General features: G+C 66.9%; 47 protein-coding genes and 1 pseudogene (2 of these 48 running past the window's edge). 25 read left to right on the forward strand and 23 right to left on the reverse strand.

Features of this window, described 5'->3' with window-relative positions:
* Positions 1–324 carry the 5' portion of an NADPH-dependent FMN reductase gene (locus AC5RWO_RS02795; RefSeq protein ID WP_498729211.1) on the reverse strand. Its footprint begins 255 nt before the window's first position, so the window shows 324 of its 579 coding nt (coding positions 1–324); its start codon is at positions 322–324; its stop codon lies beyond the left edge, outside the window.
* 104 nt (positions 325–428) lie between these two features.
* Between AC5RWO_RS02795 and AC5RWO_RS02800 the strand changes: the two genes are divergently transcribed.
* A complete protein-coding gene (locus AC5RWO_RS02800; RefSeq protein ID WP_498729212.1) occupies positions 429–923 on the forward strand; it encodes a MarR family winged helix-turn-helix transcriptional regulator in 495 nt (164 codons plus the stop codon).
* A gap of 26 nt (positions 924–949) precedes the next feature.
* On the opposite strand, the gene AC5RWO_RS02805 is transcribed toward AC5RWO_RS02800, so the two are convergent.
* Complete coding sequence (locus AC5RWO_RS02805) at positions 950–1,762, reverse strand: class I SAM-dependent methyltransferase (protein WP_498729213.1); 813 nt, start codon at positions 1,760–1,762, stop codon at positions 950–952.
* A 141-nt stretch (positions 1,763–1,903) separates the two neighbouring features.
* Here AC5RWO_RS02805 and AC5RWO_RS02810 point away from each other — a divergent pair, with 141 nt between their 5' ends.
* Positions 1,904–3,580 (forward strand): LuxR C-terminal-related transcriptional regulator, encoded by a 1,677-nt coding sequence (locus AC5RWO_RS02810; RefSeq protein WP_498729214.1) that lies wholly within the window; start codon positions 1,904–1,906, stop codon positions 3,578–3,580.
* A 13-nt stretch (positions 3,581–3,593) separates the two neighbouring features.
* On the opposite strand, the gene AC5RWO_RS02815 is transcribed toward AC5RWO_RS02810, so the two are convergent.
* The 5 genes from AC5RWO_RS02815 to AC5RWO_RS02835 form a co-directional block, all read right to left on the reverse strand.
* Positions 3,594–5,489 (reverse strand): ABC-F family ATP-binding cassette domain-containing protein, encoded by a 1,896-nt coding sequence (locus tag AC5RWO_RS02815; protein ID WP_498729216.1) that lies wholly within the window; start codon positions 5,487–5,489, stop codon positions 3,594–3,596.
* Positions 5,490–5,548: 59 nt separating this feature from the next.
* Positions 5,549–6,484 (reverse strand): 4-(cytidine 5'-diphospho)-2-C-methyl-D-erythritol kinase, encoded by a 936-nt coding sequence (locus tag AC5RWO_RS02820; RefSeq protein WP_498729327.1) that lies wholly within the window; start codon positions 6,482–6,484, stop codon positions 5,549–5,551.
* A gap of 29 nt (positions 6,485–6,513) precedes the next feature.
* Positions 6,514–7,353: a 16S rRNA (adenine(1518)-N(6)/adenine(1519)-N(6))-dimethyltransferase RsmA gene (gene rsmA / locus AC5RWO_RS02825; RefSeq protein WP_498729328.1), complete on the reverse strand. Its 840-nt coding sequence runs from the start codon at positions 7,351–7,353 to the stop codon at positions 6,514–6,516.
* A 460-nt stretch (positions 7,354–7,813) separates the two neighbouring features.
* Positions 7,814–8,950 carry a resuscitation-promoting factor gene (locus AC5RWO_RS02830; protein ID WP_498729217.1) on the reverse strand — a complete coding sequence of 379 codons (1,137 nt, stop codon included), beginning with the start codon at positions 8,948–8,950 and terminating at the stop codon, positions 7,814–7,816.
* 337 nt (positions 8,951–9,287) lie between these two features.
* Positions 9,288–10,235 (reverse strand): TatD family hydrolase, encoded by a 948-nt coding sequence (locus AC5RWO_RS02835; RefSeq protein ID WP_498729219.1) that lies wholly within the window; start codon positions 10,233–10,235, stop codon positions 9,288–9,290.
* Positions 10,236–10,350: 115 nt separating this feature from the next.
* Between AC5RWO_RS02835 and AC5RWO_RS02840 the strand changes: the two genes are divergently transcribed.
* Genes AC5RWO_RS02840 through AC5RWO_RS02850 form a run of 3 tightly spaced genes read left to right on the forward strand, consistent with a single transcriptional unit; the run spans position 10,351 to position 15,219 of the window.
* Positions 10,351–11,430, forward strand: a complete 1,080-nt coding sequence (locus tag AC5RWO_RS02840; RefSeq protein WP_498729220.1) for an AAA family ATPase — start codon at positions 10,351–10,353, stop codon at positions 11,428–11,430.
* A 10-nt stretch (positions 11,431–11,440) separates the two neighbouring features.
* Positions 11,441–12,868 (forward strand): DUF58 domain-containing protein, encoded by a 1,428-nt coding sequence (locus AC5RWO_RS02845; protein WP_498729221.1) that lies wholly within the window; start codon positions 11,441–11,443, stop codon positions 12,866–12,868.
* On the forward strand, positions 12,865–15,219 hold the full coding sequence (locus AC5RWO_RS02850) for a transglutaminase TgpA family protein (RefSeq protein ID WP_498729222.1): 2,355 nt from the start codon (positions 12,865–12,867) through the stop codon (positions 15,217–15,219). Before AC5RWO_RS02845 ends, AC5RWO_RS02850 begins: the two co-directional genes overlap by 4 nt.
* A 189-nt stretch (positions 15,220–15,408) precedes the next feature.
* On the opposite strand, the gene AC5RWO_RS02855 is transcribed toward AC5RWO_RS02850, so the two are convergent.
* Both AC5RWO_RS02855 and rsmI read right to left on the reverse strand, forming a co-directional pair.
* The gene (locus AC5RWO_RS02855) at positions 15,409–16,896 is read right to left on the reverse strand and encodes an NAD-dependent succinate-semialdehyde dehydrogenase (RefSeq protein ID WP_498729224.1); all 1,488 of its coding nucleotides are present in this window, start codon (positions 16,894–16,896) and stop codon (positions 15,409–15,411) included.
* 167 nt (positions 16,897–17,063) lie between these two features.
* Positions 17,064–17,930 (reverse strand): 16S rRNA (cytidine(1402)-2'-O)-methyltransferase, encoded by an 867-nt coding sequence (gene rsmI, locus AC5RWO_RS02860; RefSeq protein ID WP_498729225.1) that lies wholly within the window; start codon positions 17,928–17,930, stop codon positions 17,064–17,066.
* A 244-nt stretch (positions 17,931–18,174) separates the two neighbouring features.
* On the opposite strand from rsmI, the gene AC5RWO_RS02865 reads away from it, so the two are divergent.
* Entirely contained in the window at positions 18,175–19,818 is a 1,644-nt protein-coding gene (locus AC5RWO_RS02865) for a dolichyl-phosphate-mannose--protein mannosyltransferase (protein ID WP_498729227.1), read from the forward strand.
* 58 nt (positions 19,819–19,876) lie between these two features.
* On the forward strand, positions 19,877–21,688 hold the full coding sequence (locus AC5RWO_RS02870; RefSeq protein WP_498729229.1) for an AMP-dependent synthetase/ligase: 1,812 nt from the start codon (positions 19,877–19,879) through the stop codon (positions 21,686–21,688).
* Positions 21,689–21,746: 58 nt separating this feature from the next.
* On the opposite strand, the gene AC5RWO_RS02875 is transcribed toward AC5RWO_RS02870, so the two are convergent.
* Together AC5RWO_RS02875 and AC5RWO_RS02880 are read right to left on the reverse strand one after the other, a co-directional pair.
* Positions 21,747–23,615, reverse strand: coding sequence for a TIGR01906 family membrane protein (locus AC5RWO_RS02875; protein ID WP_498729231.1), 1,869 nt, complete (start codon positions 23,613–23,615; stop codon positions 21,747–21,749).
* A 163-nt stretch (positions 23,616–23,778) separates the two neighbouring features.
* Positions 23,779–24,771 (reverse strand): stage II sporulation protein M, encoded by a 993-nt coding sequence (locus tag AC5RWO_RS02880; RefSeq protein WP_498729233.1) that lies wholly within the window; start codon positions 24,769–24,771, stop codon positions 23,779–23,781.
* 91 nt (positions 24,772–24,862) lie between these two features.
* Between AC5RWO_RS02880 and AC5RWO_RS02885 the strand changes: the two genes are divergently transcribed.
* The gene (locus tag AC5RWO_RS02885) at positions 24,863–25,666 is read left to right on the forward strand and encodes an RDD family protein (protein WP_498729234.1); all 804 of its coding nucleotides are present in this window, start codon (positions 24,863–24,865) and stop codon (positions 25,664–25,666) included.
* A gap of 49 nt (positions 25,667–25,715) precedes the next feature.
* On the opposite strand, the gene AC5RWO_RS02890 is transcribed toward AC5RWO_RS02885, so the two are convergent.
* The 4 genes from AC5RWO_RS02890 to AC5RWO_RS02905 form a co-directional block, all read right to left on the reverse strand.
* Positions 25,716–26,825, reverse strand: coding sequence for a pyridoxal-phosphate-dependent aminotransferase family protein (locus AC5RWO_RS02890; protein ID WP_498729236.1), 1,110 nt, complete (start codon positions 26,823–26,825; stop codon positions 25,716–25,718).
* Positions 26,826–27,263: 438 nt separating this feature from the next.
* Positions 27,264–28,757 (reverse strand): adenosylhomocysteinase, encoded by a 1,494-nt coding sequence (ahcY, locus tag AC5RWO_RS02895; protein ID WP_498729237.1) that lies wholly within the window; start codon positions 28,755–28,757, stop codon positions 27,264–27,266.
* A 19-nt stretch (positions 28,758–28,776) separates the two neighbouring features.
* The gene (locus AC5RWO_RS02900) at positions 28,777–29,034 is read right to left on the reverse strand and encodes a Trm112 family protein (RefSeq protein ID WP_498729240.1); all 258 of its coding nucleotides are present in this window, start codon (positions 29,032–29,034) and stop codon (positions 28,777–28,779) included.
* Between the two features lie 105 nt (positions 29,035–29,139).
* Positions 29,140–29,529, reverse strand: a complete 390-nt coding sequence (locus AC5RWO_RS02905) for a DUF3499 domain-containing protein (protein ID WP_498729242.1) — start codon at positions 29,527–29,529, stop codon at positions 29,140–29,142.
* A gap of 90 nt (positions 29,530–29,619) precedes the next feature.
* On the opposite strand from AC5RWO_RS02905, the gene AC5RWO_RS02910 reads away from it, so the two are divergent.
* Positions 29,620–30,111 (forward strand): metallopeptidase family protein, encoded by a 492-nt coding sequence (locus AC5RWO_RS02910; protein WP_498729245.1) that lies wholly within the window; start codon positions 29,620–29,622, stop codon positions 30,109–30,111.
* A gap of 19 nt (positions 30,112–30,130) precedes the next feature.
* Here AC5RWO_RS02910 and AC5RWO_RS02915 read toward each other — a convergent pair whose 3' ends face one another.
* The 3 genes from AC5RWO_RS02915 to AC5RWO_RS02925 all read right to left on the reverse strand — a co-directional run bounded on the left by AC5RWO_RS02915 (position 30,131) and on the right by AC5RWO_RS02925 (position 36,149).
* Entirely contained in the window at positions 30,131–31,966 is a 1,836-nt protein-coding gene (locus tag AC5RWO_RS02915) for a DUF5719 family protein (protein ID WP_498729246.1), read from the reverse strand.
* A gap of 2 nt (positions 31,967–31,968) precedes the next feature.
* Complete coding sequence (locus AC5RWO_RS02920) at positions 31,969–35,478, reverse strand: glycosyltransferase family 2 protein (RefSeq protein WP_498729248.1); 3,510 nt, start codon at positions 35,476–35,478, stop codon at positions 31,969–31,971.
* A gap of 116 nt (positions 35,479–35,594) precedes the next feature.
* Positions 35,595–36,149: a WhiB family transcriptional regulator gene (locus tag AC5RWO_RS02925; RefSeq protein ID WP_498729249.1), complete on the reverse strand. Its 555-nt coding sequence runs from the start codon at positions 36,147–36,149 to the stop codon at positions 35,595–35,597.
* Between the two features lie 378 nt (positions 36,150–36,527).
* On the opposite strand from AC5RWO_RS02925, the gene AC5RWO_RS02930 reads away from it, so the two are divergent.
* A complete protein-coding gene (locus AC5RWO_RS02930) occupies positions 36,528–37,232 on the forward strand; it encodes a TIGR03089 family protein (protein ID WP_498729250.1) in 705 nt (234 codons plus the stop codon).
* A gap of 196 nt (positions 37,233–37,428) precedes the next feature.
* Here AC5RWO_RS02930 and AC5RWO_RS02935 read toward each other — a convergent pair.
* Positions 37,429–37,986, reverse strand: a pseudogene (locus AC5RWO_RS02935) (GtrA family protein); the annotation flags it as partial.
* A 173-nt stretch (positions 37,987–38,159) separates the two neighbouring features.
* On the opposite strand from AC5RWO_RS02935, the gene AC5RWO_RS02940 reads away from it, so the two are divergent.
* Genes AC5RWO_RS02940 through AC5RWO_RS02960 form a run of 5 tightly spaced genes read left to right on the forward strand, consistent with a single transcriptional unit; the run spans position 38,160 to position 43,945 of the window.
* The gene (locus tag AC5RWO_RS02940) at positions 38,160–39,353 is read left to right on the forward strand and encodes a 5-(carboxyamino)imidazole ribonucleotide synthase (protein ID WP_498729251.1); all 1,194 of its coding nucleotides are present in this window, start codon (positions 38,160–38,162) and stop codon (positions 39,351–39,353) included.
* On the forward strand, positions 39,350–39,862 hold the full coding sequence (gene purE / locus AC5RWO_RS02945; RefSeq protein WP_498729252.1) for a 5-(carboxyamino)imidazole ribonucleotide mutase: 513 nt from the start codon (positions 39,350–39,352) through the stop codon (positions 39,860–39,862). Before AC5RWO_RS02940 ends, purE begins: the two co-directional genes overlap by 4 nt.
* A complete protein-coding gene (locus AC5RWO_RS02950) occupies positions 39,859–41,532 on the forward strand; it encodes an LCP family protein (RefSeq protein ID WP_498729253.1) in 1,674 nt (557 codons plus the stop codon). Before purE ends, AC5RWO_RS02950 begins: the two co-directional genes overlap by 4 nt.
* Positions 41,533–41,588: 56 nt before the next feature.
* On the forward strand, positions 41,589–42,863 hold the full coding sequence (manA, locus tag AC5RWO_RS02955; protein WP_498729255.1) for a mannose-6-phosphate isomerase, class I: 1,275 nt from the start codon (positions 41,589–41,591) through the stop codon (positions 42,861–42,863).
* A 32-nt stretch (positions 42,864–42,895) separates the two neighbouring features.
* A complete protein-coding gene (locus tag AC5RWO_RS02960; RefSeq protein ID WP_498729256.1) occupies positions 42,896–43,945 on the forward strand; it encodes a lipid II:glycine glycyltransferase FemX in 1,050 nt (349 codons plus the stop codon).
* Positions 43,946–44,198: 253 nt separating this feature from the next.
* Here the strand turns inward: AC5RWO_RS02960 and glpX are convergent, their stop codons facing one another.
* Positions 44,199–45,236, reverse strand: coding sequence for a class II fructose-bisphosphatase (gene glpX / locus AC5RWO_RS02965; protein ID WP_169991052.1), 1,038 nt, complete (start codon positions 45,234–45,236; stop codon positions 44,199–44,201).
* 196 nt (positions 45,237–45,432) lie between these two features.
* Between glpX and AC5RWO_RS02970 the strand changes: the two genes are divergently transcribed.
* The 5 genes from AC5RWO_RS02970 to AC5RWO_RS02990 all read left to right on the forward strand — a co-directional run bounded on the left by AC5RWO_RS02970 (position 45,433) and on the right by AC5RWO_RS02990 (position 50,887).
* Positions 45,433–46,044: a DUF4245 domain-containing protein gene (locus tag AC5RWO_RS02970; RefSeq protein ID WP_498729258.1), complete on the forward strand. Its 612-nt coding sequence runs from the start codon at positions 45,433–45,435 to the stop codon at positions 46,042–46,044.
* Positions 46,045–46,104: 60 nt separating this feature from the next.
* A complete protein-coding gene (locus tag AC5RWO_RS02975; protein ID WP_498729260.1) occupies positions 46,105–46,719 on the forward strand; it encodes a carbonic anhydrase in 615 nt (204 codons plus the stop codon).
* Between the two features lie 22 nt (positions 46,720–46,741).
* Positions 46,742–48,172: a class II fumarate hydratase gene (locus AC5RWO_RS02980; protein ID WP_498729262.1), complete on the forward strand. Its 1,431-nt coding sequence runs from the start codon at positions 46,742–46,744 to the stop codon at positions 48,170–48,172.
* 273 nt (positions 48,173–48,445) lie between these two features.
* On the forward strand, positions 48,446–49,099 hold the full coding sequence (locus AC5RWO_RS02985; RefSeq protein WP_498729263.1) for a TetR/AcrR family transcriptional regulator: 654 nt from the start codon (positions 48,446–48,448) through the stop codon (positions 49,097–49,099).
* Positions 49,100–49,159: 60 nt separating this feature from the next.
* The gene (locus tag AC5RWO_RS02990; protein WP_498729265.1) at positions 49,160–50,887 is read left to right on the forward strand and encodes an MDR family MFS transporter; all 1,728 of its coding nucleotides are present in this window, start codon (positions 49,160–49,162) and stop codon (positions 50,885–50,887) included.
* Positions 50,888–50,930: 43 nt separating this feature from the next.
* Here the strand turns inward: AC5RWO_RS02990 and AC5RWO_RS02995 are convergent, their stop codons facing one another.
* Together AC5RWO_RS02995 and AC5RWO_RS03000 are read right to left on the reverse strand one after the other, a co-directional pair.
* Complete coding sequence (locus AC5RWO_RS02995; protein ID WP_498729266.1) at positions 50,931–51,401, reverse strand: NUDIX hydrolase; 471 nt, start codon at positions 51,399–51,401, stop codon at positions 50,931–50,933.
* A gap of 10 nt (positions 51,402–51,411) precedes the next feature.
* A complete protein-coding gene (locus tag AC5RWO_RS03000; protein WP_498729267.1) occupies positions 51,412–51,924 on the reverse strand; it encodes a prepilin peptidase in 513 nt (170 codons plus the stop codon).
* Positions 51,925–51,984: 60 nt separating this feature from the next.
* Here AC5RWO_RS03000 and AC5RWO_RS03005 point away from each other — a divergent pair, with 60 nt between their 5' ends.
* From AC5RWO_RS03005 to AC5RWO_RS03025, 5 genes are all read left to right on the forward strand, one after another.
* Complete coding sequence (locus tag AC5RWO_RS03005) at positions 51,985–52,902, forward strand: hypothetical protein (RefSeq protein WP_498729329.1); 918 nt, start codon at positions 51,985–51,987, stop codon at positions 52,900–52,902.
* 374 nt (positions 52,903–53,276) lie between these two features.
* Positions 53,277–54,218: an AfsR/SARP family transcriptional regulator gene (locus AC5RWO_RS03010; RefSeq protein WP_498729269.1), complete on the forward strand. Its 942-nt coding sequence runs from the start codon at positions 53,277–53,279 to the stop codon at positions 54,216–54,218.
* Positions 54,219–54,409: 191 nt separating this feature from the next.
* Positions 54,410–55,075, forward strand: a complete 666-nt coding sequence (locus tag AC5RWO_RS03015; RefSeq protein WP_498729270.1) for a response regulator — start codon at positions 54,410–54,412, stop codon at positions 55,073–55,075.
* A complete protein-coding gene (locus AC5RWO_RS03020; RefSeq protein ID WP_498729271.1) occupies positions 55,068–56,645 on the forward strand; it encodes a sensor histidine kinase in 1,578 nt (525 codons plus the stop codon). Before AC5RWO_RS03015 ends, AC5RWO_RS03020 begins: the two co-directional genes overlap by 8 nt.
* A 22-nt stretch (positions 56,646–56,667) precedes the next feature.
* Positions 56,668–57,324 carry a GNAT family N-acetyltransferase gene (locus AC5RWO_RS03025; RefSeq protein WP_498729272.1) on the forward strand — a complete coding sequence of 219 codons (657 nt, stop codon included), beginning with the start codon at positions 56,668–56,670 and terminating at the stop codon, positions 57,322–57,324.
* Between the two features lie 25 nt (positions 57,325–57,349).
* Here the strand turns inward: AC5RWO_RS03025 and phoH2 are convergent, their stop codons facing one another.
* Positions 57,350–57,471 carry the 3' end of an RNA 5'-3' helicase PhoH2 gene (phoH2, locus tag AC5RWO_RS03030; protein ID WP_498729331.1) on the reverse strand. Its footprint extends 1,285 nt past the window's final position, so only the last 122 of its 1,407 coding nucleotides appear in the window; its start codon lies beyond the right edge, outside the window — the gene reads right to left on this strand; it ends in the stop codon at positions 57,350–57,352.

Below are 57,471 nucleotides of genomic sequence, written 5' to 3' on the forward strand. Positions count from 1 at the left end.
TGCCTTGTTGTTGAACTCCACGTTCAGGTAGGACAGTGCATTGGCCAGGGCCGGGGTCAGAGTATGGTTATACTCGCCGGTAACGAAGATGAAGCCATCGAATTCGTTGATCTTGGCGGACCAGGTCTTGGTGTGGTCATTCTGGTAGTTCTGGTACATGGCCGGGTAGGCCTCGTCCAGCAAGGGGAGGTTGAAGTCTGCGATGTCGACAAGTTCGAATTCGGCGTCAGTGCGGCCTGCGGTCTGGGACAGAACCCAGTCGGCTACGCCCTTGTTGTTGCGGCCCGGACGGGTGCTGCCGGTGACGATTGCAATCTTGGTCATGTGGATAACCCCTTCAGGTTGTTGACACGTCATTGATTTGTTGACATGTCAATCATGCACAGGGGACACTTGAATTGTCAACCATACTTGGAGGGGGAAGCTTAGTGAGCTCGGACACGCGGTGGCTCGATCAGCACGAGCAGGACATTTGGCGCGCGCTGCGCGAACTCATCTGGGGTTTCGAATCCGCCATGGACCGCCAGCTGATCCGCGACTCTGAACTCTCGGGCGTGGAGTACTCCGTGCTCGCCGCCCTCTCCGAAGCCGAGGATGGCATCATGCGGGCGCGGGACATCGCCCAGGCGCTGGACTGGGAGCGGAGCCGGCTCTCCCACCTGCTCAAGCGGATGGAGGCCAAGGGCCTGGTGGCACGGACGGAGTGCGAGTCCGATGCACGCGGATTCAACATTTCGATGACCGACGCCGGACACAAGGCCATAGTGCAGGCGGCCCCGGGACACGTGAGCTTTGTCCGCGAGAACGTTTTCGACCCGCTGTCCGATGAAGAGCGCGATGCCCTGCACTCCGCGGCCACCAAGATCCAGGCGTCAATCCGGGCAGCCGGGCTCTGGGAGAACCGTGGCGCGCCAAAGGCATAGCGGACGCGTCGTGGCTACCTGGCTTGCTAGGGCCTGCGCCCGTTGATCTTGCGCCCGAGGACTAAGTGTCCTTGCAACGGCACTGTCAGCGAACCGTCTGCCTCCGTGAAAGGTTGCAGAACGGCCGCCGCTTCCGCACGGATGCTGGCAAACTGGTCCTCGCTCAATCGCGCCATCAGCGGGGTGCTCTCTACTTCCACCGCCACGAAATCCGCGGCCGAGGAGTACTTGGCCTTGCCGATGTGCGTATGGGATTCCACCTCCAGCAAACCCGCCTTGGCAATGAGCCGCTCAAGTTTTTCCAGGTCGCCGCAGGCCCAATAAACGCCTAGAAGCGACATGGCGCCGGAACCCGCATGGCGCGAGACCAGCTCCACGAAAGGCCCATAGCCTGGCTGGTCCTCCAGGCGCCCAGGGACCACAACCGCAACTGTTCCGCCGTCGACCGCCGCCCTGCGCATCTCCCGCAGCGCCGCCACGGCATCCGGAAAAAACATCAGCGCCATCTGGCAAAGCACTACGTCAAAGGCGTCGTCCTGCACGGGCAGCGCGGCCGCGTCACCCTGTAGCCAGCTGATCTCCGGCCGGACCCTGGCAGCCACGGCTAGCATGGCGGGGTTAATGTCCACGCCGGTCACCGCTTCCGCCCCGGTTATCTCCGCCGCAGTGCGGGCTACAATCCCGGTACCGCAGGCAACGTCAAGAATCCGCTGCCCCCGGGTCACTCCGGCCACGGTTACCATCTGCTGCGCCCACTCCGCGAACATCGCGGGAACGAACTTTGCCTCGTAAGCCTCGGCCGCTGCTTCTTCCAGCTGGAAGCTCTCTGTACTGGCCATTATTCTCACCTTTTCGCCCGGTCTTATTTGTTGCGCAATGCCGTATTCCTACAAGGATCGATCGATCCGGGCGCGCCGACATCGGTGCGTGCACCTATTTTCCAGCCCTTTCCTCCCCGCAGGCCGGACGTAAAATAGGTCATGGCTTCCACCCTGGAGCAGCTTCTCGAGGACGGCCGCGCCGCACTCGACGGCGGGGACTGGCGGGCAGCGCAGTCATTCTTCAGCCTGGCGCTTGAGTACGGGGCGACTGCCGAGGCTGCCTACGGCTTGGCCAGAGCCACTGAATGGGCCGGGGACTTCGAGACAGCCATCGGACTCTACGAAAAGGCCTTCACCCTGTTCCGCCGGCGCGGCGAATTCCGGCTTCCGGCACTGATCGCAGCCCGCGAGCTCAGCTTCCTGTACGACGCGGTCTACGCAAATACGGCGGCCGCGGACGGTTGGCTGGCGCGGGCTACCACCCTCATCAGCGACGCAGACAATTGCGTGGAGGCCGGGTGGGTGCAGCTGGCCCAGTGCCTTGGCACCCTCGACCCGGCCCAGATGCGCGCCCATGCCGCGGCCGCAACCGAACTTGGCCGGCGCTTGCGTGAACCGGACTTGGAGTTCTGTGCCCGCAGTTACGAGGGCCTGGCACTGGTTCTCGCCGGGCGCATCGGCGCGGGCTTTCGGCTCATTGATGAAGCCGCGGCCGCTGCCACCAGCGGCGAGGTCCGCGACTACCAGGCCGCCGGCGAAATCTACTGCAAGATGCTGCTCTGCTCGGAGCTGACCCTCGATGTCAGCCGGGCCCAGCAATGGATGGAGGTTGCTGCCGGTTTCGGCCACCACCAGCACGCGTCATGGGTGCCGGCGATCTGCGCGATGCACTACGGCGGCATCCTCACCGCCGCGGGCCGGTGGGCCGAGGCCGAGGACCGGCTCGTGCGCGCCATCGAAGATTACGACGGCGGCTTGCAGGCATTGCGCGGCGGTGCGGTAGTGCGGCTGGCTGACCTCCGACTACGCCAGGGCAGAGCGGAAGAAGCGGCCACCCTGTTGCAGGGCTACGAGTCGGATCCCGCCGCGGTCCAGCCGCTGGCCCGGCTCCGGCTGATGAACGGCGACACCGAGTCCGCGGCGGCCGTCCTGCGCCGGCGTCTCCAGGCGGCCGCCGGGTCTGTCCTGGTGGCACCGGAAATAGCGCTCCTTGCTGAGGTCTATTTGGCTGCACGGCGTCCGGACGAAGCGTCCGGTCTCGGCTGTGAACTGGGTGTTATCGCCGCAGCGACGGGCCTCGGGCAGTACGCCGCGCTGGCTGAGTACACCGTGGGGCTGTGCCGTCTGGCCACCGAAAGTACTGGCGGCGCCGGCGCCGGGGCGGCCAGTGTTGCCCGCGGACACCTGGAGTCGGCGCTGGTGGCTTTCGGTGCTGCCGGCCTGCCCCTCGAACAGGCCCGCTGCCGCGTGGCCCTGGCCAGGGCCGTGGCCGCAGGCCAACCGGAGCTTGCCACCGCGGAAGCGCTGACTGCTTTGCGGGACTTCCAGCAGCTCGGCGCTCATTACGACGCCGATGCAGCAGCCCAGACCCTCCGCTCTCTGGGGCACCGTTCCCAGCATCTCCCCCGCGCCGGCGGCCAGCTGACCACGAGGGAAGACCAGGTGCTCCAACTTATCGCCGACGGCTTATCCAATGGCCAGATCGCAGCGCGGCTATTTATCAGCAAGCGTACGGTGGAACACCACGTAGGGAGTATTCTCGCCAAACTGGGGTTCACTACCAGGGCTGAACTCCAGGCCTATGCAAGCCGTGGCCGCACAAATCAGCCCGCCTAGACCCTTTGAGTGCCTACTCGAGGACTTCGGACGCCTCGAGCCACTCCATCTCGAGTTCTTCCTGCTCGGCGCCGATCTCCTGCAACTTCTTGTTCAGCTCGGCAAGCTGCTCAAAGTCCGCGTCGGCCTTGGAACCGGCGGCCGTCATCTGTTCCTTGACCTTGTCCGCCTGCTGGGTCAGTTTGGTCAGCTGGCGCTCGATCCGGTTCAGATCCTTCTTGGCCTGCCGCTTTTCCGCCTCGCTGTGCGTCGAGGACGGTGCTGAACCGCCGGAACGGTGCTGGGCAGCGCCGTTTTCGCCGGCCGGAACCGTTGCGGATGCAGAACCGGCGGACGACGACGGCCCCACCTTCCCATCGCCTGCGGCCAGTGCTTCCTCCCGCAGTTCCAGATACTGGTCCACCCCGCCGGGCAGGCCGCGGAGCTTACCGTCGCCCAGCAGCGCCATCTGGTGGTCAGTGACGCGTTCGAGTAAGTAGCGGTCGTGCGAGACAACCACCAGGGTCCCGGGCCAGCCGTCCAGTACGTCTTCCACCGCCGCGAGCGTGTCAGTGTCCAGGTCATTGGTCGGCTCGTCCAGCATCAGCACGTTCGGCTCCCCCACCAGCAGTCGCAGTAGCTGCAGCCGCCGGCGCTCACCACCGGAAAGATCCCGCACGGGGGTCCATTGCTTCTCCTTGTTGAAGCCCAGCTGCTCTACCAGCTGACCGGCGGATACTTCCTTGCCGCCGACGTTGAAGACCTGGCGTTCACGCTGGATGACCTCGATGACCCGCAGGTCCGAGACGTCGTCCAGCTCGCGCACTTCCTGCGTGAGGATGGCGGTCTTCACGGTCTTGCCCCGCTTGGCCTTGCCGGAATCCGGTTCGATCTCGCCGTTGAGCAGCCGCAGTAGCGTGGTCTTGCCCGCGCCGTTTACCCCCACCAGGCCCAGCCGCTCGCCCGGCGCCAGCCGAAGGGTGATGTTGTCGAACAGGGGCCTGCCGCCGTCGTTCTTTGCCTCGGTGCCTTCCCGGGGCGGGGGCGTGTAGGAGATGTGTTCCAGATCCAGCACGTCCTTGCCGAGCCGGGCGGTGGCCACCTTGTTCAGCGCCACCGTATCGCGCGGTTCCGGCACGTCGGCGATCAGCTCGTTGGCCGCATCGATGCGGAATTTGGGCTTGGCCGTGCGGGCGGGTGCGCCGCGGCGGAGCCAGGCCAGTTCCTTCTTGACCAGCTGCTGGCGCTTGCTTTCGACGACGGCGTTCATGCGGTCGCGTTCGGCGCGGGCCAAGACGTAGGCCGCGTACCCGCCGTCGAACGGGTCCACGATGCCGTCATGGATCTCCCACGTCCGGGTGCACACTTCGTCCAGGAACCAGCGGTCGTGGGTGACCACCAGGAACGCGCCCTCGGTGGGACGCCAGCGCTCCTTCAGGTGCCGGGCCAGCCAGGCCACTCCCTCCACGTCCAGGTGGTTGGTGGGCTCGTCCAGCATGATGACGTCGTGGTCTTCGATCAGCAGCTTGGCCAGGGCCACGCGGCGCCGCTGCCCGCCGGAGAGCAGGGAGACCTTGGCGTGCCAGTCCACGTCACCGACGAGGCCACCCATGATCTCGCGGATGCGCGGGTTGGACGCCCACTCATGGTCCGCCTGGTCGCCGACGATGGCCTCGCCCACGGGCAGGTCGCCGTTGAGCACATCCTGCTGGTCGAGGTATCCGATGTTGACGTCGCCGCGCTTGGTCACGCGGCCCTCGTCCGGCGTCGTGCGCTGCGCGAGCAGCCGCATCAGCGTGGACTTGCCGTCGCCGTTGCGGCCTACCATGCCGATCCGGTCGCCCTGGTTCAAGCCGATGGAAACCGAGTCCAGGACGGTGCGGGTGGCAAAGGAGACGCTGATGTTTTCCGCGCCAAGCAGGTGGGCCAAGGTGATACTTTCTGTTGCTGTGTAGGTGAAGTTATCGGGGCGGGGCGGGCCGAGCCGGATCAGGCCATGATGCGCGCGCCGTGGACCGGGCCGTGGACGGGCAGCGCCGCCACGCCGGCGACGTCGGAGAGCCGCTGCGCAAGGTCCTCGGCTTCGAGCCGGTCCGCCACGAGGAACGCCAGCGTTGGGCCGGAACCGGAGACCAGTCCGGCCAGCGCGCCCTCGGCGACGCCCAGTTCAAGGATATCGGCCAGCTCCGGCGCGAGCGCCATCGAGGCAGCCTGCAGATCGTTGCCCACGGCGTTCGCCAGCGAGTCCACGTCCCCGGCATGCATGGCCTTCAGCACGGCCGGATCCACGCCCTCCGGCTCACTGGCCTCGAATCCGGCCTCTTCGCGCAACTGGTCCGCCATGGCGTAGACCTTGGGCGTGGACAGGCCGAAGCTGGCCGGCACTAGCACCCAGTTCATGTCCTTGCGGGCCAGCGCCGGCGTCAGCTGGTCCCCGATGCCAAGCCCGACGGCGACTCCGCCGAGGATGGCGAAGGGCACATCGGCGCCGAGGTCCGAGGCTATGCGCACAAGCTCTTCGCGGGAAAAGCCGGTATCCCACAGCGCACTGCAGGCGACCAGCGCTGCCGCGGCGTCGGCCGATCCGCCGCCCATGCCGCCGGCGATCGGCACGCGTTTGGTGATGTCCAGATGCACGCCGGTGGGCCGCTCGGCCATGGAGCGGATCAGCTGCGCGGCCTGGACAGCCAGGTTGGATTCGTCCAGCGGGATGTCGTCGAGCTCCAGCGGCAGTGTGGAGCCGTTGCGCACGCTCACGGTGACCCGGTCGTCGTCGCGCGCTGTGGCGGTGACTTCCTCGTAGAGCGACACGGCCAGATAGACACTGGCTACGGAGTGGTAGCCGTCCAGGCGCTGCGGGCCCATCCGGAAGGACACGTTGATCTTGCCCGGGGCCATTACCCGAACCGAACGCTTTCTGGACATGCTCATTGCCTCCTCCACCGGGTCTTAGCTCACGCCATCAAGGGCTGTTTGAATTCGGCAATCCGCGCGAAGGCCTGGACGTCCAGCACTTCGCCGCGCGCGCTAGGGTCCACGTTCGCCGCGCGCAGGGCATCCTCGGCAGCGGCCGGGCTGCCGGCCCAACCGGCGAGGGCGGCGCGCAGGGTCTTCCGCCGCTGGGCGAAGGCCGCATCGATCACGGCGAAGACTTCCTTGCGCGTTGCCCTCGTTTCGGGCGGCTCATGCCGGGTGAACTCCACCAGTCCGGAGGCAATTTTCGGCGCGGGCCAGAACACGTTCATGCCGATCACGCCGGCCTTGCGCATCTGCGAGTACCAGGCCGCCTTGACGCTGGGAACGCCGTAAATCTTCGAGCCCGGTTTTGCTGCGAGCCGGTCCGCCACCTCGTCCTGCACCATGACCAACCCGTGCTCCAGCGAGGGGAAATGCTCCAGCAGGTGCAGCACCACGGGCACTGCCACGTTGTACGGAAGATTGGCCACCAGCGCGGTGGGCTGCTGCGGCAGCTCGGTCACCCTCATGGCATCCGCAAGGACGACGTCGAGCCGGGAGGCTGCATCCGGACGGAGCCGGGCGGCGGTGGCCGGCAGCTTGGCGGCAAGTTTGGGATCAATCTCGACGGCGACCACATGCTTGGCCGCGTCCAGCAAGCCCAGCGTCAGCGAGCCCAGGCCCGGGCCCACCTCGAGCACGGTTTCCTGCGGATCGATATGTGCTGCGGCAACGATCCGGCGGATCGTGTTGCCGTCGATAACGAAGTTCTGTCCAAGGGTTTTGGTGGGACGGACATCCAGTTCGTCCGCGAGCCGCCTGATGTCGGCCGCCCCCAGCAAAGGTGCCGTACCCCCAGCAGCCGGGCGGCCGCCGTCGTCGTTCGCAGGCGTTGCCGCGCCCTCGCGGGTTGGCGACGCCGAGCCGTCGTCGGCCAGCCCTGAGGAAGAATTCGCTTCTGTCACTGTGCCATCGTAGCCGCTGATCTCTGCTGCACCTTAAACGCCGGGTGGCCCATGGCTGATCCCGGCCGGCCGCGGGGAGACCGGCAGCCAGCTCGTAACACGGCCCCATCGGCCCGAGCCGAGCGGGGCGGGAGCTTCAAGCCCATGGTTTGAATCGCCCGTCAGCATCCCCCTACGTCAGAGCGTTACTTGAACGCTAAAGCTGGGCAGAAGTGCCTAAACGTGGGTCCGAAGGTCCTGAACTGCGTCTCCGACGGCACTAGTAATGCACCTTAAACGCCGGCAGGACCCGGGTTCGCGCCCGGGTCCTGCCGATTGGGTGATGCTGCTGCGGTTAGAGCAGGCCCAGCTTGGCTGAGCAGGCCGGCCAGTGGCCCCAACCGCCGCTGCTGCGCAGGACCTCTGCGGTGGCAATCTGCTCGGAAGGGCTGGCCATGTGCGGCAGCGGGGCGTACTTGCCGCCGCCGGCGCCGATCCACGAGCTCTGGCTGAACTGCAGGCCGCCGTAGTAACCGTTGCCGGTGTTGATGGCCCAGTTGCCGCCGGACTCGCACTGGGCAAGGGCCTGCCAGGTGCCGCCGACGTTGGTGTTGTCGTTGCCGGAAGGAGCCTTGGGCTCGGGGGCCGGGCGTTCCTTGGTGCCGACGCTGACCTGCTCGGTGACCGGCTTGCGGGTGATCTCGTTGCTGACCAGCTCGCGCTCGGTTTCCTCGCCGTCCACCAGCACCAAGGCGTAGGTCTTGGTGCGTTCACCTGTGACGCCGGAGCGGGTGATCTCCTGCTCGCCCTCGTACATCGAGGAGTCCTTCTTCGTCTCGGTCTCGAACTCGATCGGCTCGGTGACCTCGATCTTCTGGTCCCGGTCGATGCGGGTGATCTTGAGCTTCAGCTTGTCCTTGATCTCCGTGGACTTCGGGTCGGAGAGCTCGTCGTCCTTGCCCAGCTTGATCTTCTGTTCCTTCAGCAGCTCACCGATGGTGGCCGCCGTCGTAATCTTCTTGTTGGTTTCGCCGTCCACCGTGATGGAAACGGTCTTCGGGGTGGTGATGGTCACCGTGCTCACGCTGGCCAGTTCGGCATCCAGCGGGGCGGAAAGTTCGGAATCCTCTTCGACGCCGAGCTCGTGGAGGAGGTCCTCAACGGTGGCGGAGGTGGAGTGCACTGTCTTGCTGGTGCCGTCCAGGGTCAGCTTGACCGGCTTGGCGGTGATGACCTGGATGCTGCTGCCGTCGGTGATCTCGGCGCTGGCGGACGGAGTGATTTCGTCCAGCTCGCCCACCTGGACATCGGCGTCGTTCAGGACGTCCTGGACTGTGCTGCCGAAGGTCGAGACGCTGCTGGCCTGGCCGTCAACGGTCAGGGTCACGGACTTGTTGTTGCCGACGAAGGCCACGAGCCCCAGCACGAGTGCAGTCATCACGATCATTTGCCCGGCAATTTTTACCCAGCGGTTCTTCAGTGCGTTTGCCACGGTACCCAACTTTTTTAACGTTTCCCGGGCACGGGGACTTGGACACGAGCAGTCGCGCGCCGAATCGCACGGCACGATGCTTTGTGCAGGCAGCACTAGACGAGAGGGTTTGGGCGTACGAACGGAACGTCCAACTTGCCTCAAGCGAGTGAATTCATGTCCGGTTGCCTTCCCCGACCCCGGCCATTAGCTCCCCACCGTAACCGAACCGTGATGCATCTCCAACTCGAGTTCGGCCAAAATCTCGTTTTGGTCTGGCCCGAACGTCCCAAGTCAGCCCCGGTGAAACGTCGGAAAACCGGGGCTGACTAGGAAAAATACTCCGGAGTAACTTAGCTCACAAAGTGCCGTAAATTTCTTCTGTGTTTTGTGACACCTCTGTGCATAACTGCGCCAGATCCTTGTCCAAAACGTCGGCCATGGCACGCATTGTGTAGGGAATCATGTAGCTCGCGTTGGGCCGGCCGCGGTAGGGATGCGGGGTGAGGAAGGGGGCGTCGGTTTCCACCAGCACCAGGCCTGGATCGGCGATGGCCAGGGCCTCGCGCAGGTCGCCCGCGTTCTTAAAGGTTACGGTGCCGGCGAAGGACATGTTCCACCCGTTCTCGTTGCAGATCCGGGCCAGTTCCGCACCGCCGGAAAAGCAGTGGAAGACCACTTTTTCGGGCGCTCCTTCCTCGCGCAGCACCCGGACCACATCCTCGTGCGCGTCGCGGTCATGGATCTGCAGCGCCAGGCCCAGCCGCTTGGCTATGTCGATATGCCGGCGGAAGGAATACTCCTGCGCCTTCAGGCCCTGCCCCTCCGTACGGAAGTAGTCCAGGCCGGTTTCGCCGATGGCCCGCACGCGCGGATGGGCGGCGAGCGCTTCGATCTCGGCGAGCGCATCTTCAAGCGTGCCGGCCTCCCCCAGTGCCGGCGCATCGTTGGGATGGAGTGCGACGGCGCCCAGCAACCTTGCGTCTGCTTCTACCGCTTCGATGGTGAACCGGGAGGACTCCAGGTCGCAGCCGACCTGGACGGCACCGCGGATGCCCAGGGCCTCCGCGGCGTCGAGTGCCTCCGTGACGCTGACCTGCACGTCGCCGTCGCGGAAATCCAGGTGCGTGTGGTTGTCCATCACCGGCACCGGCAGGGGTTCGGGCGCCGGCGGATACTGCAGCTGCCGCCGTCGTCCGCTGTTTTCCTCTTCGGCGCTGCGGGCGCGCCCTTCCGCCGGCTGCGGTGCTTCGGCGACATACGGGGCGGGCGTTTCTCCGGGCTTGACTGCGAGGTTGTTCGGCATGCTTCTAGGTTATCGCCGGCGCCCGAAAGAAACGTTTCAGGCCCTACCCTCCGGAAAGTTCTCCCAGTAGTGTTGGTACATCCGGCCCCGGGGGGAAGGCTAGCGGAAGGTTTCCATGGACATCCAGCAGCAGGCGGCAGTATCGGATCCCGCGCGGCAGGCAGGTGCCGGCGGGGCAACCGCTGCTGCGGGCACGGCCACCAACGGGCAGGTGATTAACGACGTCGGCCGGTTGCCGCTGGTGGACTTCCATGAGGCGTGCGGGCGCATCCTTTCGGCGATCAACACGGTGATCGACGGCAAAGAGGAAGCCGCGCGGCTGGCGCTGACCGTGCTGCTTGCCCAGGGCCACCTGCTGGTGGAGGACGTGCCCGGCGTCGGCAAAACCATGCTGGCCAAAACGCTCGCGCGCACCATCGACTGCAGCGTGCACCGCATCCAGTTCACGCCCGACCTGCTGCCCTCGGACGTCACCGGCGTCTCCATCTATAACCAGGACAAGCACAGCTTCGAGTTCCGGCCTGGGCCGGTCTTCGCCAACATCGTCATCGGGGACGAGATCAACCGCGCGTCAGCCAAAACGCAGTCCGCGCTGCTGGAATGCATGGAGGAACACCAGGTCACCGTCGACGGGCGCTCCTACCGGCTGGAGCCGCCGTTCATGGTGGTGGCCACCCAGAATCCGATCGAGATGGAAGGCACCTACCCGTTGCCGGAGGCCCAGCGCGACCGCTTCATGGCGCGGATTTCCATGGGCTACCCGGACCCGCGCGCGGAGATGGACATGCTGGAAAACCACCAGTCCACCTCCCCGCTGGCCGATGTCCGGCCCGTGGTGGGTATGGCGGACGTCCGCGCCATGGTGGCCACGGTGCAGGACGTCTATGTCTCCCCCGCGGTCAAGGAGTACACCGTCAACATCGGCCGGGCCACCCGCGAGCACCCCTACCTGCGACTCGGCGCCAGCCCGCGCGCGCTGCTCCAGCTCCTCCGGGCCGCCAAGGCCGCAGCCGCCCTGGACGGCCGGGATTTTGTGCTCCCGGACGACATCGCCTCAGTCTCCGAGGCGGTGATCTCGCACCGGCTGATGCTGGACCGCAAAGCCGTGACCGCCGGCGAGGACGCGCCCGGGATCGTGGCGTCGATCCTGGCCAAGGTTCCGGTCAACGGCGAATCCCGCCGTCCCGCTGTGTAGGTCAAGCGCCATGGACCGGTTCGGCTGGCTGCCCACCCGCTACGTGACGATGCGCGGCTGGGGACTGCTCGCTGCCGGCGTCGTCGCCCTGCTGCTGGCGCAGATCTTCGGCCGCCGCGACCTGCTGAGCCTGGCGGTTTTCCTCATCGCCCTCCCCCTGCTCGCTGCGGCCGTGATGGTGGTACTCAAGCCGCGCTTCGCCGTCGAACGCAAATTCCGGCCCGCCTCCGTGGAGACCGGGCTGATCACGCACGTGCAGCTCTCCGTCCGGCGCACCGGCAGCTTCGGCGGCATCGCGTATATGGAGGAGCAGCTGCCGCACCGGTTCGGCCGCTCCCCCACGTTCCGCTTCCCCGCGCGCTATCCGACGCGGACCGGCGAGAGTATCTACGAGTACCGGCTGCGCTCCGGCAAGCGCGGGATGTTCGGGATCGGCCCCGTCACCGCGGACTTCGAGGACCCGTTCGGGCTGGCCCGGCACCGGCATAACCTGGGCGAGGTTTCCGCGCTCATTGTCACGCCGGCGCCGGTGGAACTGCCGCCGACGTCGTTGACCGGCGCCCGCGGCACGGACGGCACCGCCAGCACCCGGCGGCAGGCGAACCCGAGCGACGACGACGTCATGACGCGCGAATACCGGCACGGCGATCCGATGCGCCGGGTGCATTGGGCGGCCACCGCGCGACAGGGCGAACTGATGGTCCGGCAGGAGGAATCCGTCACGACCCCGCAGGCCACCATCATTCTGGACCAGCGCGTGCACACGTTCGGCAGCGGCCTGCTGCCGTCGCTGTCCGCAGAGCACGACGGCGGAGAGCTGCTGCACAGTTCGCCCGCGTTCGAATGGGCGGTCACGGCGGTGGCGTCGGCCGCGCATGACTTCATCCAGCGCAACTACACCGTTCGGCTGCTCGACGTCCACGCCGAGCCCGGCCTGCTGCGCTCCCCCTCGGCACCGTGGCCAGAGGACGAAAGCTTCGTCGGCCCGGCCGGCTACCAGAACCTGGCGGAGGGCCTGGCCGCGCTGGGGCTCGCGGAGGACCCGCACCGCAGGTCGGACCGGCCGCTGCCGGGGGCGGAGACGTTCGGGGACCGGCTGATGGACAAGCTCGCCGCGCACAAGCTCAAGGGCCCGCTGCTGGCCCTGCTGGGCAACATCTCCGCCGCCGAAGCCCGCCTGCTGGCCCCGGCCGCCGAGTTCGGCTCGCACGCCTTCGCCATCCTGGTCACCGACCATCCGCACGACTCCTCGCCGGTGCTCGAGGCTCTGCGCAACGGCGGCTGGCGCGCGGTGGCGGTCAATGCCAAGGCTTCGCTGCCGGCGGCGTGGAGCTACTTCGACGCGCAGGCACCGGTCACGGCGTCCACCGCCCGGTCCGGCCCCGCCGCGGCTGGCCCCGTCCCTTCCCCGACCGCTTCCCGGGGAGGCCGGCGATGACCGCCACCCTGAACCGCGGACCGGGACACGGCGCCCGCTCCGGAACGCCGGAATACCTCGCACCGGACAACAGCTCACGACGGCGGCTCCCCACCGGCTCCGGGCCCTGGCTCATGTCCGCAGCAATCGCGGCGGCGGTAGTGCTCACCGCCGCCAACCTGAACGGCGTCATCGAAGGCTGGGCCTGGCTGGGCAATATCTTTTTCACAGTCCTCTGCATCGAAGCCGGCACGGCGCTGGGACGGGCACTGAACTGGCCTGCAGTCGCCGCCACGCTGCTGGGGCTGGCGGGCCTGGTTGGCTCCGTCACGCTGATGTTCTTCGCGTCCACGGGTTTCCTGGGCGTGATTCCCGGCCCGGGGACTTTCCGGGCCTTGGGCCCGATGGTCGACCAGGCGCAGGAGACCGTCATCTCGCAGGTGGCGCCCGTGCTCGCAACACCTGGCATCGTCATGGTCGCGTGTGTAGGTATCGGGCTGGTGGCGCTGCTCGTGGATACGGTGGCAGTCCCGCTGCAGATGCCTGCCACCGCCGGGGGCGGCCTGCTCGCCGTGCTGATGGTGCCGGCGATCATCAAGCCCAACAGTCTCGGAGCGGTGGGCTTCGTGGCAGCGGCCATCGGCTTCCTGCTGATCCTGGGCTGTGCACAATGGCTGGCCGGGGACGACCAGGCTCCCGCGGGTACCGTCCGGGCCGGGCAGTTCACCCGGGCCGCTTCCATCGGCGCCGCGGGCCTGGCCGTGACGCTGCTGCTGCCGCTGGCGATTCCTGGCTTCACCAGCGGGGCCTTTCCGCAGGGATCCCGGTTGAACTGGCTGGGCGCGCCCACCGGGCTCAATCCCATCGTGAGCCTGGGCGACAACCTGCGCCGACCCGGGGCCTTCGGCCGGATGACCTATGCCACCGATTCCGCGGATCCGCTGTATATCCGGTCCGTGACCCTGGAGAACCTCGCCGGCGCCCGCTGGCGGCCCACCGATTCCGACGGCGTGCAGCGCTCGGGGGTCGAACGGATCGGCACCCGGAGCACCCGCGAACTCATGGAGCGCGGCGAGGTGACCACCACCGTCATCAGCACAGGTTCCTTCACCAGTCCCTGGCTCCCGGCCCCCTACGCGCCCGCCGAAGTGGACGGGCTGAGCGGCAACTGGACCTGGGATCCGCGCACCCTGGCCATCCGCGGCACCGGCAACACCACCAGCGCGGACCAGGAGTACACGGTGCGCAGCGTCGAACCAGTATTGACCCGGGCAGGGCTGGAGTCTGCCGAGTCGATCGACGCTCCGGTGGTGGACGACATTTTCACCGAGCTACCCGACAGCATGCCAGACATCATCGAGGAAACCACCGCGGGTGTGCTCGACGGCCTGACCGAACCCTATGAGCAGGCGATGGCGATCCAGAGCTACCTGCGCGGTCCGGATTTCGTCTACTCGGAAGACGCCCCGGTTGACGGCGGCTACGACCAGAGCGGCTTCGACGTGGTGGGCGCCTTCCTGGAGGAGAAGTCCGGTTACTGCACGCACTACGCGTCGACCATGGCGATCATGGCCCGCACCGCCGGCATCCCCAGCCGGATTGCCGTCGGTTACGCGCCCGGTGATGAGACCGGCGAAGTTGTCGAGATGGACGGCCGGGAGCTGACCGAATACGAAATCGATTCCCGCGACGCCCATGCCTGGCCCGAGCTGTACTTCGAAGACCTCGGCTGGGTGGCGTTCGAGCCGACGCCGGGGCGCGGCGCCGTGCCTGACTATGCGCAGGCGGATGTCGGGCCCGTGCCGAATCCGGCGGAGGAAGAAAACCTTAATCCGCGTGCCGGCCCAACGCTGCCGTTGCCCTCGGCCGGCGCCGATCCGGAAGCCGGAACCGGCACCGAGGCCGAAAGCCTGGCGCCGCGGCTCTGGAGTGCAGCCGGCGCGGCCGCCCTGCTGCTGGCCCTCTTGTCCCCGATGCTGCTGCGCACCTCGCGCACCCGGAAGCGCCGCACCCAGCTGCTGGCGCCGGCCGTGCCGGAACGCCAGTCGGCCCTGCTCGCTTGGGAGGAGACGCTCGACGTCGCCGCGGACTACGGAGCGCCGTCCGCGCCGGAGGAATCCGCCCGGGCCTTCAACCACCGGCTGGCTGCCAGCGGCGCCCTCGACGGCGAGCCGGCGGCAGCTCTGGAACGGCTGCGCACTGGATACGAACACGCTGCCTACGCCAATCCGCAAACCCCTGCCCGGCCGCCGGTGACCAGCCGCCGGTGGGAGGACGTAACGGCCGTGGCCGGGCAGCTCAAGGCCAGAAGCTCCTGGCAGCAGCGCCTGCTGGGACGGTTCCTGCCGCAGTCGCTCTTCCGCCGCCGGTGACACCTAGTTGCCCGTCGGGCGCTAACGTGTGGCCGAGCTGCCACGGAATGGCAAAGTAGCCCAAACCAGGGTGAAATCCGACCCGTAAATGGGCGCCCCGCCGTCGTCATTGTTGGTCTTGAAGGTAGAGGCAGTTAAACCGCAGCGGGGCGGCAGGCCATCCGGCCTGCCGCCCCGCTGTCGAACAGGTTAGAGCTGGTCCGCGTACGGATCGGCGATGCCGACGTACTGGGTGTAGAGGTATTCCTCGATGCCCTCGGAGCCGCCTTCACGGCCGAGGCCGGACTGCTTGACGCCACCGAACGGAGCGGCCGCGTTGGAGATGACGCCAGCGTTCAGGCCGAGCATGCCGGTCTCCATCTTTTCGCTCACGCGCAGGCCGCGGTTGAGGTCCTTGGTGTAGACGTAGGCAACCAGGCCGTACTCGCTGCCGTTGGCCAGGGCCACGGCTTCGTCCTCATCGCGGAACGTGACGATCGGAGCCACCGGGCCGAAGATTTCCTCGGCGAGGATGCGCGACTTCGGCGACACGTTGGTGAGCACGGTCGGCTGGTAGAAGTAGCCGGGGCCGTCCACAAAAGCGCCACCGGTCACGGCGGTTGCGCCGTGGGAGATCGCGTCCGTGACGAGTTCGTGCACTCCGTCGCGGGCCTTGCCGTCGATCAGCGGGCCCACCTTGGAGTGCTCCTCGGTGCCGCGGGCCGGGGTCAGCTCGGCGATGCGGGCGGCGAACTTCTCGGCGAAGGCCTCGGAGATGGTGTCCTGCACGATGAAGCGGTTGGCTGCGGTGCAGGCCTCGCCCATGTTGCGCATCTTGGCGGCGAGCGCGCCTTCGACGGCCTTGTCCAGATCGGCGTCGTCGAAGACCACGAACGGGGCGTTGCCGCCGAGCTCCATGGAGGTGCGCAGAACCTTGTCCGCCGAGTCGCGGATGAGGGCCTGGCCCACCGGGGTGGAGCCAGTGAAGGAGAGCTTGCGCAGACGGTCATCCTTGATCAGCGGTCCGGTGACCTTGCCGGCGGTGGACGTCTGGATGACGTTCAGCACGCCCGCAGGCACACCGGCCTCAATCATGACCTGGGCGAAGAGCAGGCTGGTCAGCGGGGTCAGGGTGGCGGGCTTGAGGATGGCCGTGCAGCCTGCGGCGATCGCCGGGGCGATCTTGCGCGTGGCCATGGCCAGCGGGAAGTTCCACGGGGTGATCAGCAGGCAGGGGCCCACCGGCTTCTTCTGGACGAGCAGGCGGTTCTTGCCGTCCGGGGCGGCGGCGTAGCGGCCGTTGACGCGCACGGCCTCTTCGGAGAACCAGCGGAGGAACTCGGCGCCATAGGCAACCTCGCCGCGGGCTTCGGCCAGGGGCTTGCCCATTTCCATGGTCATCAGGAGGGCGAAGTCTTCGGTGCGCTCGGTGACGAGCTCGAAGGCGCGGCGCAGGATCTCGCCACGTTCGCGCGGGGCGGTCCTGGCCCAGTCGGCCTGGGCTGCTGCGGCGGCATCCAGTGCGGCGGCGCCGTCCTCGGGCTGGGCGTTGGCGATGGTGAGCAGGACCTTGCCGGTGGCGGGATCCTCAACGTCGAGCGTCTGTCCGCCGGCGGCGTCGCGCCACTCGCCGTTGATCAACAGACCTGTGGGAACCTTGGCGAGCAGTTCTGCCTCGCGGGTTGCGGTGTCACCCATAGCGGTGCCTCCAATTTTTCAGCATTGAATCGACGGGCGAGCTGCCCAACTGCTTTTACGGTAGGTGTTGGCGCTCACGGCTGTAAATGCAGGACTGCACTAGGTCGCTTTATTACGCCTGTGCAGGTGTACAAGGGCGATTAGTTCGATGGCTCGGCCGGACCAGGTCAGGAGCGCGCGGCCAGGACGGCCGAGTAGAGCTCGCGCTTGCTGATTCGCGCGTCCGCTGCGACCGCCGCGACGGCGTCCTTCAGGCGCGAACCTTGGCTGATCAGTTCATTCACTGCTGCAACATGGTCTTCGGCCTGCTGCGGCTCTGCATCCGGAGCTCCGGCAACAACGACGGCGATTTCACCGCGCACCTCGGAGGACTCGGCCCACTCCAGCAGCTCGCGCACCGGACCGCGGAGCACTTCCTCGTGCAGCTTGGTCAGTTCGCGGCAGACCGCCACTCGCCGGTCCGGCCCGAACGAGGTGTCCAGCGCCCGCAGCATCGGCTCGAGGCGGTGCGGCGCCTCGAAGAACACCATGGTCCGCTTTTCGTCCACCAGGTCGGAGAGTCTGGCGCTGCGCTCCCCTGCCTTGCGAGGCAGGAAGCCTTCGAAGGTGAAGCGGTCCGTTGGCAGGCCCGACAGAGCAAGGGCCGTCAGCACTGCCGACGGCCCCGGGATGGCGGTGACCACCACACCGTCCTCTACGGCGGCTTCGACCAGGCGGAATCCCGGGTCCGACACTGCCGGCATGCCGGCGTCGGTCACCATGATCAGGGTCTTGCCGCCGCGGATGAGCTCCAGCAGTTCGGCGGTCCGGGTGGCTTCGTTGTGCTCGTGGTAGCTGATGATTTTCCCGGAGGCGGTGATGCCCAGGGCATGCAGGAGCTTGTGGAGCCGGCGCGTATCTTCCGCGGCCACAATGTCCGCGGTCTGCAGCAGCTCCACCAGGCGGGTCGAGGCATCCCCGATGTTGCCGATGGGCGTGCCCGCCAGCACGATTTGTCCGCGGCCCGCGCTATCCGGCTTTTCCTGCTCATTCACAGGACAACCCTACCGCCCCGCCACGAGAAGCGAGCCGGCAGAGTGCTTGATTGACGGTCGGCTTGGACACTTTCGATCCCCCGCTCACCCAAGAGGCAGAACCTTCACATGTGCACAATGGCGGCGATTCCCAGCCTCGGTAGATAAGGTCTGTATGTGGCTTCATTGAACAGTCAGTCCTGCCCACAGCACCCACGGGGTCGCACTACCCCGACGCACACCCAGCAAGTTACCCGCGGGTAACATGTTCGCCGTGACCCAGACTACCAGCCAGCGACAGCAGGAACCGGAGCGCCCGGCGCACTGGCTTCAGGCGCCGGCGCATGCTTTCAAAGAAGACGTGCTGAAGCGGCGGCTGCTGGGCGCGCCCATAGTCTTCGGGATCTGGGGCTGGCTGGTCCCCGTGCTGGCCGCGGCGATCGGCGGGATCCTGCGCTTCTACCGCTTGGGCGAACCCAGCTCCCTCGTTTTCGACGAGACCTACTACGTCAAGGATGCCTACTCCTACCTGCAGTCCGGCTACGAGCGGGAGTGGCCCGAAGACGCCAACGATTCCTTCAACGCGGGCAACCCTGACATCCTGCTGGACTCCCCCGAGTATGTGGTTCATCCGCCGGTGGGCAAGTGGATGATCGCGTTCGGCATGTGGCTGTTCGGCTCGGACAACGGCTTCGGCTGGCGCTTCGGCGCGGCGCTGGCCGGCACACTGTCCATCCTGATGATCGCGCTGATCGCCCAGAAACTGTTCAAGTCCCCCGTCCTGGGCGGCGTCGCCGGTCTGCTGACCGCCGTCGACGGCCACCATCTGGTGCATTCACGCACCTCGCTGCTGGATATCTTCCTCACGTTCTGGGTGGTCGCGGCGTTCGGCGCGCTGCTGCTGGACCGCGAGGACGGACGACGGCGGCTGGCCGGCAAAGTGGCGGCTCTCGCCGGGCCGTCCGGGGTACCTAATAAACTGCAGTTGCTCTACGGCCCGTTCGTGTTGTGGCGGCCGTGGCGGCTGGTGGCCGCGGTCTGCATGGGCCTCGCCGTCGGCACCAAGTGGTCCGCGCTGTCCTTCGTCGCGGTGTTCTGTGTGATGGCCGTGCTGTGGGATGTCAATGCCCGCCGGATTGCCGGAATCCGCGGCTGGATCTCCGGCGGGGTCTTCCGCGATGGCGTACCCGCGTTCTTCACCATGATGCCGCTGGCGGCCGCTACCTATCTGGCTACATGGACGGGATGGTTCCTGTCCGAAGACGCCTACCACCGGCAATGGGCCCGCGACAACGCCGGCGGTATCTGGGGCTGGGTGCCGGATCCGCTGCGCTCCCTCGCCGAGTACCACCGCAGCGCCTATACCTTCCACAACGGGCTGGATTCCGAGCACCCATACCAGTCCAACGCCTGGACTTGGCTGTTCATGGGCCGGCCCACCTCCTTCTATTACCACTCGGATGAAAACGGCGTGAACGGATGCGCCGTCGACACCTGCTCCACTGCCGTGACCGTGGTGGGCAACCCGCTTATCTGGTGGGCCGCGGCGCTGGCGCTGATCGCCATCGCCTTCGCCTGGCTGGGCCGCCGCGACTGGCGCGCCGGCGCGGTCCTCGCCGGCGTGGCCGCGGGCTACCTCCCGTGGTTCCTGTTCCCGGACCGCACTACGTTCTTCTTCTACGCCATCTCCTTCCAACCGTTCCTGGTCCTGGCCCTGACCTATGTGCTCGGAATGTTCCTAGGCAGGCGGACCGATCCGGTCTGGCGGCGCCGCCAGGGACTGGTAGTGGTCGGCGGGTTCATCATTGCCGTGCTGCTGGTTTCGGCGTATTTCATGCCGGTCTGGACGGCAGAGCAGATCCCCTACGATCAGTGGCGGTGGCGGATGTGGATGCCCAGTTGGGTATGAGCAGACGGGCCGGTCAACAGGAAACCCGGGCAACACCAACGAGGAAAGCGAGAACGCGGTGCGCGAAGCGTCAACCGAACTGCTGGAGCGCATGCCGGACGGCTCCAACATCACGGACATTCTCATGGCGCGGCACAAGCGCAACCCGCAGCATGCCCTCTATGCCGTGAAGCGGGCCGGTGTGTGGACCGATGTGTCCGCCGCCGAACTCCTCGGCCAGGTTTCCTCGCTGGCCAAGGGACTGATCAACGCCGGTATCCGGCCCGGGGACAAGATTGCGGTGATGTCCAAGACCCGCTTCGAATGGACCGTGGTGGACCTTGCGGGCTGGTTTGCCGGCGCCGTGGTGGTTCCCATTTACGAGACGTCCTCGGCGCACCAGGTGCAGTGGATCCTCGCCGATTCCGGCGCCAAGCTCGTCTTTGTGGAGGACGAGTCCAAGGCCGCCGTCGTCGGTACGGCCATGCAGGAGTTGCCCGCCTCCCTGCCGGTCTGGACCATGGCCGGAGCCAACCCGGGCCTGGCCGAACTCCGGGCGCAGGGCGCAGCCGTACCGGATGAGGAGCTGGAGCAGGCCCGCACCTCGCGCACGTTGGAGGATGCGGCGTCGTTGGTTTACACCTCCGGCACCACGGGACGCCCACGCGGCTGCATCATCACCCACGGCAACTTCGCCGAGCTCGCCCTGAACACCACGGAGTTCCTGCCCGCCATCCTCAAGGAGCCGGGCGCCAAGTCGCTGATGTTCCTGCCGCTGGCCCACGTCCTCGCCCGCGCCGTCCAGGTCATCTGCCTCGCCGCCGGCGTGAAGATGGGCCACACGGCGAGCATGGCCAACCTGATCGATGACCTCCGCACGTACAACCCCACCTTTTTGCTGGTGGTGCCGCGTGTGTTCGAGAAGGTCTACGCGTCCGCCAGGCAAAAGGCGCACGACGACGGCAAGGGCCGGATCTTCGACGCCGCGGCCGACACCGCCGTCGCCTATTCGCGGGCGGCCGACGCGCGGGACCGCGGCACCGGCTCCGGCCCGGGCCCGGTCCTGAAGCTCAAGAACGCCGTCTTCGACAAGCTGGTCTACGCGAAGCTGCGCGCCGTCTTCGGCGGCCAGGTCGGCTTCACGGTCTCCGGCGCGAGCGCCTTGAATCCGCACCTGGCGCACTTCTTCACGGGGATCGGCATTCCCGTGCTCGAGGGCTACGGGCTGACCGAGTCCACCGCGCCCGCCGCGGTCAATCTGCCGGGCCGCAACCGGATCGGCACCGTCGGCCTGCCGCTGCCGGGCACCACCATCCGCATTGCCGATGACGGCGAGGTGCTGATCAAGGGCATCGGCATCACCCCCGGCTACCACAACAACGACGACGCCAACCGGGAAAACTTCACGGACGGCTTCTTCCGGACCGGCGATCTGGGCACAATCGACGACGACGGCTTCCTCACCATTTCGGGGCGGAAGAAGGACCTGCTGGTCACGGCCGGCGGCAAGAACGTGGCCCCGGGTCCTTTGGAGGATGCGCTGCGGGAGCACCAGCTGGTGTCGCAGGCCGTGGTGGTCGGCGAAGGGAAGCCTTTTGTTGCCGCGCTGCTGTGCCTTGATCCGGACGGCGTGGCCGCCTGGTGCAAGTCCCGGTCCCGGAACGGCCTCAGCGCTGCCCAGGCCGGTTCGGACCCGGCGGTGCTGGCGGAGCTGCAGTCCGCGGTGGACCATGCCAACAAGCTGGTCTCGCGCGCCGAGCAGATCCGGAAGTTCACCGTGCTGCAGCAGGAACTGACCGAGGCCTCCGGCCACATGACGCCGTCGCTGAAGCTCAAGCGGACCCAGGTCATCGAGGACTTCACCGCGGACATCGACCGCCTCTACAGCTGATCTGACGGCGCGGCTGGTCCGGCGCCCCGCCGTGCTTGCTGTACGGGGCGCCAGATACTTAGAAGTCTTCGCGCAGGTCCTGCAGGTAGCGGGCCCGGGCAGCGGCGAGCTTCTCGGAGCTGCGTTCCCGCCGGGACTTGGTCGGCCAGGTGAAGGCCAACACCAGCGAGGACACCATCAGCACCAGCACCGCGATCACGATGCCAGCGTCCATCCAGAACTGGGCGGGGAACAGCCGGATCAGCGTGTCGTCCACAAAGAACGTCCACGTACCGTCCGCGAAGAAGACCCCGTGGAACGCGGTGAAGAAGCCCTGCCAGTTCAGCGCGCCCAGCACGCCGAGCACGATGATCAGGATCAGGGTGGCGGCAGAGCCGGCAAACAGGCCGCGGCGGATGCCGCCGGGATACTTGCGCGCCAGGTAAATCACCGCGAGCACGCTCAAGACCAGCATGACCGCTCCGGCAATCCACGCACCCATGATCACGGTCTTCACGTCCGCCATGTGCCCGACCTCGCTGTCGAGGAACAACTGGTCCCCGTCCGGCCCCACCAGCCCGCCGAGGTAGCGCGGCCCGGCCCAGTTCAGCAGGTAATCCACCGCGTACGAGCCGTAGGTCATCCGGTCCTCGGTGCTGAACCCGAAACTGTCCGCGGGGAACCCCGGCCGGTGGTACTCGATCCACAGGAACAGCGGCGTGCACACTGCGCGGATTGCCCCGATGATCAGCAGGAACGGAAAAAAGACGGCCAGCATGACCTGCAGGATCCGGCCCGCCGGCGGCTTCGCATTGACGGCCTCCTCGCGCTCGGCAGCCCGGCGCTCCACATCCGAAAGCACCGGCCGGTTCGGTTTCGAGGCGGCCTGCTTCCCGGCGGCATGCTTGGCCCCGGGCCCGCTGCCAGCTCCCTTGGCAGCTCCGCCTTCGGCCCCGCCCACAACCGCGGACGACGCCGCTGCTGCCGCCACCGAGGTTGCGCCGCCACCTTTATCTCCGGGACGGGTGCGGGTCTTCTCCGCCCGCACTGTCTCGGCTGGGCTCGACAGCCATTCCGACGCCCCATCCGCCCCGGGGTTCGCACGGTTCGGCTCCGGGTCCGGTCCGGGGTTCGGCTCCGGGTTCGGTCCGGGGTTCGGCTCCGGGTTCGGTCCGGGGGCCGGCTCTGTTGAAGACTGCATGTCTTCCTGCTGTTCGTCCTGTGGAGCCGGCGACCCAGCGGAGTCGGGCGGGACCGCGGCTGTTGCGTTGCTGGGCGAAGCCTTGCTATCCGCGGGTGTCGCAACCGTCGGAGCCACCTTCGTCGAGGGAGCAGCTTCATCCGCAGACACCGGGTCCGCCGAGGGAGCCGCGCCGTCAGGGGATTCTAGCTCTGCCGGGGCAGCCGCGCCGACAACCCGAGCGGCCCGCGGCTCCGGCTCCTTCCCATTCTTTGACTCTTCGATACTGGTGGAGCCTGTCCGCGGCTTGGCTGGCGCCGGTCGATCTGCTCGGGGCTGTTCTGCTCCGGAGTGCTCTGTCGCTATCCGATCTGCTCCGGGCTGGCCCGGCTTCGGGGAAGCGTCGGCCTGCGCCGAGTCAGTCGGCTTGGGGGCTGGACTCCCCCAGCCGGGGACGGCGTCCGGTTTGAAGCGCGAGGCAGCGGGAGCACCGCCGTCGCTCTTCCCATTGGAAGCGCCGCCGTCGTTCTTCGGTGAGGAGGCACCGCCGTCGTTATTCTTTGCCGTGCCGCGGGATTCCTTGTTGAAGGCGCTCAGATCGGGCAAGCGGCTGGCCTTGCGCATCGGCAGCCGGTTGGACTCGTCAAGGAACCGGCCGCTGGCCGGGACCGGAGGCGCGGGCACCTCGATGGGGTCGCTGTCGGTATCCGGCGTACGGTCCGTACGGGGGTTCTCAATGTTGCCGGAGATCCGGTCCTCGCCTGCCACGTTCTCCCTCTTTCCTCGCGCTCGCCACATCTGTTAAAGACAGTACCGCCGGGAGCGTTCCGGCCGCGGATGCCACCCCGACGGCACCCGATGAGTCGCCTCGTTACCGGCGGCTCCGGCGTGAGCGTCCTCAGTGCTGGCCGGACCCAGTTCACGGAGCAGCTCAGTTCGTCCGGGCGACTTCGCCGGCGTCGAAGCGGCCCAGGTCGCCGCGTTCCCCGGCGTTGTAGGCGCGCCGTCCGAGCACCAGAGTATAGGTCCAGTACGCGGCAAGCACCAGCGCGCCGATGCCGATGCGGACCCAGTGCGGCAGGTCGCTCGGCGTCACAAAGCCCTCGACGAGGCCGGAGATGAACAGGACCAGCACCAGTCCCAAGGCGACGGTGATCAGCGAACGGCCTTCCCTCGCGAGCGACGCGGCGCGGGTCATCCGGCCGGGCGAAACCCAGGACCAGAAGATCCGCAGGCCTGCGGCGCCGGCGATGAAAATGGCGGTCATCTCCATCAGGCCGTGCGGCAGGATGTAGAGGAAGAACGTGTCCAGCTGGTCGTAGGCCGCCATCATTCCGCCGGCCATGCCCACGCCCTGGGCGTTCATGTAGAGCACGTACGGCACCCAGAGACCGGTCACGCCGAAGGCCACGCACTGGGCGGCGATCCACGCGTTGTTGGTCCAGACCATGCCGGCGAAGGACGCGTTGGGGTTTTCCTTGTAGTAGTTGACGAAGTCCTCTTCGACGTACTGGCGCAGCTCTTCGTCGGAGCCGATGGCCTTGATGACCTCGGGGTTGCCGGTGACCCAGGCGCCGAAGAGCCAGGACACCAGGATAAAAACGACGCCGATGATCACCGTCAGCCAGCGGATCCGGTAGAACGCGGCGGGCAGCGAGAGCACAAAGAAGCCGGCAACATCCTCCGCGAAGTTGGAACGGGCGCCGGTGAATTTGGTGCGTGCGCGGGACAGCCGTGTGGAGAGCGCGCCGGAGAGCTGGCTTTCGGGCGCGATCGAGCGGATCATCGACAAATGCGTGGAGGTGCGCTGGTACAGCACCAGCAGCTCGTCGGCTTCCTCGCCGGTCAGGCGGCGCTTCGCGCTGAGCTCGTCCAGGCGTTTCCAGTCATGCTGGTGCACCGCGGTGAAGGCATCGATATCCACCCCTCCAGCCTATCGGTCCACGGCCGCGCGGGTGCTGGGTTGGGTGACCGGGTGCTCGGTCGGGCCACCGGTTGCTCGGTAGAGTGGTGGCATGAGCAACATCGTCACGGGCGAGGCCGTGGTCCTGGAACTGCGTCCGGCGTCGTTCGGAGTGCGCGCGCTGAGCTCGATGATCGATTGCATCATCAACTTCCTGCTGCTGATCCTGACCACCGCGTTCCTGGCGGAGACCGTGCAGATCGGCTTCGACCCCGCGGCGGCGCAGGCCCTGGTGCTGACCATGGTGGTGTTTTTCCTGGTCATCGTGCCCGTGACCCTCGAGACGCTCACCCGCGGCAAGTCGATCGGCCGCCTGATCATGGGACTGCGGATAGTGCGCGACGACGGCGGTTCCATCCGCTTCCGGCATGCCTTGATCCGTGCGCTGGTCGGCGTGTTCGAGCTGTACCTGCTGCTCGGTTCCGTGGCGTTCGTCGTCGCACTCTTCAATGACCGGTCCAAGCGGCTGGGCGATCTGCTTGCCGGGACCTACAGCATGCGCGAACGGGTGGGCGTCATCCCGCAGGAACTGCCGCACATTCCGCCGCAACTGGTGCCGTGGGTGAAGCTGACCGACATGGGGCGGTTGCCGGAGCCGCTGGCGCGCCGGATCTCCCAATTCATCGTCCAGTCGCCCAAGATGATTCCGGCCTCGCGGGAACGGCTGGCGATCGATCTGGCGAACGAGACTTCGGGCTTTGTTTCTCCTCCGCCGCCGGCCGGTACCGCGCCGGAAATGTTCCTCATCGCGGTCATGGCCGAACGCCGGGAACGCGACTTCGCCCGGCTCAGCCGCCAGTACGAGCGGTCCCAGGCCCAGAGCAAGCGGCTGCACTCGCTCCCGTTCCAGGACTGAACGGCTTCGGTTCCGGACCCACAGGCCCGGAACCGAACCCGCCATCAGGTCAGGCCTTGGCGATCGCTTCCCTGAGGGCGCCCAGCAGCAGCGCCACGGAGGCCGGGTTGGCGTTCGGCCCCATGAGCCCGATCCGCCAGACGGTGGACGTGAACTCGCCGGCGCCGGCGCCGATCTCGATGTTGAAGTTCTCCAGCAGGTAGCCGCGGACCGCTGCGGAGTCCACTCCCTCGGGAACCATCACCGTGGTCAGCTGCGGCAGCCGGTAGCCCTCGGTGGCGAACAGCTCCAGGCCCATCTCCTGCAGCCCGTCCTGCAAGGCCTTGCCGGCCGAGCGGAGGCGTTCGGTCACCGCGTCGAGCCCCTCCGCCAGGATGCGGTTAATGCCCGCTTCCAGGCTGGCCACCATGCCCACCGGAGCGGTGTGGTGGTAGGCTCGCTGCCCGCCGGGTGCACCGTTGACGTAGCCCCCGAGCAGCCCCAGATCCAGGTACCAGGACTGCGGCTTCGGCACGCGGCGCTCGAAGGCGCGGTCCGAGATGGTGAACGGCGCGAGGCCCGGAGCCACACCGAGGCACTTCTGGGTGCCGGCATAGCCGATGTCGATGCCCCATTCGTCCGCGAGGATGGGCATACCGCCGATGGACGTCACGGCGTCGGTAATCAGCAGGGCGTCGCCCTTGATGGCGCCGAGCGCAGCGATATCGCTCAGGACGCCGGTGCTGGTCTCGGCGTGGACGGCGGCGATGACCGTGGGGTTCGGATGCGCCGCGGCAACCCGTTCGGCATCTACCGGCGTACCCCATTCGTGGTCCACGCGCACCACCTCGGCACCGGCCCGCGAGGCAACCTCGCACATCCGCTCGCCGAAGAGGCCGTTCACCGCGATCACGGCGACGTCGCCGGACTGGACCGTATTGACGAAGGCGGCTTCCATGCCGGCCGAGCCGGTAGCGCTCAGCGGCAAGGTCCGCCCATTCTCAGTACCCCAGAGCACCCGCAGGCCCTCGTTGGTCCGGTCCATCCGCGCGATGAATTCCGGGTCCAGGTGCCCGATCAGCGGCAGGCCCAGCGCCGCGGTCGCCTCCGGGTAGGGGTTGCACGGCCCCGGCCCAAACAGATGACGGGTGGGAATGATCCGATCCGGACTCATGGTCATGACGTCTGCATCCTAACGTTGTGAGCGGTTCTCGGTGCAGCCTGGCTGCACGCCTCTCCTCATCATGCCAGCCGGTCCGGCTTTTCGCGCTTCGGCGGCCAGGACAGGACAACATGAACAGCGTTCAGCGGATTGCGGGCATCCCGCTGGGATGGAGGGAACCGGAGCCCGCGGATGGAGGGAACCGGAGCCCGCGGGTTGGGGGCGCTCTGCCGGACTCCGGAGTCTTGCTCACTCCGGTGCCGGTGTCGGCTGGCCCTCGTGATCAAGACTGGAACCAATGTTCGCCTGACGTACTTGAAAAAACCTCAGTCCCAAATATCAATCCTCCACGATTCCCCATTTTGGGGATGGCAGGAAAACGGCGGGCCGGACACTCGGAGGTGACGGCCCGCCGTCGTTCGCTGGAAAGCGGAGGTGCGTTAGTAGCGGTGCGGCTTAGTAGCGGTAGTGCTCCGGCTTGTACGGCCCGGCCACGTCCACGTCCAGGTACTCGGCCTGTTCCTTGTTCAGCTCCGTCAGCTCCACGCCGAGGGCGCCGAGGTGCAGGCGGGCAACCTTCTCGTCCAGGATCTTCGGCAGCACGTAGACCTGCTTGGCGTATTCCGGCTCGCCGGTGGTCGAGTCCGCGGCGGGCTTGCCGGCCTTGGTGAACAGCTCGATCTGCGCGATGGTCTGGTTGGCGAAGGAGTTGCTCATGACGAAGGACGGGTGGCCGGTGGCGTTGCCCAGGTTCAGCAGGCGGCCCTCGGAAAGCACGATGATGGAGCGCTCCGTGGCGGAGCCGGCGTCGAAGACCCACTCGTGGACCTGCGGCTTGATCTCGACCTTCTGCACGCCGTCGATCTTCTCGAGCCCGGCCATGTCGATCTCATTGTCGAAGTGGCCGATGTTGCCGACGATGGCCTTGTTCTTCATCTTCAGCATGTCGGCGGCCATGATGACATCCTTGTTGCCCGTGGTGGTGATGAAAATGTCGCCCTGGTCCACAACCTTCTCCAGCGTGGTGACCTGGTAGCCGTCCATCGCCGCCTGCAGGGCGCAGATCGGATCGATCTCGGTGACGATCACGCGCGATCCCTGGCCGCGCAGTGCCTCCGCGGCACCCTTGCCCACATCGCCATAACCGCAGACGACGGCGACCTTGCCGCCCATGAGGACGTCGGTGGCGCGGTTGATACCGTCCGGCAGGGAATGGCGGATGCCGTACTTGTTGTCGAACTTGGACTTGGTGACCGAGTCGTTGACGTTGATGGCCGGGAAGAGCAGCTTGCCCTGTTCGGCCAGCTGGTACAGGCGGTGCACACCCGTGGTGGTTTCCTCGGTCACGCCCAGGATGCCGCCGGCAATGCGGGTCCATCGCTGCGGGTCCTCGGCCAGCGACTTGCGCAGCACGTCGAGGATGATCGTGTACTCGTGGGCGTCATCGGCGGTGGAATCCGGGACGGCACCGGCGGCCTCGAACTCGACGCCCTTGTGCAGCAGCAGGGTGGCGTCGCCGCCGTCGTCGAGAATCATGTTGGGGCCGAGCTCGGGGTTCTCGGCAGCGCCGGGCCATTTGAGGATCTGCGTGGCGGTCCACCAGTACTCCTCGAGCGTCTCGCCCTTCCAAGCGAACACCGGCACACCCTGCGGGTCCTCAACGGTTCCCTTGCCGACGACAATGGCGGCCGCGGCCTCGTCCTGCGTGGAGAAGATGTTGCACGAGGCCCAGCGGACCTCGGCGCCGAGCGCGGTCAGCGTCTCGATCAGCACGGCGGTCTGCACGGTCATGTGCAGGGACCCGGCGATGCGGGCGCCCTTGAGCGGCTGGCTGGCACCGAACTCCTCGCGCAGGGCCATCAGGCCCGGCATCTCGTGCTCGGCGAGGCGGATCTGGTGGCGGCCGGCCTCGGCCAGGGAAAGGTCCTTGACCTTGTAATCGAATGACATGTGTTCTCCTGGGCGTTGGTTAGGCGTCGGTTGCCGGGGTGTTCGGGGAATTGTCGGTGGCGGGCTGAGCTCCAGCCGCCTTAGCGTCGGCGGCCTGGCCGGCCTCCTGCAGCGCCGGCGGGAGCAGAACGGGGATGCCCTCGTCGATGCGGTAGCGCAACTGCTGGCCGGTGGCATCCTTCGCGCTGGAAACCAGTTCCTCGCCTTCCTGGACCAGCGACGATCCGGTCACTGGGCAACGCAGGACGGCAAGCAGTTCAGGGGAAAGATGGGCCATGGTGATAGTTTCCTTTGATCCTGTGATCCTGGCGTCAGGACGTACCGGCACGCAGACGGCCCGGACTGGCCGGCGGCGCGGATTTCTTCACTTCAGGTTATCGCCCTACTGCTGTCCGCGCAGAATGCGCAGGTGCCCGCGGCGGGCTCCGCCGGACTCGGACGGCGGTTCGATCGGTTCGCGCAGGCCGCGCTGGGTAGGTGCTTCGTCCGGATTGTCGGGGACGGTTCCCGCCTGGCGGACTGCCTTGGCCAGGGCCATCAGGTCATCGGTGTTCGGGACGGGAGGCTGCTCGGGCAGGGCCAGCCGCATGACTTCCCAGCCACGCGGTACGGTCAACCGTTCCGCGTGTATGGCACACAGGTCGTAGCAGTGCGGTTCGGCATAGGTGGCCAGCGGCCCGAGGACGGCCGTGGAATCGGCATACACGTACGTCAAAGTAGCGATGGCCGACCGTTGACAGGCCGAGCGTGAACATTGGCGTATGGATCCCACGACTATGCATCCTACCCGCCTCAGGCCTCCAGAACGTGCAGCGGCACGCTTCGCCGTGCTTTTGGCGGCGCACAGGATTAGAGTCGATATATGAAAAACGGACCATCGCTCAATGTCAGGCTGAGTGATGCTGCACAGTCTGGGGGCAAATCAAAGCCGTTCGAAAAACGACGGCGGAACCGCCACGGGCGCGGACTGCGCGGTGAGCTTCTGCCCGCCCACCTCCCGGGCAACCGTACCCGGGAGGAACGGTTCGAAGGCTGGGTCTCGGACTCCGCGGAACGGCTTCATTATTTGTGGGGGGATCCCATCGAGGCCACCCAGTTCGTGGTCGCCGACATCCCGCCGAACCTGGAGGAACTGGTTGCCGCAGGCGGCCCCGCGCCCCTTGGCAGCTTCACTCCTGCGGCTCCGGGACGGCCCGCCGTCGTTACTGTCTTCCGGCGTCCGGTGGAGCGGGAGGCGGACAGCAAGGAAGAGCTGCCGGAACTGGTGCATGACGTCGTGGTGGAACAAGCCGCCGAGCTGCTCGGCATGGCGCCCGAGGCTGTTGACCCCAGCTACGGCCGCACCCGCTCCTGACCCCGTCAGCCCAGCTGCCTCAGTAGCCCAGGAAGACCGGCACGCTCTGCCTGCCCTGGGTTCCCGGCGGAACAGCCAGCACCGAGATGTTCGGCGAGCTGCCGTTGAAGACCACCTGCGAGCCGTAAACAGGGTCCCCTGTGGCGCCGATCAGGAGGGCAGCCGGATCCGCACCGTTGGCCTTCGGATTCAGCGAGACGGTGCTTCCGCCCGGCACATCGACCATCTGCTCGGTGCCGAGCTGGCCGTTCGCGCTGATGGGCGTCACGCTGACCTTTGCGTTGCCTTCCGGGGCGATGAAGGAGAACCGGGAGCTGACGCCGCCGGGCATGATCGCCAGGTGTTCGCTGCCCAGCCGGTCGGTGGACGGAGCCCAGCCGAAATCGACAGGGTCGCCCTCGCCCGTGCCCCGGCTCACCCGTGCCGAAGCCACCACTGACACGTCCGAGGTCACCTCCACCGAGTACGTTCCCGTCGGAAGCGAGTCGAGCGGGATAGCGGACACCGTTCCCGCCGCCACGTTGAAGACTCCGCCGCCGGGCAAAGCCACCTGGCCCTTCGGACCGAAAACGCGTACTTCCACCGTGGCGTCGCTGGCACCCGGGACCACCACGTTCAGGGCGGGCGAGGCATTCTCGTACCCGGCCTGCCCGCGGATCTCCTGCGCAGTTTTCTCGTCCTGCACGGCGATCCCGGTCAGCACCTGGCTCAGGCCCGCACCGGCCGACGGCTGCAGCAGCTCCACGCCGCCAGGGGTCAGTTCGCGCAGGATGCTCTGCTGGATGGTCCCTACAATCGGACCGCCGGAGGAACTGACATGCACGGCCAGTGATTCCTGGTTGGCCGCCAGGCCCGCCAGCACAATGGACTTCGATTCGCCGGGGGCGATAAGCAGCCCGCGGCTGCCGGCGGCCTGGACCGGCCCCTCGGCACCGACGAGTTCCAGGTCCACCGTGGATGCGGTTTCGGTGGCGTTGTACAGGTTGAGCACGGCGCTGCTGCCCACAGTGGTGGAGGCACCAAGCAGCCAGAAGTCGTTCGACGGCGTCATGCAGTTGGCCGCGGCCAGGCCGCGCAGGTCGCCGTCTTCGGCGGTGTAGGTCATTGTCGCCCCCGCCTGCGGATGCTGCTGCCCCATCGGCTCCACAGTCAGCACGGTGGCAGCGGAGATATTCTGGCTCGGCACCACTTCGGCCAGGACCTTGGTCTCCCCGGCTTCGCTGCGGCCGGTGCTGCCTGCTTCACCGGTGAACTCCGCGATTTCGCGCAGCGGAGAGTCGGAGCCGAGTTCGAACAGTGCGCTGCCGGGTACCGTTCCGCCCAAATCACTAAGAACGACGGCGCGTGCCCGGGTTTCCGCCGTCCTGGAGACAGGGCTGAACTCGGGATCCACCTCTTCGGCGGAACTGTCCAGGAGTTTCAGCGGCTCGGGGCAGACACCGGTGTACTCGCCCGCGGGGACGGCAGCCGAAACGGGCGGCAGTTCGGCGGCAGCCCGGGGTGGCTGCATGACGCTGCCGGCCACGATGCCACCGGTGCCGAGAACGAGGATGCCCAGCCCGGCGGCAAGGCCAACCAGGCGGCCGTTCTTCTTCCCCGCTTTAGGCTCGGCTTCCCGGCCGTCCGGGCCCGGCGTTGCATCCGCCGTCGTACCGGCAGCCGGAGCAGAAACCTTCATGGCTGCCGGGGCCGGACCTGCGTCCGAAGACTTTGCTGCCGCTGCCTCTTGAGCCTTGGCGGCCCTTGCCGCGCGGCGCCCCTTGCGGGTCCCGCGTCCGGCCTTGCCGGGCACAGCCTCCTGCGGACCGGAGGTGCTGGATTGCCCGTCGGGCTGGTTGTCAGGCTTGTCTGCCATGGCTACGATTCCTTCCCTGCCGTGGCAGGTTCCGCGTCGGCGTGGTGCCTGTCGGCGCGGTCGATCTCGTGTGCGGCGATCCGCAGTTCTTCGGGACTGCTATCCGTGCCGGTGGTCCTGATGTGGTCGATCCGGCGCGGCACAAAGCGCTGCCGGGACGGGATCGGGACGGCCAGCAGCACGGTGATGCCGAGGAAAATGATCTGCACAATGACTACCCAGATGCCCCACGGATTGGTGTAGCTGATCCGCAGTTCACCGCCGGCTTCGGGCACCTTGAATGCCTGCGCCCAGCCGTTCTCCGCCTGCTCGAGCGGCTGCCCGTCGAGGGTCGCCGTCCAGCCCGGGTCCATCCGTTCTGCCAGGACCACCATGCGCCCGGCGTTGCCTTCGGGAATGGTAGTTCCGGCGCTGGTCCAGGAGGACGGTACCGTCTGCAGCAGGGCGCCGGTGCTGTCAATCACGCGCACGCGGCTGGTCAGGGTGCTGCTGGCCTCGCCGTCGCCGCTCTGGTCCGGAACCACGCGCCAGAGCCAGCCGGAATCCGTCCGGCCCACGGCGCTGAGGCCGGGCACGGCGTCGATCCTGTTGGCCAGCAGTTCCGCGGAACTGTCCGACTGCTGGACCACTACAAAGCCGACGCCGAGGCGCGCCAGTTCCTCCCGCGGGTCCACGCCGGTGCCAGCGGCGATCACGGCGACCGTGTTCCGGGCGGCCGCAGTGGCGTCGTCGTCCGCCCGCCGTTCAGCGTCGAAGAGGCCGCCGCTAATGGAGCGGGCCGCGTAGATCGGGGACAGCTGATCCATGGTGGTGCCGCCGCTGTGCATCACGGCGGCGCTGATGGAACCGCTCTCGCTGCTCAGCACCAGCGAGCGGGTGCGTTCGGGCCCGGTTCCCCGGTCCGTGGCCGTGGCGGGCAGGATTCTCGCCTGGCTGGGCTCGAGTTGCATGTCGGTGCCAAAGTCGGTCAGGGCGCGCCCTTCGGCGGCGACGGTTTCCTCGGCGATCAGCTGCGGCAGGAGCCAGTGCGCCAGATTCAGCACGGGGCCAGCAGCCAGAACAACGACGGCGGCAATGGCTACCGCGCGGAAGGCACCCTTGCGTTCCTTCCGCGGCTCGTTCAAGGTGTGCAGGCGCCGCACGCCGCTGTCCCCGCCGAGCAGGGCGGCGGCCATGAGTAAGAACAGCGCCAGCGAAACGAACGGTCCGGTGAACGGGGGCACCATGGCGCCCGGGGCGATGGCGGTGGCGATCATGGCGGAGGCCCAGCTGGCTGCCAGGGTCACGATCGCGCCCAGCCAGGACAGGCGGGCAACGCCCGCGCTGCGGCCGGGAAGCAGCAGGCCCACGGCTGCCAGCACCAGCATCGGTACGCCGGTGAGCAGTGCGAAGGCCAGCGCCCACGGGCCTTGGCCCAGGGACTCGAGGAAGCCGAAGACGCCCAGCCCGGCGAAGGCATCGAACGCCACGGGGAAGCCCATCACCTGCTGCCAGAGCGGGGCGCCGTCGAAGTACAGCGGCACGCCGGGGTCGCCGAGCAGGGCACGAGGGGTGTCTATCGCGGTCAGGAACATCGGCAGTGCCAGTGCCAGAGGCGGCACCAGCGACCACCATACGGTTTTGGCGCGCCGCCCGCGCTTGAGGCAGATGATGCCGACGAAAATGATGAAGACCGGCAGCAGCGCCGGAGCGGAAGCGGTGATGACGGCCAGGCAGAGACCGGCGGCAGCGGCGGCGGTCCAAGAGGGAATGCCGTTGATGCCGGGTTTGTGGATGATCTCAGGACGGGGCTTGAGCGGATCCGGGTTCAGCCGCTGCACCGCGGAGCCGCTTGCGCGGACCAGGCCCAGCACAGCCCACGGAATCATCAGGTGGGCGATCAGTGCGCCGAGCCGGCCGGAGCCGAGTGCAACCTGGAGAACCGGCAGGGTGGCCCAGAAGAAAGCCGCCCAGAGCCGAAGCGAACGGCGCTGGGTGAAGGCACCGGCGGCTACCCACGCAGCGAGCCCGGCCAGCGGCATCGCCAGCAGGATCAGGGTGAGGACCGCGGCGGAGCCGTTGCCCAGCGCGAGGATTGCCAGCACGGCCAGGACATAGCCGAACGGGTCGCCGTGGCCGGGCATGCCCGAACCGAGACTGATCCACCAAGCAGAGGCGTTGTGCCAGATCTCGCCCAGGTCCGCGGAGACTGGAAGCAGTGAGCCGCCGGCCAGCGCCGGAACGCCGAGGAAGCCGAACATGCCGATGATCGACACGAGCGCCAGGATCAAAGTGGCGGCCACGGCGCCGGTGCCCACCCAGGTCCGCAGCGGCGACGCCATGGACGCGAATTCGTCGGAACCGCCCGTGGGTTCGTAGCTGCCGGAGGTGTCGGTGCCCGTGCCGTCCCCCAGCACATGCTCGGCGCTGACGGACTCCATCAGAGAGCGGCGGTAGGCAAAAACATCCTGCCGTTTGACCATCAGCGGCTTGATGATGCTTCTGGATGACCTGCGGGTGGCACCGGCCTGCTTGCGTGCCTGCAGGAATTCCCGCGGCCGGAACAGGGCGGACAAGGTGGCCAGGAGTTGCCGCAGGCCGTGTCCGGGGTCCTTGGCAACGGTACTGATGATGAAGCTGAAGAAACCACCGAGCAGCGTGCCGATCCATAGGAACGGCAACTGCCACCACGCCGCGTGCTTGAGCCGCAGGTGGATCTGGGACCGCCGGGCTGCCATGGCGGCAGCGTGCGGGTTGCCCCGCGAAGTTGCATGCCGCATTGTCGCTGTCGGCACCACGACTACGCGGTTGCCAGCCAGCCGGTTCCGCCAGCAGAGGTCTACGTCGTCGCCGATGCCGGGCAGCGCGGGGTCGAACCCGCTCAGTTCCTCGAACGCATCGCGGCGGATCAGCATGCCCGCGGAGTTCACGGCGAAGAAGTCGCTACGGCCGTTGTACTGACCCTGATCCATCTCGTCCAGATCGATCATGGTCAGCCGTTCGGCGCCGCGCGTTACCGTCAACCCGACGTCGATCAGCTTGCGTGGATTTTCCCAGTCCACCTGCTTGCAGCCGGCGATGGTGACCGACGGCGCCGTTTCCACGGCGAGCAGCAGTTCTTCCAACGCATTCGGTTCCGGGGCGGAGTCATCATGCAGCAGCCACACCCATTCCTGCACCCGGCGGCCGGAAGCCGCCGCGGGCTGGGTAGCTGCGCCGGAAGCAGCCGCGGGCGGCGTAGCGGCACCGCCGGCAGCACCCGCCGCAACGTGTGAAACCTGCTGACCTGCCGTGGCCGGGCGGGAAGCCTCGGCCAATGCGTCCGCCTGGCCCGAAGCCGGGGACGATACGGAGGCGGCAGGCGCAACGGAGGCCGGGACGCCGTCGTCGTTCTTCTGGTCCTTGAGTTCGTCCAGGGCAACGCGCACCGCCGTGCCGAATCCGGCCCGGGCAGAGGCCTTGACCACGGGGCTGCCCACCGGCAGCGTCCGTTCCAGGAGCGAAACCGAGTCGTCGGTGGAGCCGGTGTCCACGCCGATGTGGAAGTCAGCCGGCCGGGTTTGCGCGTTGAGGGCAGCGAGCGTCTCGGGCAGGTAATCGCCGCCGTTGTGCGCGACAACAACGGCGGTAACGCGAACTTGCTGGTGAATTAGACTGCCCGCTTCCTTAGGCGTCGGCGCTCGCGCTCCGAAAGACCGCCCCAGATTCCAAAGCGTTCGTCATTGGCCAGAGCATACTCCAAGCACTGGGCGCGCACGGTGCACGCGCCGCAGACCTTCTTGGCGTCCCGGGTTGAGCCGCCCTTTTCAGGGAAGAACGCCTCCGGGTCAGTCTGGGCGCACAGGGCATCCGCCTGCCAGCCCAGCTCGCCCTCATCGTCAAAGTCCGAGCCGAATCCGGGCAGACCGATCCAGACGGCCTGTTCCTTCGGCGGCGCGACCTCATGCAGGATGCGCGGCGCGGCCAATTCATGCGTTTCGTCGGCCTGCAGATCCTCGACGTCGGCAGCAAGTGCCTGATGCGCGGCGAGAAATGCGGTGGCCTGGTTTTCCAGAGACTGCTGGCTTGTTTCGTGGTAGCGCTCCGCCGCCGCGGGATCAGCCGGATCCACATACCAGTCTGCTGGTACGCCGCGGGAACCGTACCGGACTGAAGCCTGTGCCTCTAATTCCGTACGGTCCGTTATACGCTCTGCCTGCCCCATGAGCCCTCCCGGTGTCGTTGTCCCAGCGTGGTGCCAGATTTGCAATGGCCCGATAACAGCCGCTGCGTCTTCATTGCTGTTACAAATCCGATACCTAATTACATGGGTGTAAGTCGTCCAAGTCAAGCCAAAGCGGGAATCTTATCTACTCCGACGGCTAAAAAGCGTGCACGCCACGCCCGAAAGCGTGGGTCGGTTGGCCGGGCGCGCCGGAAAGCCCCGTCATCTCAAGGAATACGCAAGCTGCTACCCAATTTACTACTCGTGACCGGTGGTGTCTGCGGTGCGGATGTGATCTGTGAATACCATGCAAGCGACCGCTGGATCTACGCTGGGAAGCAAGCCGCAACCGAACCGTCCTACCCTCAAGGAGCACCCGTGCATTCAGTGAGCACCATCGACCAGCTGCTGGCAGTCCTGCGCCCGGACTCCTCCCCCGCGCTCATCTGGTACGGCCCGGATGGCGAACGAGTCGAGCTCTCCGGCCGCGTGCTGGACAACTGGGTGGCAAAAACGGCAAACCTGCTCTCGGAGGAACTGGACGCGGAGCCCGGCACGGTCATCCGGCTGGCGATGCCGCCACACTGGCGGTCCGTGGTGTGGGCGCTGGCCGGCTGGCAGACCGGCGCCACACTGACCGTGGACGCTGCCGCAAACGACGGCGGCACGGAGCCCGACGTCGTCGTTAGCAATGAGCTGGACCAGCTGGGCGACGGCCCGGCGTACCAAGTGGCGGTGGCGGAGGGCGCGCTGGCGCTGGGCTGGCCGGGCGCGCTGCCCGAGGGCGTGCTGGATTATGCGGCCGAAGTGCGTTCCTACGGCGACGTGTTTATGGGGATGGGTTCGGCCGAGAACTCGGCAACTGCCTTGGAGTACGACGGCGGCTCGCTCACCTTTGATGCGCTGCTGCACCGCGAGCCCGTAAGCCGCAACATCCTGATTCCCACGACGTCGGACTGGTTCACCACCCTGACCGAGGCCGTGGCCACCTGGCTCGGCGGCGGAACCGTGGTGCTGCGCCACCCGTCGGTTCACGACACCGCAAAGCTGGTGGCAAATGAACGCATCACCGAACAGCTCTAGGTCGGCGGCTGGACGCCTGGCTCAGGTGAGTGGGTGTCCGGCGCGGCAGCCGGGAGCCGGGCTCCGGTAGCTAGGACGAGCTTCCGGAGTCCGGGCGGCGACCGGGTCCGGCAACGTGCCCATCGCGGGCCTGGCTGTCGCCGGGCATTCCGTCTGGGCTGATTCCGCCGCGTTCCATACCGTCACGTCCGGTTCTGCCGCCGGAAGGACCACCGTGTTCGCGGGCGCCGCTTTCTTCAACGCGGCCATGCCCGTGGCCGGCATGCTCATGCTCGAAGATCTCGTGGTCGTGCGCGAACTCCGGCTCGGCATCCAGTTCGGCGTTGAAGACCAGGAAGCGGTAGGCAAAGAAGCGCATGACCGTGGCCACTACGGTGCCGAAGATGCCAGCGATGAGCAGCTCGGTGCGGCCTTCGATGTCCAGCGGGTACTTGGCAATCCAGACACACCCGGCGGAGATAAGCATGCCGATGACGTTAATCACTACGAACATGATCAGTTCGCGAACGGGATTCGGCTGGCGCCGGTCGCGGAAGGTCCAGTAGCGGTTGGCCACCCAGGAAAACAGCGTGGCCACCGACGCCGAAACCAGACGTGCCTTGACCTCGCTGTCCGACATGGGGCCGTTGATCAGCCACCAGTAGAGGCCGTTGTCGATGACGAATGCTACGCCGCCGACGGTCCCGAACTTCGCCACCTCCCGCCAGAACAGCGAAATGAGACCCCGGACGCGGTCGGCCATCGTTTTCTGCATGAGCTTCAGCGGGATCCTTTTCCTCAACGGGTAGCGCCGGATGGGCACCGAGGGCCCATTCTAAGTCGGGCGGCTGAATGTTTCCTAGGACATCGGCCCGGGTCAGCGAAGGTTAGCAGTGCCGCACGGCCGGGGATAGGGCTAACGGGGACGTGGTTCGGTACGCTAACTACGTGACTTTCCCAGTAATTGGCGTTGTTGGCGGCGGCCAGCTAGCCCGCATGATGGCCCCCTGTGCAGTAGCCCTTGGCTTTGAACTCCGTGTCCTGGCCGAGGCGGAAGACGTCTCGGCGGTGGCCGCCGTGGCGAAGGCTCCGGTAGGCGACTACAAGGATTTGGACACGCTGCGCCAGTTCGCCCAGGGTCTGGATGTGATGACTTTCGACCACGAGCACGTGCCCACCGAGCACCTGCAGACCTTGATCGGCGAGGGCGTCAATGTCCAGCCGCAGCCGGATGCGCTGATCCATGCGCAGGACAAACTCATCATGCGCGGTGTCGTCGAAAAGCTCGGCCTGCCCAACCCGGCCTGGGCCGCGGTTTCCACCGTCGAGGAGTTGATCGCGTTCGGCGAGCAGACCGGCTGGCCGGTGGTGCTCAAGACTCCACGCGGCGGCTATGACGGCAAGGGCGTGCGCATGATTGACGACGCCGGCGCTGCCGCGGCTGCCGCTGACTGGTTCACCGGCACACCGCTGCTGGCGGAGGACAAGGTGGACTTCAGCCGCGAGCTCTCCGCCCTGGTGGCACGCACGCCTTCCGGCGAGGCCAAGGCCTGGCCGGTGGCCCACACGATCCAGGTGGACGGCGTCTGCGACGAGGTCATCGCCCCGGCCCAGGAACTTTCCGCCGAGGTGGCCGAGGCCGCCCAGCAGGCCGCACTTCGCCTCGCCCAGGAGCTCGGCGTCACCGGTGTGATGGCCGCGGAGCTGTTCGAAACGCCCGGCCAGGGCCAGGGCTTTGTCATTAACGAGCTGGCCATGCGCCCGCACAACACCGGCCACTGGACCATGGACGGCTGCGTGACCAGCCAGTTCGAGCAGCACCTGCGCGCGGTCCTGGACCTGCCGCTGGGCGATACGGCGGCACTGGGCGCCGTCGTCGTGATGAAGAATTACCTGGGCGGGACCAACACGGACCTGTTCGGCGCCTACCCGCAGGCGCTGGCCGCGGAGCCGGACGTCAAGGTCCACGGCTACGGCAAGTCCGTTCGGCCGGGACGCAAAATCGGACATGTTAATGTGGTGGGCCGGCACGCTTCGGACGTGGACGTGCTGCGCACCAAGGCCGCAAGGGTGGCCGCGATCATTCGCGACGGGTCAGACCCGCAGCGCACCGGGGCAGACCCGCAGGAAGGCAACTTATGAGCGAAAACCCGATTGTCGGCGTCGTAATGGGCTCCGATTCTGACTGGCCCGTCATGCAGGCTGCGGCCGCGGCGCTGGAAGAATTCGGCATTCCCTACGAGGCCGACGTGGTCTCCGCGCACCGCATGCCCGAGGACATGATCAGCTACGGCAAAGAGGCCCAGGGCCGCGGGCTGCGCGCCATCATCGCCGGGGCCGGCGGGGCCGCGCACCTGCCGGGCATGCTGGCGTCGGTCACTACGCTTCCGGTCATCGGGGTTCCCGTGCCGCTGAAGACGCTGGATGGCATGGATTCGCTGCTGTCCATCGTGCAGATGCCCGCCGGCGTTCCCGTGGCCACGGTCTCGATCGGCGGCGCCCGCAACGCGGGCCTGCTGGCGGTCCGGATGCTGGCCGCCGGAACCGATGACCTTGCCGCCCGGCTGCAGCCACAGCTGGCCGGCTTCGCCGCTGAGCTGCGCCAAAGCGCGTACGACAAGGGTGAAGCCCTGCGGGCAAAATTGTCATGACGCCGCGCATCGCCCCACAGGACAGTCCGCGCCGCGGCAATCGCGGCGACGATGGCTACGGCGTCACCGATCCGGTCCGCTACCCGCAAAGCGCGGCGGCTCCGGTGCGGACCAAGCGCGCGTTTATCCTGCTGCTGCTGACCCTGTTCATCCCGGGCAGCGCGCAGTTGGTGGCGGGCAACCGCGACTTAGGCCGCAAGGCGCTGCGGGTGACGTTTACCGTATGGGTGCTGCTGATTGCCGCGGGCATCGTGGCCCTGGTGAACTGGCCAACGCTGGTCAACATCGCCACCCACCGCTGGGGTTCGCTGGTGCTGGTCATTGTGCTGGCGGCGCTGGCGCTGTTCTGGGCGTTCCTGTTCCTGGACACGTTGCGGATCATCCGGCCCGGCCTGCTCGCCCCGGGCATGCGCCCCATCGTGGCGGTCTGCCTGGTGGCGCTGATGGCGCTGACCACCGGCACGCTGGGCTACGGCGCCTACCTGATGAACGTGGGACGCAGCACGCTGGGCACCATCTTCGAAACCCGGCCCGCCTTCGATCCGGTGGACGGGCGCTACAACTTCCTGCTGATGGGCGGCGACGCCGGGGCCGGCCGTGTGGGCCTGCGCCCGGACAGCATCCAGGTGGTCAGCGTGGACGCCAAGACCGGCCAGACCGTCATGTTCGGCATCCCGCGCAACTTCCAGAACGCTCCGTTCCCGGAGGACTCGCCGATGCACGCGGTCTATCCGGAGGGCTTCAACTGCGGCGACGAGTGCATCATCAACGCGCTCTATGTGGACGTGGAACAGAACCACGCGGACCTCTACCCGGACGCCAAAAACCCGGGCGCAGAGGCCATGAAGGATGCGGTCAGCGGCATCCTCGGCATCGAAATCCAGGCCTACGCGCTGGTAGACATGGGCGGCTTCGAGGCGCTCGTGGACGCGATGGGCGGCATCACCGTGGACGCCGGCGGCTGGGTGCCCATCTCGAACCGGACCATTCCCGGCACCAACCAGCACTACCCGCCGAAGGGCTGGATCGCCCCGGGCGTGCAGGAACTGGACGGCTACCACGCGCTTTGGTACGCTCGTTCGCGCGAATTCGCAACCGACTACGACCGCGTGCAGCGCCAGCAGTGCGTGATGTCCGCAATGGTCAAGCAGCTGGACCCCGCCACCGTGCTGACCCGCTTCCAGCAGCTGGCCTCCGCCGGCGAGGAGGTCGTGGAGACGGACATTCCCAGCGAGCAGCTCGGCAGCTTCGTTTCCCTGGCTGCCGATGCTAAGGGGCAGAAGATCAAGCGGCTGACAATTGGCCCGCCGGACTTCGGCACCCCCTCGGACAACTTCGTCACCTTCCCGGACTTCAGCCAGATCCACCCTCGCGTTCAGGAGATGTTCATCCAGGAAGATGAGACTAAGGACGCTGGCGGCGACGCGGGCTCCAAGCCGGACAGCGGTTCGGATTCCTCCGGTGCAAACAACGACGACGGGGCGGACTCGGGCGGCACCTCGGAGGACACTTCAGCCAACGACGGCGGCGCCGAAGCCGCCCCGGCCGAAACACCGGCTGAACAGACCCCGGAGGTCACCGAGGAGTACCTGCAGCAGCTGGCCGTCATCGGCGACACGGCCACCCTTTCATCGATAGTGCGCGGGAACGGGGAATGCTCGGTGCCCTAGCATCGAAGTCGTCGCACCAGCACGTTCAGATACCTGCATAGAGAAGAGGCTCCACAATGTACCGGCTGACCAATGTTCTGCGACCCTATGCCTGGGGATCGCCGACGGCGATTGCCGAGTTGTTCGGCCGCGAACCCTCGGGCAGTCCCGAGGCGGAGTTGTGGATCGGAGCCCACCCGGACTCGCCGTCGTCGGTCCATTTGCCCGACGGCGACGAGCAGCCGCTCACGGACTTCATTAACGACGGGCCCGGGCTGGCGCTCGGCGAGAACGCGCTCGCCCTGTTCGGCGCCAAGCTGCCGTTCTTAACCAAGGTCCTGGCCGCCGACGAGGCGCTCTCGCTGCAGGTCCACCCCACGCTGGAGCAGGCACGCGAGGGCTTTGCGGCCGAGAACGCCGCCAAGGTGCCGCTGTCCTCCCCCGGACGCAGCTACCGCGACGACAACCACAAGCCGGAAATGCTCTTCGCCCTGACGGAGTTCCAGGCCCTGTGCGGCTTCCGGCACCCACAGGATTCCGTCCGGTTTTTCCGCGGCCTCCATGGCAAGCTCAAGGCCGTCGACGCGGACACCGCCCTGCTGGAACGGGTGATCAAGTCGCTCGAGGGCCCGGACGAATCCGCGGCCATCCGTGGCGCTTTCGTGACGCTGCTCGACGGCGGCGCCGAATCCGCTGCCTTGGTCGACAACACGGCCGCGGTGCTGGCTGCCGTCCCCGAAGAGGAAACCGGGCCGGAGTTCGCCGCAGTCCGCTGGCTGGCGGAGCTCTACCCGCAGGACCCGGGGACGCTGATTTCGCTGCTGCTGAACCTGACCACGCTGCAGCGGGGCCAGGCCCTGAGCCTGCCAGCCGGCAACGTGCACGCCTACCTGCGCGGCCTCGGCATCGAGGTCATGGCCACCAGCGACAACGTGCTCCGCGGCGGGCTGACCCCCAAGCACATCAACATCCCCGAGCTGCTCAAGATCACGGATTTCCGCCCGATCGAGCCGCCCCGGGTGGAACGGAAGCTGACGGACGCCGGCCAGGAGCTTTACTGCCCGCCATTCGCAGAGTTCCAGCTCCAGCGCATCGAGATTAACGACGGCGACACGCCCGTACCGCTGGCACAGCATGGTCCCGTTGTGGTGTTGGCCGTCAGTGGCAGCGCACTGCTGGACTCGCCCGTTACGGATCTGACCCTGCACCGCGGAGATTCGGCGTTCATCCCCGCTTCGGAGCAGCCCGTGCTGGTCCATCCGGTGCTCAACGCGGACTCCCCCGCCGTGCTTTTCGCGGTCACCTGCGCAGGCAATGCCAGCGAGTTCGCCGAGTTTTATGAAAGTCTATGAAGTTCAGTGAATCAACGAACGGATATCGACGCATGAGTTCCTCCATCCTGCAGTCCGCCGCCTGGGCCGCGTTCCAGCGCAGTCTCGGGAAGAAAGTCTTCGAGTCCACCGGCGACGGCTACTCCTTTCTGGCCATCCACGAGAAGACGCCGCTGGGCAGTTACCTCTACGTGCCGTACGGGCCCGCCGCCGAGGACAAGCATGCCCTGACCCGCGCACTCGAGGCCCTGGCCGCGCTGGCGAAGGCCGAGGGCGCACACTACGTGCGCGTGGAGCCGGTCGACGCGGGCCTTGCCTCCGGCCCGGGCACCGATGCGGAGGCCGAGCTGGCAGGACTGGGACTCGTGAAGGCGCCCGCCGACATTCAGCCGCACCTGACCTGGATGGTGGATCTGACCCAGGACGAAGACAAGATCCTGGCCGACATGCGAAGCACCAGCCGGAACCTCTACCGGAACATCCACAAGAAGGGCGTGACCTTCGAGATCTCCACCGATCCGAAGGACATCTCCATCCTGCTGGGCTTCCTGCACGATGTGTCGGAGCGGGCCGAGTTCAAGGCGCAGTCCGATGACTACCTCACCCGCGCCGCCCAGGCCCTGGTGCCGGCCGGCAACGCGAAGATCTTCATCGCCAAGCTGGAGGGCACCCCGATCGCCGCAGCGCTGTCCTACGACACGGAGACCACGCGCGTCTACGCCCACGCGGCGGCGGACGACACCTACCGCAAGCTCAATGCCGGTATCCCGCTGGTGGTCACCATGATGATGGACGCCAAGGCCTCCGGCATGACCCGCTTCGATATGTGGGGCGTCTCCCCCGAGGACGAACCGGACCACGCCTGGGCCGGCTTCTCCCGCTTCAAGCGCTCCTTCGGCGGCTTCGAAGTGGCCTACCCGGGCTCCTGGGACCTGCCAGTCAACAAGGTGATGCACTCCGCCTACGGCCTGGCCCGCAAGCTGCGCGACACCGCGGTGCCTGCCCTGCACAAGGCACGTTCCGCCGCCGGCCCTGCACTGGCGAAGGCACGTTCCGCAGCAGGCCCGGCGCTGGACAAGGTGCGCACCAAGCTCGGCCGCTGACCCCCGTCCGCTGACGGGGCTCCCCGGCCCCTCAGCCCCTCCGCTGGCCCGCCACCCCCGCAGCGACCCATGTTTAAAACACGCCCAAAACATCGTCCCAAGTCAGGGCGTTACTTGAAGCCTAAACTTGGACCGTTAGGCCTGAACATGGGTTGCAACGCGGCAGGCGCCCCCAGCCGGCCATAAGAAAACCCGCCCCGGCCTGAGCCGGAGCGGGTTTTCTTGTACGGACGCGGAAGTCCGGGCGCGCAGCCTAGTGCTTGCGCTCGTAGCCTTCCCACTTGTCGGCGCGGTGCTCGCCGTCGACAAAGCGGATGGTGCCGGACTTGGAGCGCATCACGATGGACTGGGTGCGCACCGTGTTGGGCGCGTAGCGGACGCCGCGCAGCAGGTCGCCGTCGGTGATGCCGGTGGCGGCGAAGTAGCAGTTGTCGCTGGTGACCAGGTCATTGGTGGTCAGCACGCGGTCCAGGTCGTGGCCGGCGTCGATCGCCTTCTGCTTTTCGTCATCGTTGGTGGGCCACAGGCGGCCCTGGATGACGCCGCCGAGGGACTTGATGGCGCACGCGGTGACGATGCCCTCCGGGGTGCCGCCGATGCCCATCAGGACGTCGATGCCCGTGCCTTCGCGGGCGGCAGCAATACCGCCGGCCACGTCGCCGTCCATGATGAAGCGGGTGCGGGCGCCGGCTGCGCGGATCTCTTCGACCATCGGCTTGTGCCGGTCGCGGTCCAGGATCATCACGTTGATCTGGTTGACCTTCTTGTTCTTGGCCTTGGCGATCAGGTGCAGGTTCTGCTTGATCGGCAGACGCAGGTCCACCAGGTCGGCGGCCTCGGGGCCGGTGATCAGCTTCTCCATGTAGAACACGGCCGACGGGTCGAACATGCTGCCGCGCTCGGAAACGGCCAGCACGGACAGCGCGTTGTTGATGCCCAGCGCGGTCAGGCGGGTGCCGTCGATCGGGTCCACGGCCACGTCAACCTCGGGACCGGAGCCGTCGCCGACCTTCTCGCCGTTGTAGAGCATGGGGGCTTCGTCTTTTTCACCCTCGCCGATCACCACAACGCCGTTGAAGTGGACGGTGGAGAGGAAGGAACGCATGGCGTCCACGGCGGCGCCGTCTGCGGTGTTTTTATCCCCGTAGCCAACCCAGTGGCCGCCGGCGATGGCGGCAGCTTCGGTCACGCGGACGAGCTCCAGGGCCAGGTTGCGGTCCGGCCCGTCGTCGGCGACAGCCAGGGACGGGGAAAGCGTTGAATACTGGGCGGCCGGTGCGGCTTTGGACACGAGAACCTCATCTTCGAGTGGCTTGGGCGCAGTTCCGATCGGGACTGCATCGGTTTTCCTGTACTTCCGATCATAGTCGCCGGGGCGCCCGCCGAGTCTGTGATGACAGGCACGTCCGACTTATCCGGCGCCGCCCAAACCCATTCAAAGCACGACGGCGGTGCGAGGGTGCCGTAGTTTAAGAGACGATAGAGGGGTGAGTGAAGTACGCCCCGAAGATTCAGACCAGCCTGCCGCAACCCCGGTTCTGACCGCAAAACAGGCCAAACGCGCCAATGCCACCGTGACCGGCATGCTGATTGCCCTGGGCCTGACCATCGCGATCTTCCTGCCGATCTTCTTCCTGAACCCGGCCAGTAAGTCCGAGGTTTACGAACGTAACATTGACGTCCCCGGCACGGCATCGCAGGCCGCGGCCACCGCCGGCTATGAGCCGCTGACCGTCGAACTGCCGGAACCGTGGCGTGCCAACTATGCCCGCTGGAACACCGGCGGCACCGGAGCAGTCCCCGCGTGGGAAGTCGGCTACCTCACGCCCAAGGGCCAGCACATCGCCCTGACCCAGACGGACAAAGCCAATCCCACCTGGATCGCGCAGACCACGGACAACGCACCCATCACCAGCGACCGCCAGGCCGGTGGGGAAAGCTGGGAACTGCGCGACCGCGGCGAAGACCGCAAGCACCTCGTGCTGGAGCAGGACGGTTTCACCGTGATCCTCAGCGGCGGCGCGGACCTTGACGAGTTCGACATCCTCGGCGCTGCCGTAGTGGAGGAACTGGCCCAGAGCGAGCCGGCCGAAAAGTAACCGGCGTAACGCACCGCAACGGAAACGCCCCACCCGGCGCATGTCAGTAAAGTAAGCAGGGTGACTACTGACCTCACCCCCGCATTGGCGTGGCAAAAGCTCCGCGAAGGCAACGAACGATTCGTCGCCGGTTCCTCTAACCACCCGAACCAGGACGCCTCCCGTCGCAGTTCGCTGATCAACCAGCAGCATCCGTTCGCCGTAATATTCGGCTGCTCGGACTCCCGGCTGGCCGCGGAAATCATCTTCGATCTGGGCCTCGGCGACGCGTTCGTGGTCCGTACCGCAGGTCAGGTCATCGACGACGCGGTCCTCGGTTCGCTGGAGTACAGCGTCAGCCTGCTGGATGTCCCGCTGATCGTGGTGCTCGGCCACGACAGTTGCGGCGCGGTGACCGCCGCCAAACAGACCGTGGACACGGGCGAAATGCCCAAGGGATTCCTGCGCGACCTGGTCGAACGCATCACTCCCTCCGTCCTCGCCGCCCGGCGGAACGGCTTCGAGGAGGTCAACGACATGGTGGTTGAGCACGTGCAGCAGGTGGCGGAGCGGCTGGTGGACAGTTCGCGCGTCATCTCCGAGTCCGTCGACAAGGGCGAAGTCGCCGTCATCGGCGTCACCTACCGGCTTGCCGAAGGCCGGGCGGAGCTTGTCTCAGGATTTGGTGCGCTCTAACGCCGTGGGAGAAACTGAGGGCATGACTTCCACTACTGCCGACTCCGTTGAGTACCGCATTGAACACGACACCATGGGCGAGGTCCGCGTCCCGGTAAACGCTCTCTACCGCGCGCAGACCCAGCGCGCCGTCGAGAACTTCCCGATCTCCGGCAAGACGCTGGAACGCGCACACATCGAGGCGCTGGCCCGGATCAAGAAGGCCGCCGCCACCGCCAACGCCGAACTGGGCGTGCTCGACGGCGAGCTGGCCAAGGTGATCGAAGCCGCTGCCGATGAAGTCGCCTCCGGCAAGTACGACGGCGACTTCCCCATCGATGTGTTCCAGACCGGTTCCGGCACGTCCTCGAACATGAACACCAACGAGGTCCTCGCCGAGCTGGCTTCGCGCTCGCTCAAGGAGTCCGGCAGCGACAAGGTGGTCCACCCCAACGACCACGTCAACGCGTCGCAGTCCTCCAACGACGTGTTCCCCACCTCGGTGCACGTCGCAGCCACGTCCGCGCTGATCAATGACCTGATCCCGGCTCTGGACTACCTGGCCGCCTCGCTGGAGCGCAAGGCCGTGGAGTTCAAGGACGTCGTCAAGTCCGGCCGCACCCACCTGATGGATGCCACCCCGGTCACCCTGGGCCAGGAGTTCGGCGGCTACGCCGCACAGGTCCGCTACGGCATCGAGCGCATCAACTCCTCGCTCCCCCGCGTCGCCGAGGTCCCCCTGGGCGGCACCGCCGTCGGCACCGGTATCAACACCCCCGCCGGCTTCTCCGCCCGCGTGATCGAACTGCTCGCAGCCGACACCGGCCTGCCGCTGATCGAGGCCCGCGACCACTTCGAGGCCCAGGCCAACCGCGACGGCCTGGTCGAAGCCTCCGGCCAGCTGCGCAACATCGCCTACTCGTTCATGAAGATCAACAACGATCTGCGTTGGATGGGCTCCGGCCCCAACACCGGCCTCGGCGAAATCGCCATCCCGGATCTGCAGCCCGGCTCCTCGATCATGCCCGGCAAGGTCAACCCGGTCATCTGCGAGGCCGCCATCATGGTCTCCGCCCAGGTCATCGGCAACGACACCACCATCGCCCTGTCCTCCACCAACGGCGCATTCGAGCTGAACGTGGGCATCCCGGTCATGGCGGCCAACCTGCTCGAGTCCATCCGCCTGCTGACCAACACCAGCCGCGTCATGGCGGACAAGATGATCGACGGCCTGACCGCCAACGTGGAGCGCGCCCGCTTCCTGGCCGAGGCCTCCCCGTCCATCGTGACCCCGCTGAACAAGTACATCGGCTACGAGAACGCGGCCAAGATCGCCAAGCACGCGGTCAAGGAAGGCCTGACCGTCCGCGAGTCCGTCGTGGCCCTGGGCTTCCTCGAGCGCGGCGAACTGACCGAAGAGCAGCTGGACAAGGCCCTGGACGTCCTGTCCATGACCACCCCGCCGCAGAAGTAAGCTCAAGCAAGCACAACAGGTAACGCCACCGGCGCAAACCTGAAAGCGCCCCTGGTCCACACCGGACCGGGGGCGCTTTGCTGTGCCGCCATGTGCTTGCGTCAAGGGCAACGTCCGCTGACCCGCCTCCCCTGCCGCCGCGGACGCCCGGCTGACCCGCCTCCCCTGCCGCCGCGGACGCCCGGCTGACCCGCCTCCCCTGCCGCCGCGGACGCCGGCTGTGGCGCAGCCCACTAAATTGCACTATCGCCTCAAAAGTGCAAAAATTCAACGGTGGCAGATAGTACAAAGGACGACGGCGGCGGGAGACGCGAGCGCAAACGCGCTGCAACGCGCGTGGCCATCACCGACGCCGCGCGCTCCCTCACCGCCGCGCACGGCGTCAACGGATTTACCGTCGAACAGCTCTGCGAAGAAGTCGGCATCTCGCGCCGCACGTTCTTCAACTACTTCCCTGGCAAAGAGGACGCCATCCTCGGGGATCCGATAGACCACATCCCGGAAGCGCTGGCGCAGGTGTTCGTTGAAGGCGGAGCCGGTTTTCCCGCCGACGAAATCTCGCCGACCCTGCTGCCCGATTTCATCGAACTCGCCTGCGCCATGATGGACCGTCTGGCCATGAGCCGGGAGGACGTCGTCCGGCTCCGGGAGGCCATTACGGCCGAACCCAAACTTTTGGACAAGGCCGTGCACGGGTCCCAGAAGGCCGAGGAAGCCTTCGCCCAGCTGCTGGCGGCGCGGGAACGCTTGCTGCCCCAAGACCTGCGGATCCGGCTGGCCGTCGGCGTCATGACCGCCATCTCCAAGCAGGCCGGCGAAGAGTTTTTCGCCCCGTGGAACACCCGCAGCTACCGCGAGGTCCTGACCGAAGCGGTAGATGCCGTCCGCGCCATCATCCACCCGGCAGCCCACACGACAACCACCTGACCGCCCAGTCGCCGCAGGCAACCCTGAGTCTGCAGCCACTATCCTCACCAAGGAACCTTCATGACCGCAACCGCTGCACGGACCGAGGGCCCGCTGCTGCTGACCCAGAAACGCATCTGGATCATTTTCTCCGCGCTGATCGCCGGCATGTTGCTGGCCAGTCTGGACCAGACCATCGTCTCGACGGCGATGCCCACCATCGTCGGCCAGCTTGGCGGCGTGGAACACCAGACCTGGATCACCACGGCGTATCTGCTGGCCACCACGATCGTGATGCCGATCTACGGCAAGTTCGGCGATGTTATGGGCCGGCGCAACCTGTTCCTCTTTGCCATCGCCCTGTTTACGCTGGCTTCGGTCGGCTGCGCGTTCGCCCCGGACTTCTGGACCTTCGTGGTCTTCCGCGCCATGCAGGGCCTGGGCGGCGGCGGCCTGATGATCCTCTCGCAGGCCATCATCGCCGACATCGTCCCGGCCAATGAGCGCGGCAAGTACATGGGCCCGCTCGGCGGCATCTTCGGCCTCTCCGCCGTTGCCGGCCCTCTGCTCGGCGGCTACTTTGTGGACCATCTGACCTGGCAGTGGGCCTTCTACATCAACGTTCCCATCGGCATCATTGCCTTCCTGATCGCGTACTTCGCGCTGACCCTGCCGACTAAGAAGTCCGACAAGCGGATCGACATTGCCGGCGTCGTTCTCTTGTCCGCAGCCACCGCCTGCATGATCTTCTTCACCGACTTCGGCGGCCGCAACGACTACGGCTGGGGCGCCCCGCTGACCTGGCTCTTCGGTGCCGGGATGCTGCTTGCCGCCGTCGCGTTTGTCCTTGTGGAGCGCAAGGCGGAGGACCCGATCATCCCGCTGAGCCTGTTCAAGAACCCGATCTTCATCAACAGCACGGCCATCGGCTTCACCCTGGGCGTGGCCATGTTCGCCGCGCTGGCGTTCGTCCCGACGTTCCTGCAGATGTCCTCCGGCACCTCGGCCGCGGTCTCCGGCCTGCTGATGCTGCCGATGATGGTCGGCATGATGGGTACGTCCATCTGGTCCGGCCTGGCGATCACGAAGTCCGGCAAGTACAAGGCGTACCCGATCGCCGGCAGCGCCGTGGTGATCGCCGCGATGCTGTGGATGACCACGCTCGAGGCCGCCACCCCGATCTGGGTCATCTGCGCCCAGCTGTTCCTCTTCGGCGCGGGGCTCGGTTTGATCATGCAGGTAGTGGTCCTCGTGGTCCAGAACTCGGTCCCAGTGGACCAGATCGGCACGGCGACCAGCTCCAACAACTACTTCCGCGAGGTTGGAGCGGCCTTGGGCGTGGCGATCTTCGGCGCGATGTTCACCTCCCGCCTGTCAGAGTCGTTGACCAACGTATTCACGGGTTCGGGGGCCTCGCCCGAAGCTGCGGCGAACGCCACGGCCACGCTGGAGCCAGCGGCGATGAGCCAGCTGCCCCAGCAGGTCCAGGACGGCATCGTCACCGCCTACGCCGAGTCCCTGGCGCCGGTCTTCTGGTACCTCGTGCCGTTCCTGGCCATCGCCCTCGTGCTGGCCATCACCATTAAGCAGATCCCGCTCTCCGACGTGGCCGGCATGGTCGCCCGCGGCGAGGCGATCGGCGGCGAGGAAGCTGTGCGTCTGGAGGCCGAGCGGGAAGCCGCCCAGGCCGGCACGCGCCAGGATCCCGGCGCTGCCAAGGATCCGGACGACGACGCCGGCGATCTCGTCGACGCCGGAAGCCACGCGAGTGCGGGTTCATCCCCGGACAGCAGCGAGTCCGGCCGGTAACACCGGCCGTCGTGCACCGTCCAGGTGCACGACGGCGGCATCCTCAGCGCACGAACTCCGGCACGCCGGTAGCCCGCAGGGCAGCTCTCAGCCGGGCACGGTGGTAGTCGGGCAGCTCCGGCAGGTCATCCAAGGCAAACCATCCCACCTCGGAGGACTCGTCGTCGTTCACCCGGGCCTCGCCCGAAATGTAGCGGCAGCGGAAATTCAGCGTCAGGAACTGCGCCTGGTCGCCGTTGACGAACTCCATGGGGCCGCCGGCGAACACCTCGGCCAGATGCTCCACTTCCGCCACCACGCCGGTTTCCTCGAACACTTCCCGGACGATCCCGACGGCAGGCTGCTCCCCCGGTTCCAGGATCCCCGTGATCAGGGTCCAGATGCCATTATCCGCGCGCCGCCCCAGCAGCACCCGGTCCCTGTCGTCGAGTACGACGGCGGTGGCGCCGGGCAGCCACAACAGGTCCTGGCCGATTTTTTCGCGCAGTTGAAGAATGAAGTCCGGTGTAGGCATGGTTCCAAGCCTATAAGCCGAGCGGAACCGCCACCGCCGCGAGGGCACCGAGGATCATGAAAGGGCCGAACGGGATGTTGGACTTCAGGGTCCCGCGCCGGACCAGCAGCAGGGCCACGCCGTACAAGCTGCCCAAGAGGAAGGCGGCGAAGGTCCCGCCCAGCAGGTGCCCCCAGCCGAAGTAGCCAAGGTACAGCCCCAGCACACCGGCCAGCTTGACGTCCCCGAACCCCATCCCGGCGGGGTACACGAAGCGAACCGCGAAGTAGAAGATCCACAGCACCGCTCCCCCGGCGAGCAACCGCACCAGCCGGCCCGGCTCGCCCGCGGCGAGCGCCGCCGTCGTTAGCAGTACCCCCGCTACCCCATAGGCCGGGAAGACGATGCGGTTGGGCAGCCGGTGGGTGCGCAGATCGATCCAGCTCAGCAGGGCGCCGGTAGCTACCAGATAGACCCCGGCAACCAGCAGCGCGGCGAAGGCCAGCGGGTGGACGCTCCACAGCCGGGCCAGTTCCTGGATCATAGCTCCCAACGTACTTCACCGCCCGGCCCGCGGTGCAGTGTGAAGTCTTACACTGTGGATATGGATGCCGGGGAGAATCTGAACCACGTTGAGGATGTCTCTGCTAAGAGCGCGGAGCTTTTCCGCTGCCTGTGCCGTTCTTCACCGTGGAAATGGGAAACGCTGCGCTTCGAAGTCTTCGCGCATGACCCCGCCGTACACGCGACCGACGACGGCGGGACCTCCGACACTGCCACCGCGAACGACGGCGGAGCCCGCGCCGAGTCTGACACCTCTGCTGCCTCCGCTGTCTCCACGGCCTCCACCGCGTCCAGTGCCACCACCGCCGACGACGGCACCGGCTCCGGACTCCGCGCCTGGACCCGTCGACCGTCGGCCCTCCGGGTGGAGACGACGGATGGCCGGCTGCTCTTCAGCACCACGGGCATCAACGATTCCAAGGGCGGCTTCTACGTCAGCGCCACCCGCAAGTCCTGGCTGCTGCCGCCGCACCTGGTGACACCGGTGTACAACGACATCAACCTCGTCCGACGGCGACCGGAGGCCGCCTATGGCGAGCCGGTGTTCGGCAATGGGCGCTGGTCCGCCATGCTGGATCCGGTGGAGCTGGCGGGCAATGCACCCGTGTCGTTCGAGGCCCCCTACGCCAACGTGGTGGAGATACTCTCGCTCGCGGAAGTGGACTACAACGGCCGCAAGGCGGTCGAAGCCGTCGTCTCGCCGAACCGGACCTACAAGCCCTTTGACCCGGCGCACCCGCTGATCGGTCCCGGCCGCTCGCTGGTCCGGATCGACTGGCAGACCGGTGTCTGCGTCTCCGCCGCGGCACTGGACGGGCCGGATGCCGGCAGCGGCCATACGCTTCGCATCCTTGGCGTCGACGAATACATGCTCGATGACCTCTTTGTCGAAGTCAGCATGAACCTGACCGATGTGCGCGAGCACATCCCCTGGCCGCTGCAACCGCACCCCGCGTGACCGCAGGACTGGCAGGCACTGCCAGACATTGGGGGTCGCCATGCCACAGGCAGGGCCCGGACCCCGGCTGTTGGGGGCGGGCAACCGGGGTCCGGGGTCTTACCGGGTGGCGCACTGACGCGCCGCACCCTTAGCCGGCGCCGGGCCATCCGTGGCCGTTTGCAGGTTCAAGGTGTAGAAACACTCTCGCTGGACAGGCTTGGGAAAAACCTCGAACGGGAATGTGACGTACACCACCCCCAAAATTGGGGTAACGGTCTAACCCCAATGAGGGCTGTTGCAGATTAGGGACGCACTGGAGGATGGAACCAGCATTCGTTGGGGGTGCTACCTACGAGGGGGACATCGTGGAGCAAATGTTAGCCGGGCATTGCATGCCCATTTCTGTTCGGATCATCGGTAATCTTCAGGTTCGCCGCGGCGACACCGTTCTGACCGCAGCCACGCTGGGCGGTCCGAAACCCAGGCAGATCTTCGAAATTCTGCTGTTGAAACTGGGTACTCCGGTTTCCAAGGACCGACTCGTTGAGCTGCTGTGGGGCGGCCGGCCTCCGGGCGAGGCCTTGGCCACACTGGAAAGCTACGTCAGCGTCCTGCGGCGCAACCTGCAGCCAGGTTGCGCCAAGACCGGCCCACTGCGTACCGCCAACGGCGGTTACGTGCTGGAACCGTCCCTGGTGGAGCTCGACCTGGCGCGTTTCAACGACCTGGTGGACCTCGCTGAGCACAGCAGCCCGCAGCAGGCCTACGCCGCGCTGACGCAGGCGCTGAACTTCGGCTCCGGAACGTTGCTCAGCGACGAACTCACACCGGAATGGGCCGAAGAAGCGCGCGACCACCACACGGCCGCTGTAACCGCTGCCCAGATCCGGGTGGCCGAAATCGCCGCCGGCCTGGGACAGGCGCACGAAGCTGTCCAGTGGTCCGAGCACGCGGTGGCATCGGAGCCGTTGAACGAACGGGCCTGGTCCGCATTGGTCACCAGCTTGGAAAGCGCCGGCCGTTATGCCGAAGGCCTGCAAGCCTACGACAAGTGCCGGCGGCTGCTGGACCGTGACCTCGGCTGCGCCCCGGGCCCCGCCCTGCGGGAAGCGCATGTGCGGCTGCTGCAGAAAACCGCAGAGACCGACGGCGAACTGTCCGAGGTCCTGGAGGCCCTGTTGTACCTGAACGAGCGGATGCGTGCCCAGTCGTTGCGCGAGAGCGCCATGGCAGCGGCGAACTCCCGGACGCGCGGCTTCAGGACCGGCAGCAACCACGAATCGGCCAGCAGGGTCATCAGTTCGTTCCTGAACAAAGCACTCGCCGTTAGCTGAGCAGGAGGTCCGCACCGCTGATGGTGCGCGCGCGGCAACAGGCAGGCTGCGCCGTCGTCAAAGTCTGTAACAGACCCCTGGCGGCGGCGCAGAACCACGGTGCTGCCGCAAAGAAGCTATGTACAAGCACACGCTGATAGAGCATACTCACTCTATGACCGTGTCGGGGGGCTTGGGTTGGGGACACTGCTATGACCGAAGAAAAAGCACGGGATGTAGCCCGTGTTGTAGTCGTTGATGACCACACAACATTTGCGGAATTGTTGTCGGATGCGTTGGACCGGCAGGAGGATCTGGAGAACGCGGGCATTGCGGGCAGCGCCAAAGACGGCGTCGAACTGTGCCGCTCGCTGGAACCGGACGTGGTGGTGATGGATTACCACCTGCCGGATGGCAACGGGCTGGACGCCGCAGAGCAGATACTGGCGCACAATCCGCTGACGCGCGTTATCGTGCTCACGGGGGATCCGTCGCCGGAAATTCTCGGACGGGCGGCAATCACCGGAATCTGCGGCTTCCTGCCGAAGGACGGCTCGCTGGCCACCTTGCTGGACACCCTGCGGCATGCCCGCACGGGTTCCCTGGTGATCCATCCGTCTCTGCTGGCCATCGCCAGCCGGGCTTCCACCTCCCAGCCCGCGGACACGCCGTCGCTGACCGAGCGGGAGCGTCAGGTACTGGGGCTGATGGCGGCCGGCCACGACGTGCGGGCCAACGCGAAACACCTGGGCATTACGGAAAACACCTGCCGCGGCTATGTGAAATCCATTCTGGCAAAGCTGGACGCGCACACGCAGCTTGAAGCGGTGGCGGTAGCCGGGCGTCTGGGGCTCCTGACGGCGGACAGGGATGGCTAGCCGGGCCCGCGGGGTACGCGACGGCGCCTCCGCGGACGAGGTCAGTGCTGAAGTCCGGTTCTCGGCGGATTCCGATTCGCCAGTGTCCGCTTCAGCAGCGCCGTCTTCACCAGCGCCCGCTGCAGCAGAGCCGGCCTCCGTGAGCCCTGCTTCGGCTAGACCGTCTTCGCCCGAGGGCGTTGCCGCTGCGCCCGCTTCCGGCCGCCGGACGAAAAAGGGGCGATGGCCTCTGGCGGCGGCACGTTCGGGCGCCACCGATGCCGGTAAGCCGGACGCGCCACAGCTGGTTCCGGAAAACTCCGAGATGCGGCGGGCGATCTGGAAGTTCCTCATCGGCAGCCTGGCGACGCTGCTGATTGTGGTGGTTCCCGTGGTCATCGGTGCCAGCGCCATCTCGCGCCAGCAAGCCATCGACCATGCGATCGAAAGAACCCAAAGCACGGCTGACTTCGCCGTGGCCCCGTTCATCGATGAGCGGTTGCTGGCCGGCGAACCCGGTGCGCTGGACCGGATGGACCGGCTGCTTCAGCCACGGTTTGAACGCCACCGCATCCTGCGGATCAAGGTGTGGAGTTCCGATGGCGTCATTATCTACTCGGACGAACGCTCGCTGATCGGCCAGCAGTTCGACCTGCAACCCTGGCAGCAGGAGCTGCTCGCCGGTGACCATCCCGGCATCGCCCACTTCGAGCCCCAGACCGGTTTTGAGAACACCTTCGAAAGCGGCCAGGGCGAGATGCTGGAAGTCTATGTTGCCACCGGGACCGCCGGCAGCGAACCCGTGCTGTACGAGACGTACTACCAGCCCGACGAAGTGCGCGCCGACGAGCGGGAGATGATGCTGGGCATCCTGCCGCCGGTGCTCGGTGCCCTCGCGGTGCTCCAGCTCGTCCAGCTGGTCCCGGCCCTGCGGATGGCCCGCCGCCTGCAGCGGGATAGCGCTACCCGACGTCAGCTGCTCCAGCGCGCCATCGAATCCTCTGAACTTGAACGCCAGCGGCTCGCCCGCGACCTGCACGATGATGTCATCCAGGATCTGTCCGGCGTGGCCTACGCGCTGGAGTCCTTCGAACTGCAGCACCAGCCGCCGTCCAAGGATTTCTTAGCCCGGACCCGGGCGCTGGTCCAGGACAACATCAGCGCCCTGCGCGGCATCACCACCGAGTTGTATCCGCCGGATCTTGCCGACCTCGGCCTGGTCGGTGCCCTCGAGCGCCTGGGCGATCCGGTCCGTGCCCGCGGGCTCGAGTGGCACCTGCGTGTAGTCGGCGACCCCGCACCAGACGCGCAGCAGGCGGCCCTGCTGTACCGTGCGGCACGCGAAGCCATCACCAACGCCATCAAACATGCCCGCGCCAGCGTGATCAGCGTCGAGCTCAGCCGGAGCGGTGACCGGCTCCAGCTGGCGGTGTACGACGACGGCGAAGGCTTCGAGCGGTCGTCCGGAGCCCCGGAAGGCCACCTTGGACTGCAGATCCTGCAGGACACCGTGTCCGCCGCCGGGGGGCGTCTGGATCTGCACACCGCTCCGAGGCAGGGTACCGAGGTCCTGGTCAGCCTGCCCGTCTAAGCCGGTGTGGTAGACAAGACCAATGACGCAGCTGACCGATATCTGGCCCGTGCTCGGCCTGACCCTGACCACGCCTCGGCTGCAGCTGCGTCCGGTTGCGGATGAGCACATCCCGGCGATGGTCGATGCGGTGCTGAGCGGGATCCATGATCCCGATGCCTCGCCCTTCTCCTTCCCCTGGACCGATGCGCCGCGCGAGGAGCTGCCGCGCAATACTGCTGCACATGTCTGGCACCAGCGGGCCAAGACCACGGCGGGCAGCTGGTCGCTGCTGTTCGGTGTATGGAAGGGGGACGATTTTGCCGGCTGCCAGGAACTGCTGGCTACCAGCTTCGCCGAAACCCGGACCGTGAGCACGGGTTCGTGGCTCAAGCAGTCCGCGCAGGGGCAAGGGCTCGGCACCGAGATGCGCACCGCCGTCGTTCTTTATGCCTTTGATTTCCTCGGCGCCGAGGTGGCCGAGTCGGAGGCATTCGACTTCAACACCGCGTCCCTGGGCGTCTCCCGGTCGCTAGGTTACGAGCCCAACGGCGTCTGGCGACATTCCTCCGGCCGGGACCACGTGCGCAGCATGCAGCGCATGCGCGTGACACCGGACCTATTCCGCCGCCCAGATTGGAGCCTGGAGACAGCGGGCCACCTCGCGGCGGCCCGCTTCCTCGGACTCGAAGACGCCTGACGCGGCGGCCTCAAAGGCACTCCCCTTAGATCTCCGCGCCTTCCAGCAGTTCCGTGACCAGCGCTGCGATCGGCGAGCGCTCGGACCTGGTCAGCGTGATGTGGCCGAAGAGCGGGTGGCCCTTGAGCGTCTCCACCACAGCGGCGA

The organism is Arthrobacter sp. B055-34 (assembly GCF_059090425.1).

Excerpts from the sequence above, each read along its gene's own strand:
- AC5RWO_RS02805 (WP_498729213.1), bottom strand. The coding sequence starts at position 1,762 with ATGGCCAGTACAGAGAGCTTCCAGCTGGAAGAAGCAGCGGCCGAGGCT.
- AC5RWO_RS02810 (WP_498729214.1), top strand. The coding sequence starts at position 1,904 with ATGGCTTCCACCCTGGAGCAGCTTCTCGAGGACGGCCGCGCCGCACTC.
- AC5RWO_RS02820 (WP_498729327.1), bottom strand. The coding sequence starts at position 6,484 with ATGTCCAGAAAGCGTTCGGTTCGGGTAATGGCCCCGGGCAAGATCAAC.
- AC5RWO_RS02835 (WP_498729219.1), bottom strand. The coding sequence starts at position 10,235 with ATGCCGAACAACCTCGCAGTCAAGCCCGGAGAAACGCCCGCCCCGTAT.
- AC5RWO_RS02840 (WP_498729220.1), top strand. The coding sequence starts at position 10,351 with ATGGACATCCAGCAGCAGGCGGCAGTATCGGATCCCGCGCGGCAGGCA.
- AC5RWO_RS02845 (WP_498729221.1), top strand. The coding sequence starts at position 11,441 with ATGGACCGGTTCGGCTGGCTGCCCACCCGCTACGTGACGATGCGCGGC.
- AC5RWO_RS02850 (WP_498729222.1), top strand. The coding sequence starts at position 12,865 with ATGACCGCCACCCTGAACCGCGGACCGGGACACGGCGCCCGCTCCGGA.
- AC5RWO_RS02855 (WP_498729224.1), bottom strand. The coding sequence starts at position 16,896 with ATGGGTGACACCGCAACCCGCGAGGCAGAACTGCTCGCCAAGGTTCCC.
- AC5RWO_RS02865 (WP_498729227.1), top strand. The coding sequence starts at position 18,175 with ATGTTCGCCGTGACCCAGACTACCAGCCAGCGACAGCAGGAACCGGAG.
- AC5RWO_RS02885 (WP_498729234.1), top strand. The coding sequence starts at position 24,863 with ATGAGCAACATCGTCACGGGCGAGGCCGTGGTCCTGGAACTGCGTCCG.
- AC5RWO_RS02890 (WP_498729236.1), bottom strand. The coding sequence starts at position 26,825 with ATGACCATGAGTCCGGATCGGATCATTCCCACCCGTCATCTGTTTGGG.
- ahcY (WP_498729237.1), bottom strand. The coding sequence starts at position 28,757 with ATGTCATTCGATTACAAGGTCAAGGACCTTTCCCTGGCCGAGGCCGGC.
- AC5RWO_RS02900 (WP_498729240.1), bottom strand. The coding sequence starts at position 29,034 with ATGGCCCATCTTTCCCCTGAACTGCTTGCCGTCCTGCGTTGCCCAGTG.
- AC5RWO_RS02910 (WP_498729245.1), top strand. The coding sequence starts at position 29,620 with ATGAAAAACGGACCATCGCTCAATGTCAGGCTGAGTGATGCTGCACAG.
- AC5RWO_RS02915 (WP_498729246.1), bottom strand. The coding sequence starts at position 31,966 with ATGGCAGACAAGCCTGACAACCAGCCCGACGGGCAATCCAGCACCTCC.
- AC5RWO_RS02925 (WP_498729249.1), bottom strand. The coding sequence starts at position 36,149 with ATGGGGCAGGCAGAGCGTATAACGGACCGTACGGAATTAGAGGCACAG.
- purE (WP_498729252.1), top strand. The coding sequence starts at position 39,350 with ATGAGCGAAAACCCGATTGTCGGCGTCGTAATGGGCTCCGATTCTGAC.
- AC5RWO_RS02950 (WP_498729253.1), top strand. The coding sequence starts at position 39,859 with ATGACGCCGCGCATCGCCCCACAGGACAGTCCGCGCCGCGGCAATCGC.
- manA (WP_498729255.1), top strand. The coding sequence starts at position 41,589 with ATGTACCGGCTGACCAATGTTCTGCGACCCTATGCCTGGGGATCGCCG.
- AC5RWO_RS02960 (WP_498729256.1), top strand. The coding sequence starts at position 42,896 with ATGAGTTCCTCCATCCTGCAGTCCGCCGCCTGGGCCGCGTTCCAGCGC.
- AC5RWO_RS02980 (WP_498729262.1), top strand. The coding sequence starts at position 46,742 with ATGACTTCCACTACTGCCGACTCCGTTGAGTACCGCATTGAACACGAC.
- AC5RWO_RS02990 (WP_498729265.1), top strand. The coding sequence starts at position 49,160 with ATGACCGCAACCGCTGCACGGACCGAGGGCCCGCTGCTGCTGACCCAG.
- AC5RWO_RS02995 (WP_498729266.1), bottom strand. The coding sequence starts at position 51,401 with ATGCCTACACCGGACTTCATTCTTCAACTGCGCGAAAAAATCGGCCAG.
- AC5RWO_RS03000 (WP_498729267.1), bottom strand. The coding sequence starts at position 51,924 with ATGATCCAGGAACTGGCCCGGCTGTGGAGCGTCCACCCGCTGGCCTTC.
- AC5RWO_RS03005 (WP_498729329.1), top strand. The coding sequence starts at position 51,985 with ATGGATGCCGGGGAGAATCTGAACCACGTTGAGGATGTCTCTGCTAAG.
- AC5RWO_RS03010 (WP_498729269.1), top strand. The coding sequence starts at position 53,277 with ATGCCCATTTCTGTTCGGATCATCGGTAATCTTCAGGTTCGCCGCGGC.
- AC5RWO_RS03015 (WP_498729270.1), top strand. The coding sequence starts at position 54,410 with ATGACCGAAGAAAAAGCACGGGATGTAGCCCGTGTTGTAGTCGTTGAT.
- AC5RWO_RS03020 (WP_498729271.1), top strand. The coding sequence starts at position 55,068 with ATGGCTAGCCGGGCCCGCGGGGTACGCGACGGCGCCTCCGCGGACGAG.
- AC5RWO_RS03025 (WP_498729272.1), top strand. The coding sequence starts at position 56,668 with ATGACGCAGCTGACCGATATCTGGCCCGTGCTCGGCCTGACCCTGACC.